The 57,671-nt window shown below is 64.5% G+C and carries 36 protein-coding genes (2 of these 36 only partly in view); 9 read left to right on the top strand and 27 right to left on the bottom strand.

Going from position 1 to position 57,671, the window contains the following annotated elements:
• The 15 genes from BMY31_RS01405 to BMY31_RS01335 form a co-directional block, all read right to left on the bottom strand.
• Nucleotides 1–3,742, bottom strand: partial view of a S8 family serine peptidase gene (locus BMY31_RS01405; RefSeq protein WP_091007570.1) — the 5' portion only. 1,637 nt of this gene lie to the left of the window's left edge; 3,742 of the gene's 5,379 nt are visible here — the first part of the coding sequence; the start codon lies at nt 3,740–3,742; the stop codon falls past the left edge of the window.
• Between the two features lie 163 nt (nt 3,743–3,905).
• A complete protein-coding gene (locus BMY31_RS01400; RefSeq protein WP_078686495.1) occupies nt 3,906–5,813 on the bottom strand; it encodes an N-acetylmuramoyl-L-alanine amidase in 1,908 nt (635 codons plus the stop codon).
• Nucleotides 5,814–5,966: 153 nt separating this feature from the next.
• The gene (locus tag BMY31_RS01395; RefSeq protein ID WP_143802908.1) at nt 5,967–8,003 is read right to left on the bottom strand and encodes a DUF2142 domain-containing protein; all 2,037 of its coding nucleotides are present in this window, start codon (nt 8,001–8,003) and stop codon (nt 5,967–5,969) included.
• Nucleotides 8,004–8,057: 54 nt separating this feature from the next.
• The gene (locus BMY31_RS01390; protein ID WP_180371321.1) at nt 8,058–9,224 is read right to left on the bottom strand and encodes an acyltransferase family protein; all 1,167 of its coding nucleotides are present in this window, start codon (nt 9,222–9,224) and stop codon (nt 8,058–8,060) included.
• A 46-nt stretch (nt 9,225–9,270) separates the two neighbouring features.
• A complete protein-coding gene (locus BMY31_RS01385) occupies nt 9,271–10,314 on the bottom strand; it encodes a J domain-containing protein (protein WP_257612322.1) in 1,044 nt (347 codons plus the stop codon).
• Between the two features lie 85 nt (nt 10,315–10,399).
• Nucleotides 10,400–11,197, bottom strand: a complete 798-nt coding sequence (locus tag BMY31_RS01380; RefSeq protein WP_078686492.1) for a YebC/PmpR family DNA-binding transcriptional regulator — start codon at nt 11,195–11,197, stop codon at nt 10,400–10,402.
• Nucleotides 11,198–11,337: 140 nt separating this feature from the next.
• On the bottom strand, nt 11,338–13,191 hold the full coding sequence (locus tag BMY31_RS01375) for a cellulase family glycosylhydrolase (RefSeq protein WP_091007561.1): 1,854 nt from the start codon (nt 13,189–13,191) through the stop codon (nt 11,338–11,340).
• A gap of 53 nt (nt 13,192–13,244) precedes the next feature.
• Complete coding sequence (locus tag BMY31_RS01370) at nt 13,245–15,134, bottom strand: NlpC/P60 family protein (RefSeq protein WP_143802907.1); 1,890 nt, start codon at nt 15,132–15,134, stop codon at nt 13,245–13,247.
• 86 nt (nt 15,135–15,220) lie between these two features.
• On the bottom strand, nt 15,221–16,126 hold the full coding sequence (locus BMY31_RS01365; RefSeq protein ID WP_257612321.1) for an SGNH/GDSL hydrolase family protein: 906 nt from the start codon (nt 16,124–16,126) through the stop codon (nt 15,221–15,223).
• 22 nt (nt 16,127–16,148) lie between these two features.
• Nucleotides 16,149–17,012, bottom strand: coding sequence for a prolipoprotein diacylglyceryl transferase (gene lgt / locus BMY31_RS01360; protein WP_091007558.1), 864 nt, complete (start codon nt 17,010–17,012; stop codon nt 16,149–16,151).
• Nucleotides 17,013–17,165: 153 nt separating this feature from the next.
• Nucleotides 17,166–17,960: a glycosyltransferase family 2 protein gene (locus tag BMY31_RS01355; protein ID WP_078686488.1), complete on the bottom strand. Its 795-nt coding sequence runs from the start codon at nt 17,958–17,960 to the stop codon at nt 17,166–17,168.
• 30 nt (nt 17,961–17,990) lie between these two features.
• Nucleotides 17,991–18,986 carry a glycosyltransferase family 8 protein gene (locus BMY31_RS01350; protein WP_159443959.1) on the bottom strand — a complete coding sequence of 332 codons (996 nt, stop codon included), beginning with the start codon at nt 18,984–18,986 and terminating at the stop codon, nt 17,991–17,993.
• 27 nt (nt 18,987–19,013) lie between these two features.
• A complete protein-coding gene (locus tag BMY31_RS01345; protein WP_091007556.1) occupies nt 19,014–20,288 on the bottom strand; it encodes a lipopolysaccharide biosynthesis protein in 1,275 nt (424 codons plus the stop codon).
• 180 nt (nt 20,289–20,468) lie between these two features.
• Complete coding sequence (locus BMY31_RS01340) at nt 20,469–20,744, bottom strand: NifU family protein (protein WP_078686485.1); 276 nt, start codon at nt 20,742–20,744, stop codon at nt 20,469–20,471.
• A gap of 146 nt (nt 20,745–20,890) precedes the next feature.
• Nucleotides 20,891–23,428, bottom strand: a complete 2,538-nt coding sequence (locus BMY31_RS01335) for a U32 family peptidase (RefSeq protein WP_091007553.1) — start codon at nt 23,426–23,428, stop codon at nt 20,891–20,893.
• Between the two features lie 118 nt (nt 23,429–23,546).
• On the opposite strand from BMY31_RS01335, the gene BMY31_RS01330 reads away from it, so the two are divergent.
• Together BMY31_RS01330 and BMY31_RS01325 are read left to right on the top strand one after the other, a co-directional pair.
• The gene (locus tag BMY31_RS01330) at nt 23,547–24,227 is read left to right on the top strand and encodes a glycosyltransferase family 2 protein (protein ID WP_078686483.1); all 681 of its coding nucleotides are present in this window, start codon (nt 23,547–23,549) and stop codon (nt 24,225–24,227) included.
• Nucleotides 24,228–24,237: 10 nt separating this feature from the next.
• Nucleotides 24,238–24,579 (top strand): DUF2304 domain-containing protein, encoded by a 342-nt coding sequence (locus tag BMY31_RS01325; protein ID WP_078686482.1) that lies wholly within the window; start codon nt 24,238–24,240, stop codon nt 24,577–24,579.
• A gap of 157 nt (nt 24,580–24,736) precedes the next feature.
• Here BMY31_RS01325 and tyrS read toward each other — a convergent pair whose 3' ends face one another.
• Nucleotides 24,737–25,954, bottom strand: a complete 1,218-nt coding sequence (tyrS, locus tag BMY31_RS01320; protein WP_091007550.1) for a tyrosine--tRNA ligase — start codon at nt 25,952–25,954, stop codon at nt 24,737–24,739.
• Nucleotides 25,955–26,167: 213 nt separating this feature from the next.
• Here tyrS and BMY31_RS01315 point away from each other — a divergent pair, with 213 nt between their 5' ends.
• Nucleotides 26,168–28,099, top strand: coding sequence for a DUF4422 domain-containing protein (locus BMY31_RS01315; protein ID WP_091007548.1), 1,932 nt, complete (start codon nt 26,168–26,170; stop codon nt 28,097–28,099).
• A 150-nt stretch (nt 28,100–28,249) separates the two neighbouring features.
• Here BMY31_RS01315 and BMY31_RS01310 read toward each other — a convergent pair whose 3' ends face one another.
• The 8 genes from BMY31_RS01310 to BMY31_RS01275 form a co-directional block, all read right to left on the bottom strand.
• The gene (locus tag BMY31_RS01310; protein WP_091007546.1) at nt 28,250–30,652 is read right to left on the bottom strand and encodes a glycosyltransferase family 2 protein; all 2,403 of its coding nucleotides are present in this window, start codon (nt 30,650–30,652) and stop codon (nt 28,250–28,252) included.
• Nucleotides 30,653–30,658: 6 nt separating this feature from the next.
• Nucleotides 30,659–31,672, bottom strand: coding sequence for a dTDP-glucose 4,6-dehydratase (gene rfbB / locus BMY31_RS01305; RefSeq protein ID WP_078686478.1), 1,014 nt, complete (start codon nt 31,670–31,672; stop codon nt 30,659–30,661).
• 9 nt (nt 31,673–31,681) lie between these two features.
• Nucleotides 31,682–33,133 carry a sugar nucleotide-binding protein gene (locus BMY31_RS01300; RefSeq protein ID WP_078686477.1) on the bottom strand — a complete coding sequence of 484 codons (1,452 nt, stop codon included), beginning with the start codon at nt 33,131–33,133 and terminating at the stop codon, nt 31,682–31,684.
• 7 nt (nt 33,134–33,140) lie between these two features.
• Nucleotides 33,141–34,043, bottom strand: coding sequence for a glucose-1-phosphate thymidylyltransferase RfbA (rfbA, locus tag BMY31_RS01295; RefSeq protein WP_078686476.1), 903 nt, complete (start codon nt 34,041–34,043; stop codon nt 33,141–33,143).
• A 140-nt stretch (nt 34,044–34,183) separates the two neighbouring features.
• A complete protein-coding gene (locus tag BMY31_RS01290; RefSeq protein WP_091007543.1) occupies nt 34,184–36,514 on the bottom strand; it encodes a glycosyltransferase in 2,331 nt (776 codons plus the stop codon).
• A 9-nt stretch (nt 36,515–36,523) separates the two neighbouring features.
• On the bottom strand, nt 36,524–38,473 hold the full coding sequence (locus BMY31_RS01285) for a glycosyltransferase (protein ID WP_143802906.1): 1,950 nt from the start codon (nt 38,471–38,473) through the stop codon (nt 36,524–36,526).
• A gap of 57 nt (nt 38,474–38,530) precedes the next feature.
• Nucleotides 38,531–40,984: a glycosyltransferase family 2 protein gene (locus BMY31_RS01280; RefSeq protein ID WP_091007537.1), complete on the bottom strand. Its 2,454-nt coding sequence runs from the start codon at nt 40,982–40,984 to the stop codon at nt 38,531–38,533.
• A gap of 136 nt (nt 40,985–41,120) precedes the next feature.
• A complete protein-coding gene (locus BMY31_RS01275) occupies nt 41,121–42,896 on the bottom strand; it encodes a DUF4012 domain-containing protein (RefSeq protein WP_143802905.1) in 1,776 nt (591 codons plus the stop codon).
• Nucleotides 42,897–43,303: 407 nt separating this feature from the next.
• Here BMY31_RS01275 and BMY31_RS01270 point away from each other — a divergent pair, with 407 nt between their 5' ends.
• Entirely contained in the window at nt 43,304–45,436 is a 2,133-nt protein-coding gene (locus BMY31_RS01270; RefSeq protein ID WP_091007533.1) for a transglycosylase domain-containing protein, read from the top strand.
• A gap of 233 nt (nt 45,437–45,669) precedes the next feature.
• On the opposite strand, the gene BMY31_RS01265 is transcribed toward BMY31_RS01270, so the two are convergent.
• Nucleotides 45,670–46,107: an arginine repressor gene (locus tag BMY31_RS01265; protein WP_078686470.1), complete on the bottom strand. Its 438-nt coding sequence runs from the start codon at nt 46,105–46,107 to the stop codon at nt 45,670–45,672.
• Between the two features lie 275 nt (nt 46,108–46,382).
• Here BMY31_RS01265 and BMY31_RS01260 point away from each other — a divergent pair, with 275 nt between their 5' ends.
• Nucleotides 46,383–47,588 (top strand): papain-like cysteine protease family protein, encoded by a 1,206-nt coding sequence (locus BMY31_RS01260; RefSeq protein ID WP_180371320.1) that lies wholly within the window; start codon nt 46,383–46,385, stop codon nt 47,586–47,588.
• A gap of 126 nt (nt 47,589–47,714) precedes the next feature.
• Here the strand turns inward: BMY31_RS01260 and BMY31_RS01255 are convergent, their stop codons facing one another.
• Nucleotides 47,715–49,439 (bottom strand): phospho-sugar mutase, encoded by a 1,725-nt coding sequence (locus BMY31_RS01255; protein ID WP_078686468.1) that lies wholly within the window; start codon nt 49,437–49,439, stop codon nt 47,715–47,717.
• 278 nt (nt 49,440–49,717) lie between these two features.
• On the opposite strand from BMY31_RS01255, the gene rlmKL reads away from it, so the two are divergent.
• The 3 genes from rlmKL (at nt 49,718) to BMY31_RS01240 (ending at nt 54,980) form a co-directional block, all read left to right on the top strand.
• Nucleotides 49,718–52,075 carry a bifunctional 23S rRNA (guanine(2069)-N(7))-methyltransferase RlmK/23S rRNA (guanine(2445)-N(2))-methyltransferase RlmL gene (gene rlmKL / locus BMY31_RS01250; RefSeq protein WP_090991411.1) on the top strand — a complete coding sequence of 786 codons (2,358 nt, stop codon included), beginning with the start codon at nt 49,718–49,720 and terminating at the stop codon, nt 52,073–52,075.
• A gap of 142 nt (nt 52,076–52,217) precedes the next feature.
• A complete protein-coding gene (locus BMY31_RS01245; protein WP_159443957.1) occupies nt 52,218–53,246 on the top strand; it encodes a polysaccharide pyruvyl transferase family protein in 1,029 nt (342 codons plus the stop codon).
• Between the two features lie 66 nt (nt 53,247–53,312).
• Entirely contained in the window at nt 53,313–54,980 is a 1,668-nt protein-coding gene (locus tag BMY31_RS01240) for a rhamnosyltransferase WsaF family glycosyltransferase (RefSeq protein WP_091007529.1), read from the top strand.
• Nucleotides 54,981–55,102: 122 nt separating this feature from the next.
• Here the strand turns inward: BMY31_RS01240 and BMY31_RS01235 are convergent, their stop codons facing one another.
• Entirely contained in the window at nt 55,103–56,623 is a 1,521-nt protein-coding gene (locus tag BMY31_RS01235; protein ID WP_091007526.1) for a S10 family peptidase, read from the bottom strand.
• Between the two features lie 193 nt (nt 56,624–56,816).
• Between BMY31_RS01235 and BMY31_RS01230 the strand changes: the two genes are divergently transcribed.
• A protein-coding gene (locus tag BMY31_RS01230) for a KUP/HAK/KT family potassium transporter (RefSeq protein WP_091007524.1) crosses the window boundary here: on the top strand, nt 56,817–57,671 show its start. The gene runs 1,539 nt beyond the window's last position; the window shows 855 of its 2,394 coding nt (coding positions 1–855); the start codon lies at nt 56,817–56,819; its stop codon lies beyond the right edge, outside the window.

Below are 57,671 nucleotides of genomic sequence, written 5' to 3'. Positions count from 1 at the left end.
CCTCCCCCAGGCTGACGGTCACCTCGGGAGGCCTCCCCTCCCTGGCGCCGTCCGTCTTCGCAAGCGAGATCGCCAGCGTCTCGTCGGCGGAGGCGTCGTAGGGCGCGATTGCAAAGGTGCCGCCTCCAGTCCCGGCGTAGTTGCCCGTGCCCTCCACCAAGATAGTGCCCGCTCCGGCGTTGACGTTCCCCGAATAGCTGGCCGTGTAGTCGACGTCGCGCACGAGCGTCTTCCCACCCAGGACCACCGTGGGCTCCGGCTCGAGCGCCTCGCCGGTGTACGTCTGCGCGGCGGCGCTCACCTGCGCCCCCGAGATGTCGGCCCCGACTATCTGGAAGGTCGTTGCCTTCGACCCCGTGCAGCTTCCCTTTCCGACGATGGTGATGCCGGCGGTCCCGACGTTCGTGTTGTTGGAGTACACCACGTCGTAGTCGCGACCCCTCGTGAGGGCCTTGCCTCCCGTCGTCACCGTCGGCTCGGGTTCCAGCGCCGATCCCGTATACGTCTGCTCCGCAACGTTCACCTGCACAGACGAAAGGTCTAGCCTCCCAACCAAGAAGGAGCCCGCCGCCTGGCCCGTAAAGTTGCCCTGTCCGTAGACGGTCACGCCCGCCGTGCCGAACGAGACGTTGTTGGTGTACGAGGCCGCGTACTCCACCCCGGGGACCAGCGTCTTTCCGTCCAGCACGACCGTCGGGGCGGGCGTCAGCGCCGAGCCCGTGTACGTCTGGTCGGCGACGCTCACCTGTGCAGCGGCAATGCTCGCCCGCGCAATCTGGAACGTGCCCTGTGCCTCGCCGGCATAGTTGCCCTTGCCCGTCACGGTGATCTTGGCTGTCCCGGCGTTGGTGTTTTCGGAGTACGAGGCCGTGTAGTCGGAGCCCCCGGCAAGCGTCTTTCCCGCCAGCGTCACCGTGGCGGGGGGAGCCAGCGCGACGCCCGAGTATGTCTGGTTGCTCGCCGCCACGCTCGCCCCCGATATGTCAGCCGGGTCGATGCCGAAGCTCCCCGTCGCCGTCCCCGTGTAGTTGCCCACGCCGGTGAGGGTGACCGTCCCCTGTCCCGCGTCCACGTTGTCGCTGTAGACCGCCGCGTAATCGGTGCCGGAGGACAGCTTCCTTCCGGCAACTTTGACCGAGAGTGCGGGCATGCAGGCGGAGCCCGTGTAGGTGGGGGTGGTCGTAGCCAGTATGCTCGCACCCGCAATGCTCCTCCTGGCGATGGCAAAGCCTACGGTCACGTGTCCCTGGTATTCTCCCTTGCCCGTCACGGTGGCGTTGCCGGTCCCGCTGTCGACGTTGTGGTCGTACGTGACCGTGTAGTCAGTCCCCTCCACGAGCGTCGCGTCCCCGCGCGTGACGGTGGCGGCCGGCTCGAGCGCCTCGCCGGTGTAGGTCTGGTCGGGCACCGTCACCTGCGCCAGCGAGATGTCCTTCTTCGTGCTGAAGTTGACCGTCGTGCTGCCCATGTAGTCACCCTTGAACGTCAGGGTCGCCACGCCGGTCTTGCCCATGCCGTAGGAGTAGCTCGCGTCAAAGTCGGTGCCCTCGGCCAGCACGACCGACCCGCCGATGCGCACGTTCGCCGTGGGGTCGCTTCCGCTCGTGGCTCCCTCGGTGTTCGAGAGCGTCACCTCAAGCGTCACGTCCGCCGGGGCGAAGTACGGCGCTATCGAGAAGGACTTGGACTTCTGGCCCGTATAGCCCCCCGCTCCGGTCACGATGACCGACGCCGTTCCCGCATGCTCGTTGTCGCTGAAGGAGAGCGTGTAGTCGACGTCTTTGGTCAGGACCTTTCCGCCGACGATCACCTTCACCTCGGGCTCGCAGGTGGGATGCGCGTAGCTGAAGGTCTGGTCGTCCACCGCGATGGTCGCCGCGTCGATGGACTTGGGCGACACCACGAGCTGGGCGGCGGCGCTGTTGGAGTAGCTGTCGCCCTCCATGTCGGTCTCGGTGAAGGTTCCCGTGATCGTGGCGCTGCCCACGCCAACGGCCGTGACCGCGCCCGTGCTTGCGTCGACCGTCGCCACAGACTCGTCCGAGGACGACCAGCTGACCGCCGCATCGGCATTGCCGCACTCGAGCGAGAGGGTCTCGGTGTCCCCGACACCCAGGGCCTTCTGTCCCTGGACTGAAGGGTGCAGATTGCGCATCGCCGCCAGGGCGTCAACCTCACCGTAGCCGGTGCCCTCATCCCAGCCGAGGCCCGTCGTGGAGTCGGACGAGAGGTTGATGTCGGCCGCAGTCGAGTACACGACGCAGCGCGCCTGCGACGCGGTGAGGGTGGGCTCGCTGGCAAAGAGGAGCGAGAACACGCCCGCGACGGCAGGCGATGCCATCGAGGTGCCCGTCTTGACGCCATAGCTCGAGCCCGTCGTGCTCCAGATGCTCGTTCCGGGAGCCGAGACGTTCTTGTTCTTCTGGCCCGGAAGGTTGTAGTTGGAGCCCGACTGCCTGAACACGTTGGTGGTTCCGACGGCTGCGTCCAGGTTGATGACGCTCACGAACGCGTCTCCGTCGCCCGGATAGTCCTCGTACGGAAGCGGGACGTTGCTGATCTTGTTGCCGGCGGCGGCGACGCTGACGATATTGTAGTCGTTGAAGGCGTCACGCGCCTTCCTGTTCAGGGCGTCGTCCGCGCTCACGGCCATGTTGCCGCCGATGCTCACGTTGATGACCCTGATGTTGTGCTGCGTCCTCTTTCCGAGCACGTAGTTGTACCCCTTGATGATGCCTTCGTCATCCGTCCCGTAGGCGCCGTTCTCGGTAAAGAACACGTTCACCAGGACGAGACCGGCGTTGTAGGACACGCCGGACACTCCCATGCCGTTGTTGGTCTCGGCCGAGACGATGCCGGCCACGTGCGTGCCATGGCCACCGGTGGCCTCGGCGACCGTCGTGGAGGCCGCCGTTATGTCATACGTGTCCTTAACGTTGGCCGCCAGGTCCGGGTTGTCGGACCGGAAGCCATCGTCCAACACGGCGACCCCTACGTCGTTGTGAACCTGTCCGTCCGCCTGGACCAGGTAGGACCAGGCGGAGAAGACGTTCATGCTTGCCAACATCCACTGGTTGAAGGTCGAGGAGGTGCGGTGGGTGACCTGGGCATACGGGTCGTCGATAGCAACGGGTGTCTCGGCCGTGGCACCCAGGAGCGCAGGCAAGCCGCCTTCCTGAAGTCCGCCGGAGCCGTCGGTCTGCTCGGCACGGGTGCCCAGGGCGTCCGCAAGTCCAAGATCCACGCCGAGCGACCCCGACCCCGCGGCCGCATGGTAGACGTAGTTCGGCTGCACGGCCTCGACGGCTCCTGAGGACGCGATTTCGACGACCGCGTCCTCGACCGTGCTCCCCTGCGCGACCGAGACAATCATCATGCTCTCGTCCAGCACTTCGACGGATGCGTCCGACCCAATCGAGGAGAGGCCCGACAGGCGCTCGCGGGCAGCCTCGGCGCTCAGGCCCTCGGGAAGCGTGACCAGGACCTCCTGGTCACGGTACTCGGCGTCGACGCTCATGAGCCTGGTGGCCGCCTCGTGCGTCGCCTCGTCCTTCGAGTAGCGAGCGTCGTCGCCATCACCGTCAGAGGGGGTCTCGCCCTCCCCGGATGCGTCTGGCTCGACCACCACGGTGGCGGTCCGATTGACGTCCTCACGAGGCGCCCGGGGCATCACGGCGGCAGCGACTACCACGACGGCCAGTGCCACCAGCACCAGTGCTATGCCAACAAGGCGCTTCCTCATTGTGGTCTCCCGCAAAAAGACACCTAACTAGCAACATTTTAGTATGAAAACAGTCAATATATGTTGCCTTTTACGTGCGCTAACGCATTTTTCCGTCAAATGGACGGAGCCCGCGCATCTCGCACGGGCCCCGTCCGATCAAGCCTTGTGTGATAGTCAATGCCTAGCTCGCCGCGTACCAGCCGACGCCCTCATCGTGCCATCCGGCCCTCACAAGGGAGTCGCGCTCGTAGGCGCTTGCCGTGTAGTTGTGGGAGCCCGTACGAGCATAGGGGTTATACTGCCGGTAGATCGGAATGGATCCGCCCGAATACCACTTGATGCCCTCGCCAGACCATCCAACCCTCTGGAGGGAGTTGTACTCGGCAAGGCTCCTGGTGTAGTGGTGGTCGGACGTGTAGGGGTTGTACAGTCGGTAGACCGGCTCTCCCGTCTTCGGGGCGGTCCAGCCCACGCCCTCGAAGTCCCAGCCGACGTCGATGAGGTTGTTTCGCTCCGCAATGCTCTGCGTGTACAGGTGCTCGCCCGTGTACATGTTATACAGACGGAACATGGTTCCCTCGGGATAGTTGGGCAGCGTCAGGCCATAGGCCTTGATGATGCCCTTCGCGTCGGCGACGCCGAGCGCCCTGAGCTTGGAGTCGCTGTTGAGGTAGTTGTTGTAGTCGGAACTGTCGATGAAGCCGTGCTCGACAATGATGCCCGGCATGTTGTACCAGCGCGCGTAGCGGCAGATGCCATAGTAGTCGCCGTGCTCGCCCGTGGGATAGTTATATCTCGCGTCATAGTCGATGTAGCGCCTGACCAGACCGCGGTTATGCATCCCCAGACGCGTGAGCTGCTCGAGGATGTCGTTGCCCAGCTCGATGCTCTTGCTTGAGACGCCACCGTTGTAGCTCTGGGTACCGGGAATGAGCACCTCGCAGCCCACGCCGCCGCCAGCGTTGATGTGGATGCTCACGAGGACGTCAGCGTTATTGTTCTTCGCGCGAATGACGCGGTCGCGAACGGACACGCTCTCATTCTGGCCGCGCGTCAGGACCACCCTGACGCGATCGTACTTCACAAGCTCCGACTTGCAGTAGTTTGCGATCTTCCACGTCATGTCCGCCTCGCGGGCGCCATTGGCGACCGCGCCGGAATCGTAGTCGTCATGACCGGGGACGCCGCCATGACCGGGGTCGATGGCGATGACGAGCATGCCGTCACTGCCCTTGCTGATCGATTGGGTCGTGAGGAGCCCCGAAGACCGCGAGGAGCTAGACTCCTCCTCGGCCTTTGCGATATCACTCACCGAGTCGAGTCCGGACTCCTGCTCGACCAGGTTGCCAGAGTCATCCATGGAGTAGACGTTAAGCTCGACCCCGTCCGCATCGCTAGACTGGGTGCCCGTGCTTGCGGCAAGCTGCGTCACGGTGAAGGTGCGGCTCGCGCTCTCGGTATCGTCAAAAGAAATGCTGCCGGAGTTCCCGTCGTCCTTCGTGAACGTCATCGAGCTGATCTCGTACTCGCCCTCCCCGTTCAGCGTAACGGAGAAGAGCAGGGAGCTTCCGGTGGTGTCCGAGGACTGGACCTCGAAGGTCGAGCCGTCCAGGTCGTTCTTGATCGTAAGCGTTCCCGAAGACGCATTGTCGACGCTCTCGAAGCCAACGACGATGCTCTGGGTATCACCGGGAGCGAGCTCGGCATAGTCGGTGTAGACGAACTTGATAAATCCTGCGGAGGGAACGGTTGCCACCGCAGCCCCCATCCCGTTCGTGCTTGAGGCATCGGGATTCGCCGCGACGGCGTCGGCACCCGTCGTGGTGGCGTTGTCGCCCTGGGTGGAGTCGTTGCCCTTCTGGGCCTCGACGGCACTCTGGTCGGCCTTCTGGTCACCCCGTCCCTCGGAGGGCGTCGCGCTCTGCTGGCCCTCGGACTGCGCTGCATCGGCACCCTGCTCGGTAACCGTGGCTACGCTTCCGTCCTCGCCGGCATAAGCAAGCTGAACGGGAACGGAAGACATGCATAGCGTTGCCGAGAGGAACAGAACGAATATCTGTCTGAGCTTATTCGCAACGACGTTTTTCATGGCAAGCTCCTAATGGCTACGTTTAGGGTCGATTGGATGGGGCGATTCTATCATCGACCTAGAAAAACGACCCTAGAGAAGCCTGTATTTCTTCCCTAAGGCCGTAATAACTACGTAAGTGTTTTCAGCAAGCTGACGAATAGATGCAGTTGTCTACGCCAAAACGTTCACTGCGATGAGGAGCCAGGAGCACAGGAACGCGAACGCCGTGCATACCGACAGGGCGAAGGCGTCCATGCCCCTCTGGGAGAAGGGAAGCCTGATCCTGGTCGAGAGAACGAGCGCGAGCAGGCACCCCATGACGGGAAGCAGGTAGCGCCTCTGAACGCCCTCGATGCGACCAGTCGCGCCAACTGGGTTGAACGAGACGTAAAGCGCGGTCACGATGAGGAACACCGTGATGACGACGCAGAAGAGCGTCCAGAGCCTCGCGCCGATCGACACGCCACGGTCCTCCTCACCCGCATAGTCGGTAAGCACGACGAAAAGCATCGAGACCAGGATCGCACAGGCGGCGAACAGGCCAATGGACAGCCTGGACATGCCCTGGTAGTAGCCGTACCAAAGCAGGCCGCTGCCGAGGCTCACCGGCTCGACGTAGTCCGTCACGACGTAGTTGCCAAAGATGCCAAGGTAGCGCGGGACGTCCTGAAGGATGAAGGCGACCTGGCCGGAGGCGTTCACGTCAGACCCGCCGCGGGTGTCCGTAACGGAGCCGCCGTTGGTGACGAGCATGGGCAGGGCGAACGACGCTGCCATGAAGGCCACGACCGCGGACGCGCAGAGGATGAAGCGAACCCTGTCCCTGGTGGACCTGAAGCACTCCCGCGGAATCAGGAACACGAGGCCCATCAGGGGGAAGTAGACCGCCTTGGGAGCAAGGCCCAGGAGGAAGACGAGCAGCAGCGCGACCTTGAACCTCGTGGAGAGGACGGCGCGCTCCGAGCGGGCACGCAGCACCATCGCCGTGGCGAGGAACATGAGCGACGTGAGCCAGGGGTCGTAGGAATAGAACGACGCCGTAAAGATGCTCAGCGGGAGCAGGGACACCAGGGCAAGGGTCCTCTTCTTGATGGGGGTCACCCAGATGGCGATGGCGCAGATGATTCCGTAGAAGAGCAGGTTGAAGAAGCGCCCAAGGACGATGACCGCCGAGAAGGGCAGGTGGAGGAGCCTTCCGAGCCACAGGCCGCATGCGGAGGGCACGTAGCCGAAGGCGTTGATCACCAGAAGCTCGGGGCCATAGCCCGGCTCGACCGTCACGGTGTCGAAGGAGTCGTTTGCGTCGAGCCCGCCGGAGTACGTGGCGATGTCGTCGGCAGACCACTGCATGCTGTCGTTGGGTGCGAGGTTGATGATGCGCCCTTCTCCCTTGGAGGACATCTCGTAGACCCGATCGGCTAGGGTGTGCTCGGAGTCGACGATGTAGGAGAGCTCGACGGAGTGACGGTAGTGGATCTGCTCGTCAAGGCCCGCGTGAAAGCCTGGGATGGCCGCAGCCATGAACAGGCCCGAGGAGAGGAGAACGGCCAGAAAAGCCGCCTCGAGGGATAGCTCGCTGCCCCGGACGTAAGCGACGATCGCCCCGACCGAGAACGCGAGCGCGAAGAAGAACAGGAACGCGACGGGAAGGGAGATTCGGGCGAACGCGGCGGCAGCAAGGCCGAAGACCACGGCGAAGGCGAGGGCGACGAGGGCGGGAAGCGCCAGCGCCCTCAGCTGCCAGACGAAGAGCGACAGTCTCCTGCCCCAGCGCTTGCGGTCGTCGCCGAAGAAGTAGGAGATGCCGCCAAAGGCGATGAAGGAGATCCCCCAGAAGATGACGACGCGCTTGAGCTTCCACGCGTGCGGGGAAAGGGCGCTCGAGGCGGGAGACCCAACGAGCGTCAGGAACTCCAGGACGAAGGCGAGTGCCAGAAGAACGGCAAGGTCCTTGCACAGGAAGCGCGCGACGAATCGGACGTCGCGTCCGGCCTTGCGAAGGACCCTGTCCCTCTCGGCGAACTCGGCGCCCACAAAGAGGGCGAGCATGGCGAGGACGAAGATCGCGGCGGCGGCACCCGTCCCTCTGAAGAAGCGATAGGCGACGAAGAGGCCCGCAAGGCAGGAGAGGACCACGATGGCGCCGAACGCGACGCACAGCGCGCGGCCCGGATCCTTCTTGTTCATGGCTAGCTTGGCTTCGCTCACGTTGTTCACATCCCCTTTATGACTGACGAAAAGACGGCACGAATCGGCTTGCGCCTACTTGGCGAGAAACGCCCACCGGGCGACGGGCTTCGCGAGGGAGAGCAGCCTCGCCGCAAGGATTGTCCCGCAATGGACGAGGGCGATCGACCCCAGGGCTGCCAGAACACCAAGAGCCCAAGACGCACCTTGGAGTGCCGAGAGGTCGAGACCAGCGAGGCGAAGCGCCGCAAGCAGCGCGGCGAGCACCCAGAAGTGGAGCATGTACGTCGCAAACGACCAGCGCGAGACGCACGAGCACAGCGACCTGAAGGCCTGGGGCGCCCGGACTAGCAGGGGCTCCGCGCGGTCGATGGCCTCGAACAGGCAGACCGAGCAGAGGGCCACGGGCGCGAACGAGTAGCTCAGGGGGCTGCCGAAGCCGGCGGTCATGCTGAGGCACTGCATGCCGGAAAAGATGCCGAACGAGGCAAGCAGGCAGGCACCGAGGGCCGCGGCCGGCACGCGCCTGAGGGCGCCGCGCCTTGCAGCGTAGCCCGCAAGCAGGTACAGGACCCAGACGCTCTCGCCCCAGACGGTCGCGCCGAACAGGTTGAGGTTCAGGACGGAGTGGAGCTCTTCTCCCACGCCGAAGAAGACGCACAGCGTCTGAGCGCTGGGCACGAGAAGGCCGAAGTAGAGTGCGGCGGCCAGAAGCAGACGGCGTAGCGCGCTTCGGCCCTCGCCCTCGCCCTCCAGCCAGGCAACCGCACGGGAGAGCAGCGGGAGTCCCAGGTAGATGCCAAGCGTCAGGACCAGGTACCACAGGGCGCTTCCGGTGTCGCCCACCAGGAGGGCTGCCTTGGCCATGCGGCCGAAGCTGATGGGAAAGCCGTTCTGGAGGTCAGGCAGGCCGGGCAGCTTGCTGAGCAGGCACCAGACGACGTTCCAGACCTCGTAGGCGACGAAGATGCCCAGCAGGTTCCTCTTGAGGTAGCGGCCCAGGTAGTCGCCGGAATAGTCGCGCCCGAGCATCAGGTAGCCCGTGAGCATCACGAACAGGGGGACACCGATGCGTCCCGCGGCGCAGAAGAGCGAGGCGGCCGCGGGATGGCTGGGACCGAGGAAGAACGGCGAGAGGTGGGTGACCAGGACCAGGAAGATCGCGACCCAGCGAATCAGGTCGAGCGACAGCCTCCTTGCGTGGGACGTCGCCTTGGCCTCGTTCGTCAAACTCTTCTGCAAGTCAGTCTGCCCTTCTCTTCCGTTTGCAAGACATCGCACGGCAGGTCTAGCGGGCATGCTTCGCGCTTGCCCACTGGCCGCAGCGCTTGAGCATGTTCATGCGCATGGTGACGTAGCGCTTCTCGACGGCGTTGCCCAGGGAGCGGGCGATGCCCGTGACGAAGCCGCTGCCAAAGCAGCCCAGGAGGCCGTCGATTCCGAAGAAGGCGCCACCAGCCATCAGCAGGACCTTCTGCCACGGCCAGCCGGCGACGAGCGCATCGCCTCCCAGCGGGTACGACAGCGCCAGCGCGACGAGGAAGCCGGCAAGGGGCAGCTCGAGCGGGCCGTACCACTGCTTCTGGATGAGACTCGTGAGCTCGGAGGTGTAGGAGCCGGAGGGGCGGATGTTCACGTGGACGCGCGTCTGCAAGCTGATGAGGCCGTTGATGGCCTCGCGCACGGAGCCGGAGATGTGGCCAGCCAGGAGCTCGTACACCAGGAAGTACGTGGGATAGAGGAACGCCGCCAGCCAGCCGACGTAGTCGAGGAGGCTCGCGTCGACGCCCACGTTGAAGCGACCCGCGTTGGCGGGAAGGACCGGAGAGACGGCCCACCACAGCAGAGCGAGCAGCGCGACGAAGGCGACGCGCAGGAAGACGGGGCCCAGCAGGAAGCGGCGGAGCCTGTGCGTCCCCGGCGCCGCGTCGACCGCGTCGTTCGCGTTCTTCTCGGCGACCGCACTGCGGGGATTGCCGTCCTTGTCCCAGAAGAGGGAGTCGTCCACCTGGGTCTTCCCGACCTTCTGCCCCGTGGGCGAGAAGTGCACGCCCACGCCGTAGCGGCCCTCTTCCCCACCCATCATGTCGCGGTGCAGCGTCGCCTCGGCATTGTCCTCGAAGTAGGTCTTGAGCAGCGCGTAGGCCTTGTTGACCTGGGTCATCTTGCGCTGCGCCTCGTCGGGCGAGATGCCGTTGGTAGCGGCGTTGTCGGGGTGGTACTTCTGCGCGAGCGCCATGAAGCTCTTGCGCAGGGCGCGCTTGTCGTAGCGCTCGGGCAGGTCGAGGATCTTCTCGGCCTCGGATTGCGTCATGTCTTGCTTGCGTGCCACGCGGACTACCCCTCATAACCAAAGGGACCGACGGAAGTACCGCCGGTCCCCACTGTTCGTTGCGAATGCGGCCGAGCCGCGAGGACTACTCCTCGTCGAGCTGGGCTGCGACCTCGTCGGAAACCTCCATGGAGGTGTAGACGTTCTGGACGTCGTCGAGCTCCTCGAGCTTGTCGATGAGGCGCTGGACCTTCTTGGCGTCAGAGAGCTCGAGGGAGTTGGGGGTGTTGGGAACCATGGTGAGCTCGGAACCCTTGACCTCGATGCCCTGCTCCTCGAGGGCCTTCTGGACTGCCTGCATCTGGTCGTAGGCGGTGTAGACGATCCACTCGTCGCCGGCATCCTCGTAGTCCTCGCCGTCAGCCTCGAGAACGGCCATCTCGAAGGCCTCCTCGTCCACGGCGTTCTCGCGATCGGCGACCTTCTTGTCGTCGGACTTGATGATCTTGTCGATTGCGATGGAGCCCTTGCGGGTGAACTGGAACGCGACGGAGCCGGTGGTGCCCAGCGAGCCGCCCGCGTGCGTGAAGGCGGAGCGGACGTCGGCGGCGGTGCGGTTGAGGTTGTCGGTCAGGCACTCGACGTAGAAGGCGACGCCTGCGGGGCCGTAGCCCTCGTAGGTGACCTCCTTGTAGACGACTGCCTCGGCGCCGGTGCCGAAGGCCTTGTCGATTGCGGCCTTGATCTTGGCGTTGGGCATGGAGACCATGCGGGCACGCGCGACAGCCGCTGCGAGGGAGGCGTTGTTGTCCGGGTTGGGGTCTCCACCGGTGCGGGCAGCAACGGTGATGTTACGGGAGTGCTTGGAGAAGAGCGCGGAACGCTTGGCGTCGATAGCGGCCTTCTTGTGCTTAGTGGTAGCCCACTTAGAGTGTCCGGACATGTATTGCTCCTTCTGATATTGACAAAAACATATCGATGATACGAAAAGCTCACGCGCGGGGCAAGGGCATGAGGTAAACGTGGCCCACGCTTTCGCGAAGGCTCCACGTTAGGCGGCGGCCCTGCGGCGGGCTGGCGGCACTATCCCAAGGAGAGGCCGGCCCCCGCGGCGACGATGACGCCAATGTCGGACTGGCTCTGCCCCGCCCCGATGCTCCCGTTGTAGGAGGCGTTGCGCAGGGTGACGGTGCCGCCCGTGGCCTCCTGCGTGCAGTTCCAGCCCTGGTTGACCTCGACGACCTGGCTGAAGGGCAGGCTCACCTGCCACTGCGAGAGCGCGGCGCCCGAGGGGTTCGACAGCGTGATGCTGTACTGGTAAAACGTCTGCGACCCGCTGGGCCAGGAGTTGACCAGCGTCGCCCGGACGCGTAGCCCGCCCGAGTGAAACGCGTAGGTGGTGCCCGTGGGGACCGACGGGGACCACCCGCCCGAGCCTCCCCCGCCCGCCGCGCTCCCCGGCTCCGAGCCGGTGGTGTCGGTGAGATTGGCGAACTTCTGGTCTCCGGTGAGGGTCCGGTAGAGCCACGAGCCAGACTGGCTGAGGTCGGAGACCGTGAAGCCTGCGGCCTTGGTGCACGAGCTCTTGATGGCAGAGGCGGACTCCGCCTTGTTCGAGAGGCTCCACATGCAGTAGCTGACGCCCAGCGAGTTCATGGTAGCCACCCACTGGTCCGCCGAAGCCTGGTCTATCGCCCCGTTGCCGCTGGCGTCGCAGATGCCGAACTCGGAGACGAAGACAGGAAGGCCACCCTGCACCACCCGCACCATGCGGTTGCGCAGGTCGTCCCTGTGGGTCGTGGCATAGAAGTGCAGGGCGTACGCCACGTTGCCGTACGGAAGCGGGTCGACCGCGGCCTTGTCGACCTCCTGGGACCACGTGGGTGTGCCCACGATCACGATGCCGTCCGGGTCCTGCTGGCGTATGACCGGTATGACCTGGCTCGCGTAGCGCTTGATGTCGGCCCAGCTGCACCCCCCGTTTGGCTCGTTGCAGATCTCGTAGATGACATTGCCCTGGCCTCCGTACTGGCGGGCGATCTCCTGGAAGAAGGCCTTTGCCTCGTCCACGTGGGTCAGCGGGTTGCCGTCGTGGAGGATGTGCCAGTCGACGATGACGTACATGTCGTTGTCGGTGGCGTACTTGATGCCGCCCTTCACGAGGTTCCTGAGGTAGGTCCTGTCCCCGCCGGAGCAGTAGCCGTTGTACTCCTCGGTGTACAGGGCGATGCGCACCACGTTCGCGTTCCACTCGCGCCTCAGCTGGCCGAAGCAGTCGGCGTTGACATACTGCGGGAACCAGCCGATGCCATGCGTGCTGATGCCGCGAAGCTGAACCGGAGTGCCGCTGCCATCGACCAGCTGAGCGCCGCTCACGCGCAGCGCCCCGTTTCTTGAGGGGCTCGCCAGCGTCGTGGAGACAGGCTTTCCCGCGCCCACGCCGTACCAGCCTATGCCCTCGCCCCTCCAGCCGACGACCAGGAGGTTGTCGTGCTCGAACTTGCTGGCCGTGTAGTTGTGCGTTCCCGTGCGCGCGTAGGGGTTGTATTCGCGGTAGAGCGGAACCGTGTGGGCATCATCCGAGTACCAGCCGATTCCCTCCGCACGCCAGCCGGCACGGCTGAGTGCGTCTCGCTCCGCGGGGCTCGTGGTGTAGTGGTGGTCGCCCCCGGGGGCATACGGGTTGTAGAGCCTATACACCGGGGTGTTGGACCTTGCGGGCGCGGTCCACCCCACGCCCTCCCAGCGCCAGCCGATCCGGGAGAGCGCGTCCTTCTCTGCAGGCGAGGCCGTGTAGAAGTGCTCGCCCGAATAGGGGTTGTAGAGGCGGTACATGTCTTGCGCCTGCTCTTCGGCAAGGGCGAAGGGTGAGCCGGCGAGAAGGGCCGCGGCAGCGACCAGGAGCGCTACCAGGACGGCGGACAGCCGACGCGGCATTGACCTGGGTTGAGCCCTCGCAACGTGTTTAGCGATGGAAGACATGGCGATACCTACTGGAAGAGCCTGATGACGCCCCGGGGCGTCCCGAGGTACCACAGGCTGTTGTAGCGGACCCTCGTGCCCGGGGCGCCCGCCTCGATGATGGTGTCGTTGCCCACGTAGACGGCAACGTGGCCGTTCCACGAGATGACGTCGCCGCGCCTGCGGTCTGAGACCGGTACGTGCATGGCGCTGCCGTAGTTCCAGAGGTTGTTGGCGTCGTGGCTGTGCCAGCCGCTGTCGCCGGTGGCCATGTGGTCATACGGGTTGAACTCGCCCAGGTCCATGCCGGTCGCGTAGGCGCACTGCATGACGAGGCCCACGCAGTCCACCCCGATGCCAGGCTGCATGGAGTAGTCCCAGCGATAGGGCGTGCCAAGGTACTCGACGGCTCGCTGCACGAAGGCCTCCGCGCACTGCTCCCTCGTGGCGTCGGGGGCGATGCGCGAGGGCGTGACGTAGGTGAAGTAGCCGTGTGCGTACGACGGGAGGAGCACGCCGTAGGCACTCACCTGATAGAAGCCGGGAGGGTTCTGGTAGCCGATCTTTCCGGTCGCCAGCCTCGTGGCCCTGCCATCAGAATCGGCGAAGTACCAGCCGTCGGAGCGTCTGAGGCAGACGTTGCAGGCAACGTAGCCGCATGACCCGTCGGCGTAGTAGGTGCTGCCGTCACGCTCGAACCAGCCCACGCGCGCCAGGCCGTAGCCTCCCTCGTCCGAAATCCAATAGCGTCGCAGATTGCCCGAGTCCCACGTCCTCGTCACGACCCAGCCGCCCGCAGGCCCCGCAAGCCTGCCGTTCTGCTCCGCGATCCAAGCCCAGCCGTTGCCGCGGTCCCGCACGCCACGAACGACCGCCCCCGAGGAGGTGGCATAGGCATAGTAGCCGGTGCCCTCGGAAGGCAGGACCAGGCGCGAGGTCGCGATCATTCCGCCGGAATCGACCCAGTAGCGCTCGAGCGACCCCCAGGCGGACGTGATGAGCCAGAAGCCGTCTATCGCGAGCCGCTCGTGCTCGGCAGCCCTCCACGCGACTCCCTCGCGCCTCCATCCGACGCGCCCGAGTTGGGTGTCCTCGAGCGCCGACGCGGTGTAGTTGTGGCTGCCCGAGCGCGCGTAGGGGTTGTACTCGCGATACACGGCGGGACCGCCAGAGCCGTCCGACTTCCAGCCAACGCCCTCGTAGCGCCATCCGAGCGAAACAAGGTGGTCCCGCTCAACGGCGGAGAGCGTGAAGTGGTGGTCTCCCGCGTAAGGGTTGTAGAGGCGAAAGACCGCGTCCCCCGACGTGGTCGGCGCGACCCAGCCGATCCCCTCCCAGCGCCAGCCCGCGATGCAGTCGGCACGGGCTTCGTAGAGCGACGCGGTGTAGAAGTGCTCCCCCGTGTACGGGTTGTAGAGGCGATACATGTTCGCGTAGCCCGACGCGTCGTCGGAGGCGGTGGCAAGCCTTGCGGCAGCGGCGGTCGTGACGGGAGTCGATTCGACGAGCCCGGCATCGTCACTCGCGGCCGAGGCCGTGGGGTCGTCGGGCGGGTCCTTCTTGACGTCCGACGCGTCCGGCGGGCTGGTCTCCAAGGTCGTCGGGTCCTCGCGAGGGGCAGGCGCGCATGCGCTTGCAGGCGAGGCGGGCGCGGCTTCGCCGGATGCCGATACAGCGACCCCGGCCTCGACGCTCAGAGGAGTCGCATCGCCTGAAGTCGGCTCCTCGTCAGAGGCATCGCACGCGGACCCGCTGTCGGTGGAAGGCACGATCCGCTGCTCATAGGCCACATCGCGGGAGACGGCGACCGGAGACCCGCCGGAAACGCCCGGGGCGGCATGCGCCGGGGACGGAAGCAGGACGAGAAGAGAGAGTCCGGCGGCAATGGCCCCCAGAGTCAGCGATCTTGACCGTCTCACGCGCATCGCCCCCAACGTCGTCGTTGCTCACCATTCTAGAGGCGGCAGGTGGGTCGGTGGCTCCCCTATGGCACGGGCGGGCCGTACTAGTCCGCGAGGCCCATCTGCTCCTTGAGCGAGAGCCAGAGCTTGTGCGATCCCGCAGAGGTGGGATGGACCTGGTCGCGGTTGAAGTCGTCGCTGTAGAGCTCGAGTGCGTCGTAGAGCGAGTAGTGCTCGTAGCCCCTCTGCTCGCAGACCTGCGTCAGCACCTCGTCGACCTGGTCAATGCTGTAGAGGACCCTGGCATCGGTTCGCCTGTTGTCGGGAGGCGTCACGACGATGAGCCTCTTGCACTTGGCAGCGGCGGCATCGAGCGCGGTCTCGGCGTAGGACCTGAAGTCGTCGATTGAGCACTTGCTCGCGTCGTTGGTACCCAGCATGACGACGATGACGTCGGCGCCGTCGCCCAGCCAGGCCTCGGGGTGCTCGGCCAGGTACTGCATGCGCCAGCCGCTGACGCCGGCGTTGACGAAGGACGTCACGCCATGGTCGGTAGCCCAGGTCCTGAAGTCGTTTGCCCAGCAGGGAATCTTATCCGAGACCTCGAACGCGGTGCCCTCAGGACCCGAATAGACCATGGTCGGCCCGGTAGGAAGCGTGTCGAAGCCGTCGCACAGGTAGCCCGCCGTGATGGAGTCGCCGATGAGCCTGACCGAGTCGACCCTTCCCAGGCCGAACAGCTCGTTGAGGCTCATGTCCGACTCGTCCTGCTCGTCGGTCACGACAAGGGCGCCTTGCGCGTCGCTCGAGGTCCGGAGCTGATGGCCCCCCGTCGGGCTAGAAGGGGGATTGGGAACTATGCCGGCAATCACAAGAAAGACTCCCGTCGCCGCAATGACCAGGATGAACAGCAGGGCAAGCGCTATGCGCAGACCAATGCCAGGGAGGTCGGGCTGTCCCGCATCGTCCTTCTTGTCCTTCTCCTGGCTATGCGATAGATGCTTGGTCAAAACCTACAACCTCGAATCAGAATTACTCGTTACGAACGAACTGCCCGTCACCCTCCGCGACGTCTAGGAAGCCCTCCTGCGGTCGATTGAGCCGATGTGCCACGACCAGCACGGCGACCCCCGCAAGGAAGACAGGCACCGAGAGGCACTGTCCCATGGTGAGCCAGTTGGTTCCCAGAAGGTAGCCGAGCTGCTCGTCGGGAAGGCGCACGAACTCGATGGCGAAGCGGAACACGCCATACAGCATGAGGAACGTCCCGATGAAGGTGCCCTGGGGGCGCGCGGGCCTCTTGCGCGAGAGGACGAAGAGCACCGCGAAGATCACCAAGCCCTCCAGAATGGCCTCGTAGAGCTGAGAGGGGTGGCGATACACGCTCCCGCCACCGGCATCCGAGAACATGACTCCCCAGGGAAGGTCCGTGGGCTTGCCCCACAGCTCGCCGTTGACGAAGTTCGCGCACCTTCCGAAGAAGAGGCCCAACGGAGCGCCGCACGCAGCCAGGTCGCACATCGTGGGAATGGAGAAGTGCAGGCGCCTGCAGGCGAGGGCGCCCCCTACGACCGCACCCACCAGGCCGCCATGGAAGCTCATGCCTCCCTCGTTGGTGGCGAGGATCTTGATGGGGTTGGCCAGGTAGTAGCCGTCTCCGTAGAAGAACACGTAGAACAGGCGGGCACCGATGATCACGCCAAATGCGATGGAGACGATGACCGTGGTCACGTCGTCGACGGAAAGGTCGGTCCCCCAGCGGCGTGCCGTACGGTAGATCACGTATGCCGCGCAGATGAAGCCGAAGAAGTACGCGAGGCCATACCAGCGTACGACGACGGGTCCCAGCTGGAACGCGATGGGATCGAGAGAGTGGTACAGAGCATCAAGCCACATGGAAAGGTCTTCTCCCCTGCCAACGATTAAGAGTACGCAAGTCTGCGCTTAAGTGACGATAGTAGCAAAAAGGGCGACGCGCCCAATTCTTAACGCACCGCCCGCTCCGCGCCTCCCGTTCGCACCTTTGTAGTAAGGAGCGTGCCAACATGCCTATACGGCGTTCGAGTTCATTCCGATCGAGTAGAAGTGATTGATAGCCCTGGCGACGGGAGTAGGCCAGAACCTCGATAGCATTTCAAGGTCTTCGGAGCCACGGACGTTGTTTTCGATGAGCTTGGTCGTGGTCGACTCCTCGTGGATTCGGTGATACATGAGAATCTTCTTCGAGTAGAGGAAGTCTCCCGGAATGCGAGAAAGGGTCTCCCAGGTATCCCAATCGAGGTCACATCGCATGCTGGTCTTGAAGGGCGGATTGGGAACGTTCTTCCTGCACAGAGTAACCGCAGGGCAGCAAATTGCGGAGCCATAGGCCATTGCACGGCGCTTCGCCCTGGCACTCGATGCGTTGCACCTGTTCTCCAGTGGCCTCAGCAAGAATCGCTTAACGGAAAGCAGCCTGTCATCGTCGACACGAATCCCATTCCTGAGCTCACCGTAATTGCTGAAGAAGATCACCGGGGCGTGCGACTCGTCTACCGCCCTTAGCGCCTCGGCGGCATAGCCTGGGCAATAGACGTCATCCTGATGAGCAATCGTGACGTAGTCGCCCGTAGCCTTGGAATAGGCGAAGTTCCAGTCCTGTCCGATCCCATGCTCCCCGTCATTTACGTAGACAGGAAGGCCATAGCGATTCGCGATGTCGCTCAACCAGTCACTCGGAGTGGACGTGGCGATGTAGACCTCGCTTCGCACCCCTTCCTGATTGAGAACGGACTCGATGCACTCGGTAAGATACTCGCTCTTGCCGTACGCGCAAATCGCAAATGTATGCCTTACGTTCGCCATTTTTAGGGTTCCCCTTTTGCCTTGCCTCAACTAGTTCTCCGCATCCTTCTTGCGAGCCCGCTTCCTCTTCTCCATCACGACAGGAATCAGCCTCGTAATGATTCGATACCTCGCCATGGGGAACGGATGCATAAGTGCGTTAAAGACGTTCCAAGCAACGAAATAGCCACGCCACCCCTGCTCCATCCCGACTCCCTTATAAGGCGTCGCGCCAAGGTAGCGCAGGTACTCATCGCGATAGCGATGCTTGTTGCCCTCGCGCCAGGGACGTTCCTCACCAAGATAGTGGATGATAGCGGGCTTGCTGGTGCCGCGCTTGTACTCATCCTTGCTGTAATAGGGAACTCCTCGCATGAGGGAATTGAGCGTCCTGTAATTGTAGAAGACGTAGGAGTTGCACCAGTTGTAAGCAGGAGAGACGGCCTTGATGCGCCCCTTGAGCACGATGTTGATGGCATCCTGGTCGTTCGCAAACAGTTTGTCCCCGTTCTCGAGACAGTAGTCCACGATCTTCCGCTCTATCCCCTCTTCCCTCCAGCGCTTGAGATCAACGAGGAGCACGCCAGCGTTGAAGTACTGCGAGCGTGCGAGCCCAAGGGCCTCGAGTCTGTCCCTGTCAACGGTTGCTTCGATGCATCCGGCAATGACCTGATCGCCCTCAAACTCAGTGTTCCAATAGTCTTTGAGGCTTGAAAGGACAATGGTGTCGCCATCCAAATGCAGCACCCTGTTGACGCCCTCGGGAAGGAATCTAGCCATTAGAAGGCGCGAGAGGACGATCTCGCTCCAGCCAAATGTATCAAAGTTACCAAACGCTTCCATGAAGCCGTCGATGGCGATGATGTCGATTGAGCGTCCGAATTCTCTTGCGACTCTGCGCAGGTTCTCGGCAGCCGTCGAGTTAAGGGCAAGACCAAAGATATAGAAATGAATGTCCTCGACGTCCCTGTTGCTATCGCACAGCGAGGCCATGCTCGCGCAGACCTGAGGGGCAAAATTGCTGTCAAGCTCATACAGAATGTTCAAGGCTAACCTCTCCCCTAGTAATTCCAACTAGCTTCGAACGGACTGCCGCTTTGCAAGCTTTGCAATCCTCGCACATGCAATGGCCAGACCGGCTGCCATCGAAATGACCACGACAAAGTTAATGCCATTCATGCCGAATAGCATCTCAAGAGGAATAACGAGCGCAAGCGAAACCGCAAACGCCGCCGCATCGGTAACCAGCAGCCCCTTCATGTCCCTACAGACAATCAGCACATCCGAAAAGAGCCAAAGGAACGCGATGAGGCCCGTACCGACCAGCACCATGGGGAACAGATACACGTAGTCCGTAATCGACTGTCCGTATACCAAAGGCAGCAAAACCGGTCCAGCAAGCGAAAGGCCAACCGCAACGAAGCCAACCACAGCCAGCATAAGGAGAGCAGCCTTCTTCAGATACGAAATGAAAGAGCCCATGTCCCCAGACGTCCATCGCTCGGCAAGCGGAACAAGAGACGGCGAGTAGAGGAAGCGAGCCATGGCCTGAACCAGCACGGCAGGAGTTGCAACCGCAGCGTACAGACCAAGCTGGTCGACACCGAAGGCATAGCTGTAATACTGCCTCGCAACAGAGACAACCATACTAATAAGTAACGTGGCAACAACCATTGGCCAGCACTCGAACAGAAGACTACGCGCATCCGCCCATGAGATCGTCGGACGAAGGGATGCGAAGCGAAGGGCATGCGGAATGTCATACATAACCGTCACCAATGCGCAGGCAACAAACATCCCGAAGACGGCAAGATCAATGCTGTGCGCAACGAAAAGCGCGCACGAGAAGGACAAGACGATCAAGACACCGCGAAGGAACTGCGACACTCCAATGTAGTCCATCCTCTCCGCACGCTGGTCAACGCCGTAAAGGACGTCAGAAAATGCCTCGTCCACCTTAAAGAGCAGATATATGAATACCGTCAGGAATATGGAAGGTTCACCCGAGACGAACAGGGCGTACGGAGAGACGAGAGCAACGCCGATGGCAATGGTGAGAATCCTAAACGCACAGTAGTTGGCATGCGTATAGCGACCCTCAACGTCGGACACCTGAAAGGTTCTCATCGAATAGGTTCCTATGGGGTTAAACATCACGCCCACAGTCATGGCCAACGCAAGAATGCCTGAATCGGTATACCCCGAAAGGATAACCACAAGGACGGTAGTGAGCCACTGGCACCCCTGGTACATAAGGCTCCCAATGGTGTTAAAGAGGATGTTCCTCCTCAGCGACACGGGGGCTGGGACGCCTTTGGTGGAAACCTTACCAGACCTATCTTCCGTCATATATATCCTCAGCGTTCAATTGCTTGCGTTGCATCGGCATACTCGCCAGCGCAAATCAGACCCATAAATGATAACCCCCTAGGCTGAGCGTCCTTACTCATTCCACAGCGGAAAGAACACGAGAAGGCGGTGCGCCAAGCCATAGCACACCGCCTCCAATATTCTTCCAGCGAGAAGGGCTTACCACTCCATGGCAGGCTGGACCTTCGTCACGCCCGGCACGTGCTCCATAAGGATGCGCTCGATGCCCTCGCTCATGTCAATGCTCGAGAGCGGGCATCCTGCGCACGCGCCCTGCATCTCAAGGGTAACGACGCCCTGGTCGTCGACGTTCACGAGCGCAACGTCGCCGCCGTCGGCCTGGAGGCTCTGGCGAATCACGTCGAGGGTAGCCTCGAGGAGCTCGACGTTGACGGGGGTCTTGGCGTTCTCTTGCTTGGTCTGGTTCTCTGCCATGTCTAAACGGTCCTTCCTTGCCCGGCGGGAGCGAGCAAGCGTGCCCGCTGCTCTCGGCGAAATCCCACCGCGTTACTTTCAATTGGTTCAAGTCTACCCATTCGCCCGCGCTGCTCAGGCGAGAAACCCAAACGACATTGGGAGATCTAGGCGATTCCCGCAAAGAGGTGGCCCGAGACCGAGCCCTGGGCGCGGGCGGCGGGACGCCTGCCCTGGCGAACGGCCTCGACCGCGCGCACGACTCGCTGGACGGCAAAGGCCGCCTCGTCGGCGTCGAGCAGGGTGCAGTCGGCCATCAGGCGGCTGACGCCGGCCGCAAGGAGCTCGGTGGCCTGCGGAGTCGCATCGAGCGGGTGCGCCGAGTAGATGCGGCTGCGCCCCTGCAGGTCGGTGCGCACGGGAAGGAGCGAGCCGTCCTGGTCACGCAGCGAGTTCTTCTGCTGGCGCAGCTTGCAGCGCGCGCATTCGTGGATGCACCTATTGGCCGCCTGCAGCACGCAGTGCTCGCTAGTCATGGCACGCGTGCGACCCGAGACCACGAGCCCGACGGGAACCGAGGAGCGAGGCGCGAGGGCGCAGATCTCCTCGAGCGTGAGTTCGGGAGACAGCCAGAATCCCTGGGCCCCGGCCCGCTCGAGCTCGACCAGGCAGCTCTCGTTGTGGACGGGAATGCAGGGGCGAACCTCAGCCGCGGCGCCACGCTCGACGGCAAGCGCGAGCTCGCTCACGTTGCCCACGCCGCAGGCCCTCCCCTCGCGAACGAAGGGGTCGAGGCGCTCGTGGTCGCACTCGCGGCAGACCTCGTCCAGCCAAGGCACGACTTGCACGCCCTCGGGCCAATCCGCGTCGCGGTCGGCCAAAAGGGTGTCCGCCGTCGCATAGATGCGCGTGGCGCCGGCCTCGGCAGCCGCACGGGCAACCGCGGCGGAGGGGACGAGTGCGCAGACCTCAGCCGAGGCGTCGCGAGAGCCAGGAGTGGCGATGCCGCACGCCCCCCTCTTCTCCGAGGACGCGGCCGCAAGCTCGTCCACGGACGGAACGGAAGCCAGGTCCCGCTCGCGCACGGAGGCGCTCGATGGCCCAAGGATCTTCTGCACGAGCAGCTCACAGGCGGCCGCGCGCACCTTGTGCACCGCCGAAAAGCCCATGCCGCAGCCCTCGTCGAGCTCGACGTCAAAGGAGACAGGGTCAAAGGGCGTCTGTCCCATCCGGCCCACGTGCTCCACAAGGTCGCCCTCGCAGACGGCCTTGGTCCTTGCAGGCTCGACGACGAAGCCCTCGGCACGAGCGATGATGCCATCAAGCGTCTCGAGCTCCACGCAGAAGGGCTCCCCCTGCCTGGCAAGAACGCGGACGGCAACCTTGCGCTTGGGGGCGTCTTCGCCCTTGGCGGCTCGCGCTCCGGCGTCCATCGCGGCCTGGGACCGGATGACGCGCACGGGTGCGCCGACCTCCATGGGTCGGGAGGCAATGCAGGTGATGGTCGCACCGGCGTCGGCGTCGTCCTGGGCGTGGACGGTGAGGAACTGGGTGGGGTCTGCGATGGGGCGAACCTCGAGCAGGTCACCCTTGCCCACGTGGCGGTCGAGCACGATGTCGACCTCGGCGCGCGTGATGGTGCGGAATCGGTCGCGGCCGCCGGCACGACCACCTCGCTTGACCTTGGAGCTTCCCAGGTCACGGGTCGCGATGACCTTGCCGACGAGCTCTCCACGGTTGTTGGAGCGCTCGTAGCTCATCATGTCGTTGTCGGAGCGGTGATCGAGGTAGCTGTTGGTAAAGTCACGATTGAAGGCTCGCTTCAGAAGCTCGCGACGGGCATCCTCGCTCCCCTTCGGAGGAATGCGGCCCGCATCAAGGTCATCAAGCTGGGCGCGGTACGCCGAGATGACGGAGTGGACGTAGTCGGGGGCCTTCATGCGGCCCTCGACCTTGAGCGAGCCCAGGCCTGCCTTGGCAAGGCGCTCGACGTCGTCGAAGGTGCAGTAGTCCCTGGGGCACAGCGGCCGGTCCCAGCCGACGGGCGCGATGCGCTTTCCATCCTGGTTGACCAGCTCGTACTTCAGGCGGCAAGGCTGTGCGCACAGGCCGCGGTTCGCCGAGCGGCTGCCGGCGAGCGAACTCATCATGCAGACGCCCGAGTAGCAGAAGCAGAGCGCCCCGTGTCCGAACCCCTCAAGCTCCACGCCCTCCCGGGCAATGCGCTCGATCTCGGCAACGGAAAGCTCGCGCGAGAGCGTGACGCGGTCGACACCCAGGTCACGGCACCAGGCGGTTCCCCTGGCATCGTGGACGTTGGCCTGGGTCGACACGTGAACCTCGATCTGCGGCCACAGGCGTTGGATCTCGGAGAGGAGCCCCCAGTCTTGGATGATGAACGCATCGGCACCGAGCAGCCACGCGCGTCTGACGAGCGCCAGCGCCGCCGGCATCTCCTCGGTCCTGATGACGACGTTCTCGGTGACGTAGACGCGTGCGCCCGCAAGGTGCGCGGCGCGGCAAGCCTCGGCGAACGTCTCGTCCGTGAAGTTGCGTGCTCCGCGGCGAGCGTTGAAATCGTTGCCCAGGCCGCAGTAGATGGCATCCGCCCCTGCCGCCAGGGCAGCGTTGAAGGGCTCGGGACCACCTGCCGGCGCCAAGAGCTCGGGTACGGAGTGGTTGTCTCTGAACTGCTTCTTTCTCATGCCTCTGCCTTCGTAGCGGGGAACACTCGTGTGGTATCCAGCTGGAAATTATGGGGTTGACTAGGCATTAGGTATAATTCATCCGAAGCGCAGACAACTTCGTTCTGGAGTTCTTACAGTGAAAATCCTTGCAATTGTTCCTGCCTACAATGAAGAAGAGTGCCTCGAGTCAACCATCGCGGAGCTTACCTCGACGTGCCCCGACGTCGACTATCTCGTAATCAACGACGGGTCAAGCGACTCGACAGGACCCATCTGCGACAGCCTCGGGCTCAACCACGTCGACCTTCCCATCAACTGCGGCCTCGCATCCGGCTTCAGAACCGGCATGAAGTACGCCCTCAGGAACGGCTACGACGCAGCCGTCCAGATCGACTCGGATGGGCAGCACATCCCATCGTACATTCCCGTGATGGCAGAGGCCCTCTCCCAGAAGAAGGCGGACGTCGTCATCGCGTCCAGGAATCTCGCAGGTGGAGGGGCCGTTGGAGCTCGAGGCATCGGCGCAAAGCTCATCACCGGACTCATCAGGTTCGCCTCCGGCCAGGTCATCTCTGACCCGACGTCTGGAATGCGCATGTACAACAGGAAGATGATCGAGAAGTTCGCAAAGAGCTTCGACCTCCAGCCCGAGCCCGATGCCATGGCATACCTCATCCGCAAGGGCGCGACGGTCGTCGAGGTCCCGGCAGAAATGCGAGACAGGCAGGGCGGAACGAGCTATCTCAACTTCTTCAAATCAATCTCCTACATGGCCAGGACCTGCCTGTCCATCATTCTCTTCATCTGGTTCAGATAGGACGGTAACCATGTCATCCCTGCTCAGAGTCATCCTTGCAATCGGGGCGTTCGTCGCCCTGGGTGTGGTAATCAACCGCGTCAAGAAGGGCAAGATCCGTGTCGCCGATTCGATCTTCTGGGTCGTGTCCGCAGCCGTCCTCGTCGTCGTCGCGATCTTCCCAGGGATAGCGTTCTTCTTCTCGGGACTTCTGGGGTTCCTCTCCCCCAGCAACTTTGTCTTCGTCGTCATCATCGCCCTCATGCTCATCAAGCTCTTCAGCCTGAGCTGCGAGCTCTCGCGCCAGACGAACCGAATCGACGAGCTTTCCCAGGAGATCGCCCTTCACAACAAGAAGACCGACGGCGATTAGTCAATAAGCGTGTTGCATCAAAGCCAAAATCAAAGCGGCTGGCATCAAAAAAGATGTCAGCCGCTATTTACATGCATTGGTCTCAAACACAATACCCCATAAGACGAGGAGGGCGCCCTTGGGGACGCCCTCCTCTACTGTTCAGTTATAGGTGACTTTACACCAGCTTCGCCCAGCGCTTCTTGCCAGACTGGACCGTGGTGCCCGCAGAGAAGAGCGCGGGATCCACGTTGTAGCTCTTCGGCGCAACGGGCTCGCCGTTGACCTTGACGCCACCGCCGTCGATCAGGCGACGGCCCTCGCCGGCGGACTTGCAGATCTCGAGGTCGGCCAGAAGCTTGGCCAGGTAGACCTTGCCCTCGTCGTTGGTGACGACCAGGCTCATCGGGAACTCCTTGACGTCGTCGGGCACCTCGTTCTTCTTGAACTGGGCGTCGAAGGCGTCCTCGGCCTTCTGGCCCTCGCCCTCGCCGTGGTACAGGTCGACGATGTTGCGGGCCAGCTGGCGCTTGAGCTTGTAGGGGTCGGCGGTGCCATCCTCGAACGCCTTGTCGATGGCGTCGACCTCGTCCACGGGCAGCGTGGAGCACAGGCGGAAGTACATCGGGACGATCTCGTCGGCGATGGACATGAGCTTGCCGTACATGTCGTTGGGGGCATCGGTGAGGCCGACGTAGTTCTTGTAGGACTTGGACATCTTCTTGTGGCCGTCCAGACCCACAAGCAGGGGCACCGTAAGGGCGACCTGCGGCTCCATGTCCATGGAGCGCATGAGGTCTCGGCCAGCAAGCAGGTTGAAGATCTGGTCGTTGCCGCCCATCTCGAGGTCGGCCTTGATCACGACGGAGTCGTAGGCCTGCAGCACGGGATAGATGAACTCGTGCAGGCTGATGGAGAGGCCATTGGTGTAGCGGTTGTGGAAGTCCTCGCGCTCGAGGATGCGCGCGACGTTGAACTGGCTCATGAGCTCGAGCATCTTGCTCAGGTCGAGGGGCTTCAGCCAGTCGCCGTTGTGGACGATGGTGGTCTTCTGGGGGTCGAGCACCTTCATGGCCTGCGCGACGTAGGTCTTGGCGTTTGCCTCAACCTGCTCCTCGGTGAGGGGCGGTCGGGTGCTGTCGCGACCGGAGGGGTCGCCGATGAGCGCCGTGCCGTTGCCGATGATGAGCGTGACATGGTGACCGAGGTCCTGGAACTGGCGCATCTTGCGCAGGGGCACCGCGTGGCCCAGGTGCAGGTCGGGACTCGTGGGATCGACGCCCAGCTTGATGTTGAGGGGCTCGCCCTTCGCGAGCTTCTTCTTGAGCTCCTCCAGAGGAACCACCTGCATGGTTCCAGACAGGATGACCTTCAGCTGCTCATCTACGGAAAGCACGTTCTTCTCCTTTGGGTAAGTCGGTAGCGCCCTCGACAATCAGGCGGCAAAAGGGACGCCCCAGAGCCGCGCGGCCGACCATCGGTGCTGTTACAGAGACACGAATATAGAGAATACCGCAGACTTCGCGGGGCGGCATTTGGGAATGCTATCCTTTTCCCAAACAACTGGTCATTCACGATATCTTCCGCAGGAAGGTCACCAGGAGGCAGCATGGCGCAGGATGCCAACACTTCCATCAAGCTATTCGTCTCGACCCACAAGGGCGGGGTCCACTTTCCCGACAACGAGCTGATCTGCCCCATAGAGGTGGGCGCCGCGCTCCATGCGCAGAAGCTCGAGGGCATGCTCCACGACGACGAGGGCGAGAACATCTCGCAGAAGAACCCGCGCTACTGCGAGCTGACGGCCCAGTACTGGGCGTGGAAGAACGCCGATGCCGACTACTACGGCTTCATGCACTATCGCCGCTACCTGAGCTTCGATCAGAGCCAGCACTACCCCACCAACCGCTTTGGCGACGTCCTGATGGACGCCAACGACGACGCCACCCTGGCCAAGCTGGGCTACGACGACCCCGAGGCCATGCGCAAGCTCATCGAGCAGTACGACCTCATCGTTCCCGAGAAGGGCGGCTTCCAGGGCAGCACCACCATCGGCTATGCCTACTACAACTCCTGGGAGCAGAAGAAGGAGGACCTCGACTGCGTGATGGACATCATCGCGGAGCGCTACCCGGAGTTCAGCGGCATCGCGAAGGACTACCTCAACCGCAGCGAGGGCTACTTCTGCAACGTCTTCATCATGAAGAGAGACCTCTTCCAGGCATACTCCACCTGGCTGTTCGACATCCTCGAGGAGCACGAGAGGCGCCGCGCCGAGGCCCTCGAGAGCTACGACGTCACCAGCAACCGCGTGAGCGGCTACCTAGCCGAACGCCTGTGCGGCATCTACCTGACCTGGCTCATAGAGCAGAAGGGCGTCAAGTACACCACGCTGCAGCGCGCGCTGTTCGCCGACGTCGACGAGGCCCAGACCCTCGAGCCCGCCTGGGATGCCTCCAAGGAGGAGTCAGAGCCGGTCGCGCTGGTCTTCTCGGCCAACGACTTCTACTCCCCCTACCTGGGAGCGCTGCTGAAGTCCGTGGCAGACAACTGCTCTGACCACAGGAAGTACGACATCATCGTCCTGCACGAGGACTTCACCCAGAAGAACATCGACCTCATGCGCCAGATGGTGGAGGCTCCCAACATCAGCCTGCGCTTCCTGAAGGTAACCGCGGCCATGCGCGCCTACCAGAGCAAGCTGTACCTGCGCGGCCACTTCAAGGTCGAGACCTACTTCCGTCTGCTGCTTCCGCAGATGCTGCCTGACTACCACAAGGTGCTCTACCTTGACGCCGACATGATCTGCCTGCACGACGTGGCCGAGCTCTTCGACACCGACGTCGAGGGCTGCCTGGTTGCGGCCGTGCGCGACCCCGACACCGCGGGCCTCTACAACGGCGCTCCCCACAGCGGCACCGACGCGGTCGCCAAGAACAAGTACATGGACGAGATCCTCAAGATCAAGCACCCCTACGACTACTTCCAGGCCGGTACCATCGTCTTCAACCTGGACGAGTGGCGCCGCGCCTACACGCCGGAGGAGATCTTCAGCTTTGCCTCGTCGTACGACTGGCAGCTGCTTGACCAGGACGTCCTGAACTACCTGTGCCAGGGTCGCGTCAAGTACGTCGACATGGCCTGGAACGTGATGATGGACTGGGTGGGCATCCGGATCAAGGACATCATCATCCGCGCGCCGCGCGACATCTACCAGGCATACATGGCATCGCGCAAGAACCCCTACGTCGTGCACTACGCGGGGCCCGAGAAGCCCTGGAACAGCCCCGCCTGCGACTACTCCGAGCACTTCTGGAGATACGCCCGCCAGACGCCGTTCTACGAGGTCGCACTGCACCGCATGTGCCAGGCGCCCGCGAACGACAAGGTTCCCGGCTCGGGCAAGCTTACCCCGAAGGAGTTCGCGTACCAGAAGGTGGCCACCCCCATCGTCAGGTTCTTCCTGCCGCTGGACAGCAAGCGCTTCAAGAAGGCGCGCAGCATCTACCGCAAGATCCACCCGCGCGGCGAGAACTACTAGGGAGGGCGCGGCGGACGAGCCGACGCCCCCTCCCCGAAACCGAACGAGCAAGGTCCCCGGCAGCCTGGCTGTCGGGGACCTTGTGGCATCAAGCACTATGGTTGCGCACTTCTCCGACGCGCGCGGCGTCGCGCGGGCAAGAATTGCCCGCTAGCGCAGGTGGAACTGCGCCTCCCACTGGTTGAAGTTCGGGTTGATGGAGGGGTCTCCCGCCACGAAGCGCTCGGCATGGCGAGCAGCAAGGATGGCGTACTCCTTGAGGAAGCGGGCCTGCTGGCGCGTGTCGGTGGACTCGCGTCCGCGCGACGAGAACTCCTTGTGGTAGAGCACGGCGTAGGGCGTGTACGTGACGGCATATCCCGCGTCGCGTGCGCGCAGGCAGAAGTCGCCGTCGTTGAAGGCGACGGCCAGAGCCTCATCGTAGCCGCCCAGCTCATCGAAGACCGAGCGTCGCACCAGCTGGCAGGCACCCGTGACCATGGTCGAGTCATGCGGCAGGCAGACGTTGCGGTCGTGGTCGACGAGGTTGGCCGGAGTGGTCTCGCCCAGGTGCATGAACATGCCGTTGGGGTTGTACGCCATGCCGGCGTGCTGGATGAGGCCGTCGGGAAAGACCAGCTTGGCACCGACGACGGCAACCTCGGGGCGCTGCGCGAGGGCCGCGACGAGCTCCTCGATCCAGTCGTCCGCAATCACCTGGGTGTCGTTGTTCAAAAACAGCAGGAGGTCGCCCGTGGCGCTGCGGGCCCCCTCGTTGACGATGGCGGAGTAGTTGAACGTGCCGGCGACCTCGGGCCTCCACGTCACCACCCGCACGCGCGAATCGGCCGCGCTGACCTCGTCGTAATAGTCGAAGGTTGCCCGCGAGGTACTGTTGTTCTCGACCACGACGACCTCGAAGTCGGGATAGCTGCTCTTCTTGAGGATGCTCTCGAGGCAGGGCCTCAGAAGGTCAACGTGATCCTTGCTGGGAATGACGACGCTCACCTTGGGAAGCGGGCTCGGCAGCTCGTAGCGTACACGCAGACTCTGGGGCACGGGGCCGTCTTGCACCGTGGCGCTCACGCCGCAGCGCCCGAGATGCCCCTCGAGCGCGACGCGGGCCGCGACCATGTCCTCCAGGGAGCGGTCCTCGCGCGCATGGTAGAGCACGCGCGGCACCTGCACGACGGCGGCCTCGAGCTCGAAGGCACGCAGGGCGCGCCAGTAGCCGCTCGCGCCCGCGCACTCGCCGGGCACGGGGCCCATGCGACGCAGGAGCTTTCCCGAGACCATCTGAAGGCTCCCGATGTAGTTGTGAGAGCGAAGCTTCTCGAGGTTGGGGCAGGTCTTGAGGCGGGGCGAGAAGAGCCTGCCCCCGGACAGGCGGTCCTCGTCGCAGTAGAGGAACTCTGCCTGACGGTGCCGGCGGATGCCCTGGTCGAAGCACTCGAGCGCATCGGCCTCAAGAAGGTCCCCGGAGCGCACGAAGCCGACGTAGTCCGCATCAACCTGCTCGAGCGCGGCGACCTCGAGCTCGCCGCGCGGCGCGTCCGCAACGACGAGCGACCTGATGCGGCCGTCCTCTTCCACGCGAGCGGCGACTTCGGGCTCGGGCGCGACGGGACCGACCAGGACGGCCTGCCAGCCCTGGTGGGTCTGCCTGAGGATGGAGTCCAAGGTCTCGTAGAGCTCATGCTCTTCTCCCCTGGCATATGACACGACGAGGGCGAAGCTCGGGTCATCCGGATGCTTCGGGCGCGGCTGGCACGAAAGGTTCGCCTTGCGCTCGCGCACGAGCCAGCGCTCCCACTCGTCGGCGTTCGCGGCGCCCACGGGCGCCTGGCCGAAGGTGCGCAGGTGCCTGCCGATGCGGGCGGGGCAGATGGACGCAAAGTCGCGGTTCTCGCCGAACTCGCCCAAAGACGTCGCCATGACGAACGTGTCGAGCCCCTTGGGCAGGACGGCCGAAAACGTCACGATGCGGCGCGATCCGTCGTCGACGCCCGAGGGGACCACCTGGTCCTCGAGCAGGCAGAGCCTGAAGTCGACGGGCCTCATGGAGGAGTCGAAGACCCTCAGCTCGGGCTGCTCGCCCTCGCAGGGGAAGGCGAAGGTCACGCTCGTGCGCCAGGCAACGCTGCCGTCCGGGAGCGGCCACGCGCCCAGGATGGTTATGGGCGAGGGCGTGCTGGAGCAGCGCTCCTCGCTCCCGCGCATCAGGCGCGTTCTCTCGGGCGTGCACGTGCTCAGGAAGCGTGACTGGAACTTGCTCGTCACGCGCGAGAACACGAAGGACGCCAGCGGAGCGCCCTCGAGCGAGCCCAGGCGCACCTCCACCCTGAGGTCGACGGCGAGCAGCGGGAACGCGAGCACCCAGGCCTTGAGGCTCCCCTGGGAAAGCGACGGCGGGCAGCTCTGGGGCATCGTCTTGACCGGAACCTCAACGCCCTCGGGCGTGCGAGCCACGCCGACGATCCTCGGAAGCGACTCGGCGGTCCTTACAAGGGCGTAGCCGTAGCCCTCGCCACGGCACACGCCCTCAAGCCTGAAGTTGTCCGTCCGCCTCGCCATGCGGCGCTACTGTCCCTGCTTGGCGTACTTGGCCTCGGTGGCCTCCTTGGCGGGACGCCACCAGTCCTCGTGCTCGCGGTACCACGCGATGGTCTGGTCCAGGCCCTCGCTGAAGTTCGTGTGCCGGGGCTTCCAACCGAGCTCCTCGACAAGCTTGGTGTTGTCGATGGCGTAGCGGCGGTCGTGGCCGGGGCGGTCGCGCACCCAGTCGAAGTCGTCGGCGTCCCTACCCATGCGCTCGAGGATGGCGCGCAGCACGTCGATGTTGCTGCGCTCGCCGTCGGCACCGATCAGGTAGGTCTCGCCCATGCGGCCCTTGGTGAGGATGTCCCACACGCCCGAGGAGTGGTCCTCGGTGTGGATCCAGTCGCGCACGTTCTTGCCGTCGCCGTAGAGCTTGGGGCGGACGCCGTCGATGATGTTGGTGATCTGTCGAGGGATGAACTTCTCGACGTGCTGGTAGGGGCCGTAGTTGTTGGAACAGTTCGAGATCGTGGTGCGCAGGCCGTAGGTGCGCGTCCACGCGCGGACCAGCAGGTCGGAGCTCGCCTTGGAGGAGCTGTAGGGGCTACTGGGCTTGTACGGGTCGTCGGGGCGGAAGCGGCGCGGCTCGTCCAGCGCGAGGTCGCCGTAGACCTCGTCGGTCGAGACGTGGTGGTAGCGCACGTCGTACTTCCTCACGGCCTCGAGCAGGCGGTAGGTGCCGACGATGTTGGTCTGCACGAACGGGTCGGGGTTCGCGATGGAGTTGTCGTTGTGGCTCTCGGCGGCGTAGTGGACGATCGCGTCGTGGCCGGGCACGATGCGATCGAGCAGCTCGGAGTCGCAGATGTCGCCCACGACCAGCTCGACGCGGTCCTTGGGAAGGCCCTCGATGTTGGCGGGGTTGCCCGCGTAGGTCAGCTTGTCGAGCACCGTGACGTGGGTCTCGGGATGGTTCTTGACGACGTAGTGCACGAAGTTGCTGCCGATGAAGCCGCAGCCACCCGTGACGATGATGTTCTTGTACTCCTCAGCCATGCCGGCCTCCTAGTCGATCTTGGTGCTCATGTACTCGGAAAGGCAGTCGCGCCAGTCGCGCGGCTCGAAGCCCGTGGTCTCGATCTTCGCGAGGTCAAGCGTCGAGAAGTGCGGCCTGGGAGCAATGGGGCCCTCTGCCGAGGCAAAGTAGTCCTCGGTGCTCACGGGCTTGACCGCGTCGCCGTTGCCGTTGCGCGCCTCGAACACCTCGCGGGCAATCTGTGCCCAGCTGACGGTCTCGCCGGAGCAGGTCATATCGTAGGTGCCGAAGGCCGCGCGGGAGTCCAGCAGGTGGAAGATGCCGCGCGCAAGCTCGGAGGTGAAGGTGAGCCTGCCCAGCTGGTCGTCGACGACCGTCACCTGCGAGAGGCCGTCGCCCTCGTCCGCAACGCGATCGGAGAGGCCGGCCATGGTGCGGGCGAAGTTGTGGCCGTCGCCCACGACCCAGCTGGTCCTGCAGATGTAGTGCGCGGGGCAGCCCGCCACGGCCACGTCACCGGCAGCCTTGGCGGCGCCGTAGACGGAGAGCGGGGCCAGGGGCTCGGACTCGTCGTGGAGCTCCCGCGTGCCGTCGAAGACGTAGTCGCTCGAGATGTGCACAAGGGTGATGCCGTGCTCGGCGCAGGTGCGGGCAAGAAGTGCGGGGCCCGTCGCGTTGGCTGCCCAGCAGATGGAGCGGCCCTCGGGGGTCTCGGCACGGTCGACCGCGGTGTAGCCGCCGCAGTTGATCACGGTACCGTAGAGATCCCAGTCATACTGGCAATACTGCTCGGAGCGGGACATGTCGAAGGTGTCGATGTCGCAGAAGTCGAAGTACGAGACAACCCCGCGCTTCTCCGCCAGCGCCCTGACGGCGCGGCCGAGCTGGCCGTTGCAACCGGTGACCAGGGTGCGCTTGGGCCTCATGGGCACGACGTCGGAGAGCATGGGATGCCCGAGGTCGGCCTCGGAGAGCGTCGCCTGGTCCAGCGGGATGGGCCACTCGATGGCGAGTTGGGGGTCGGCCAGGTTCACGAAGGTGTAGGTCTTCTTGAGCTCGGCGGACCAGTGGGCGTTCACCAGGTAGGTGTAGGCCGTGCCGTCCTCGAGCGCCTGGAAGCTGTTGCCCACGCCGCGCGGGACGAAGATCGCCTTGGAGGGGTCGAGGGTGCAGGTGAAGACCTTGCCGAAGGTCTCGCTCCCCTCCCTCAGGTCAACCCAGGCGCCGAAGACGGAGCCTGCAGCGATGGAGATGAACTTGTCCCAGGGCTCGGCGTGGATGCCGCGCGTGACGCCCTTGTTCGCGTTGAAGCTCACGTTGTTCTGCACCACGTGCAGGTCGGGAATGCCCAGCGCGACCATCTTGGCGCGCTGATAGTTCTCCTTGAACCAGCCGCGGCTGTCGCCGTGAACCGAAAGGTCGAGGACCTTGAGCCCTTCGATGCCGGTCTCTACGACGGAAAGTTCCTTCTCGAAGTCCATGTGCTCCCTAATCCTTGTTCCTGCAGCTGGGGACGATGCCGCCCTCGGCGACAACCCTCAGGTGCTTTCCGTAGTCGCTCTTGCCGTAGCGGTCCGCGCACTCGAGCAGGCGCTCGCGCGAGACCCAGCCGTTCTCGAAGGCGATCTCCTCCGGGACGGACACGGGCAGGTCCTGCGCCTTCTGGACCGTGCGCACGAACTGGGACGCCTCGAAGAGCGACTCCATGGTGCCGGTGTCCAGCCACGCGTAGCCGCGGCCCAGCGTGATGACGTCGAGCGAGCCGTCCTCCAGGTACATACGGTTGAGGTCGGTGATCTCGTACTCGCCGCGCGCCGACGGGGTGACGCGGGCGGCCATCTCGGTCACGCGGGCGTCGTAGAAGTACAGGCCCGTGACCGCGTAGTTGCTCTTGGGCTCGGCGGGCTTCTCCTCGATGGAGACGGCGTTGTAGTCGTCGTCGAACTCGACCACGCCGAAGCGCTCGGGGTCGTCCACGCGGTAGCCGAAGACCGTGGCGCGCCCGGAGGCGGCGGCCGCGGCGGCCTCCCTCAGGTGGCGCGACAGGCCGTTGCCGTAGAAGATGTTGTCGCCCAGGACGAGCGCGCAGGGCTCGCCGGCCACGAAGTCGGCGCCGATCACGAAGGCCTGCGCGAGGCCGTTGGGCTCGGGCTGCTCCGCGTAGGAGAGGCTCACGCCGAAGTCCGAGCCGTCGCCCAGCAGGCGCTGGAAGTTGGGCAGGTCCTTGGGCGTCGAGATGATGAGGATGTCGCGGATGCCCGCGAGCATGAGCGTGGAGAGCGGGTAGTAGACCATCGGCTTGTCGTACACGGGCAGGAGCTGCTTGCTCGTGACCGTGGTGAGCGGGTACAGGCGCGTGCCCGACCCGCCCGCGAGAATGATGCCTTTCAAACTGGCCTCCTTGAGAAACCTATTCTGGCAAATAGACATAGCGAATATAGTTTACCAGTCGCATCTGCGTGCACAAAAATGCCGCTTATCGCTCGAGCGGGGCATCCATACAGGTGGCGGGAACGGCAGCCGAGAAGTGCCTAGGCGCCAAAGTAGAGGTTGTCCTCCCCCACGTCAGGCGTGTAGTACGGGTCCGAGCCGACGAAGCGGAAGCCGAAGCGCCTCAGGAGCTCGCGACGGCATGCGAGCTCGCCAGATTCCTCCGCAGACGCGCCGGCCGTCCTCAGCCCAGCCGTAACCCGGACGCTCACGTAGTTCTGCTGCATGGAGAGGCGCCCCTCCTCGGCGAGCGAGAGGCAGAGCCCCACCACGGCGTAGTCGCCGAGCGTCGCGTCATAGTGGCTCGCGAGGTCGTCCGCCGCGACGGCGAAGCAGTCCGAGCCGACGGCGCTCGCCGCATGCGGAAGCCTGTTGTACTCGTAGTAGCCCATCTTCGAGGCGGGGTACTCGGGGTAGACGCGCTTGGGCCTGCGGTGCCCGTCGACGAGCACGCCAGCACACGCCAGAAGGCCGCTCTCGAAGACCGAGCGCGCGCCCACGCAGCCCGCCATGCCAGAGGCAAGGGGGCCGATCATGTCCGGAAGCCACTCGCCCTCGGGAGGCGCGGTGACGCGCGGGCCCAGCACGAGCACGTGCGAGGCCGCGGCATGGCCCCGGGCGACCTCGCGCGCAAGGTCGGCGCCGGCGTCCAGCACGACGACCTCGGCATCGACGTCCGCGGCCGCCAGCTCCAGCTGCCTCCTGAGCTGACCAACCAGCGCGTCGGCGTCGGACGACTGCTTGTCGCGCTGGACCACGACCAGCAGGGACAGGTCCACTGGCAGCTCAAAGCGCAGGTCGCAGCGACCCTCGAAGCGGCCGCCCACGTCGGCGCGCGCCTTGACGCCACAGCGGTCAAGGTGGCTCTGGACCGCGAGCCGCTCGGCCTCGAGCGCATAGGACTTCTGGCCCACGCCCTTGCCGGCGGTCGAGTTCTCGTGCATGCGCCAGTGGTAGAGCACGCGCGGGACGTGCGCGACGCGACGTGCGCGCTCGCCCACGAGGAGGGTCATGTTGTGATCCTGCGAGCCGTCGAACTCGCGGCCCGGAAGCCCTTCGAGCCCCTCCACCACGGAGCGGCGGACGCAGAGCATGTGGCAGACATAGTTCTGCGCGCACAGCAAGATGGGGTCCCAGTCGCTCTTGTGGAAGGGGCCAATCAGGCGCCCGTCCAGAAGGTGGTCCTCGTCACAGTACAGAAGGTCAGTCTCGGGGTGGAGGCTGACCTCGCGCGCGTACCACCAGAGCGCATCAGGCTCGATGGTGTCGTCGTGATCGAGGAAGCACAGGAAGTCGCCGGTGGCGGCACGGATTCCCGCGTTGGTGTTGAGCGTAATGCCCTGGTTGTCCTCGAGCTCGACGCTGCGCACGCGCTCGTCGGAGCAAACGATCTCCTCAACGCGCGCGCAAAGGCCGTCGTCTTCGGGACTCGCGTTGACCAAGAGGAGCTCAAGGTCGGGATACGTCTGGGCCAGCACCGAGTCGACCATCTGGTCAAGAAAGTCGCGCGGCGTCTTGTAGAGTGGCACGATGATCGAGAACGTGGGGCGCTGCGCAAACTCCCCGAGCGAGCGGCGCTGCGCCTCGAGCTCGGCCTCGCGCGTAAGCGCATCGGGGCCCTCCGCGGGCTCGACCTCGGCGACGGAGGACTGGGCCAGACGAGTGCGCTCCCTCAGCTGCCCAAGCTCGTACGGCTCGACGACGATGAAGTCTGACCTTCGGTCGCCCTCCTTCAAGCGCGCGAAGACGGCGACGGTCTCGACCCCTTGCGTCAGTGCCAGCGAGAAGCGCTGCCTACGCCGCATGAGGCCGCCCTCCCCCTCGACATCGCACTCGTCCGAGAGCGCGCAGGCCACACGCGTGACGTTGGCGCCCGAGAGGTCGAAGGCCTCGACGGACACGGGCGAGATCGCCGTGGCCTCGTCGAAGCAGTCATAGCCCAGCTCGCCCACCAGCACATCGTGGTCGCCGTCCTCGACGACGGCCGCAAGTTGGAGGCAGAGCGAGGCCGGCCCCAGCTTCTGGTCGACGTTCCTGATCGCCTCGGCACGCTCATCCTTGCGGAGGGTGTTGAGCGAGGAGGAGAGCCTGGCGCCCAGGGGGCTCAGTCGCTTGGAGGCCGATGCCAGAAGCTCGCCGCGCTCGTCTCGGACCTCGACCGTGAGGGTCTGGACGCACTCGAGCACCGGCAGGTAAGCCACAGCCTCGTCGGGTCCCAACGCGCGCAGGCAGCACGGCAGGGCCCTGCCCTCGCGGTCGCCGTTGCGCGCGGACGCGAGGGCGCCATCGGGCGCGGTCACGCTCACGGAAACGAAGACCTGGCCGCGGCCGCGCGTGACCCTGCCGAACGAGATGCTGGCTTCTTCTTTCACCTAAAACTCCTAACGACCCAGGCCATAGTAGCCACGGTCATCATAAACGTGCTGGTAATACGGGCTGTCACCGTCATACAGCCACGGGTGGCGCTCCATGAGCCACGCGTCCTCGGCCGCGTCGGGGCGCATGCAGAGACGCTCGCGCGCATAGCCGCGCGGCGTCACCCTCACCGCGGCCATGGGCGCCTCGACGCACGAGAGGCCTGCCTCCCTTGCGCGAGCGCACAGGTCCGCGCTCCACCAGGCGCCTGCCCGGGCGTCGATGCCACCCAGCTCTCGCAGGGTGCTGGCGGACAGCATGAGGCACTGACCCGTGAGCGCCGAGACCTCGTGCGGGAAGACCTCGTAGCCCCTGGCCTGGTGGTCGCCCTCCGGGAAGTAGCGGTCGACCAGGCGGGGTCCGGACGTCGTCGGGATGAGCGCGCCGCCCCACTTGGTGCCGTCGGCGAGGCGCGCCTTTGCGCCCGCGACGCCGACGCCCTCCCTCATCGCGAGCACGAAGAGCTTGCTCACCAGATTGGCCTCACCCGGCAGGGCGCTGCCGTCCATGAGCAGCACGTAGTCCGCGTCCGTCGCGTGGCACGCGGCGTCAGCCGCCTCCAGACGCTCGACAAGGCCGCCGAGCCTACCGGTGCAGACGACCTCGAGGCCAGGCCACGGAAGCTCTTCTCCCCGGGCAAGCTCGTCGGAATCGCCCATGAACACCAGGCTCACCTTGGGGCGCGGCGCGTCCTCGTCGAGGATCGTCACGTAGCAGTGGGCCATCGTGGGGACGTTCTCGACGTGGGCGGGCACGCCGATCGCATGCAGGTGCTCCTCGATGGCGACGCGACCGGCCTCGAGGGACTCGGGCTTGGCCTGGCTGTTTCCCGCCGTGGACGTGGCGTTGACGCGCCAGTGGTAGAGGATGCCGCGGGCGTGGTGCACGTGGCGCAGACGCTCGCTCGCCACCAGCGTCATGCGATGGTCCTGTGCGCCGTCGTACTTGCTCGAGCCCTCGGGGAGGCTCTCGAGCAGCGAGCGGCGGATGGTAAGCATGTGGCACACGTAGTTGTTGGTCTCGAGCAAAAGCTGGCTGAAGTCCGGCTTGAACGAGGGGAACACGTAGCGTCCGCCCTCGAGCTTGTCCTCGTCGCAGTACATGAGGTCGATCTGGTCGTCGTCCCGCAGGGCGCGCGCGTAGCTGAAGAGCACGTCGGGCTCGAGGATGTCGTCGTGGTCGAAGAAGCAGACGAAGTCGCCCCGGGCGACGTCGGTACCCGCGGCGGTGTTCAGCGTGATGCCCAAGTTGCGCTCGAGCTCGACCACGCGGACGCGCCCGTCGCGCTCCTGGTACTCCGCCACCTTCCGCGCGAGCTCGGCATCACCGGGCGTCGAGTTGACCAGGACGAGCTCCAGCCTGTCGTAGGTCTGCCCCAGCACGGAGTCGGCCATGTCGACGAAGAAGTCGACCGGAGTGTGGTAGAGCGGGACGATGACCGAGAAGAGCGGGCGCTCCGGCCAGCCGGCCTGCACTCGACGCTGCTCGTCCAGGGTCGCCTGGGGCGTACGGTGCGTGCGGAACCAGGCATCGTAGCCGTCGTTCGCCTCGATGGGAAGGCGCTCGCGCGCGAACTCGTCGCGCAGGGCGTCGAGCTGCCCCTGGGCCAGCCCGGCCGAGCCGCGGTGCTCGCCGAGCGCGAACGACAGCTCGAGCTCGCGGGCCTCGCGCGGAAGCTCGGCCGAGAGCCAGAGGTGGCGCATGCGCGGGAGCGTCCCCTTGGAATCGGTGCCGTCGCCGATCACGACCGAGGGCGCAGGCCCTTCTCCCCCGTTCCAGCTGACGGAGAGGGGCCCCTCGCAGGGAGTCTCCCCCTCGGTCCCGTCCGGCACGAACGAGGCGCGCAGCTGGAGGATGTCGGTGTTGAACACGGTCGCGATGACCCGGTAATCAGAAAAGCTAACGTCGGAAGGCACGGGGCCACATCCCATCTTTCGCCGTCCCCATCTGGGCAAGCGGTCGATCGTCAAAGGCTAGTCGAGGTACTTCTTGAGGGCGCGATGCTCTGACATGCGCACGAGGCCCGGGTTGAGGTACGGGTCGCCCTCGACGAAGTAGCGCGGGTACATCTGCATCATGCGGCCGTTCTCGCGGCACGAGCGCAGGGCCGCGGGACCGTGGCGGTGCTGCCCGCGCGAGATAGACTCGTAGTGGTAGATCTCGACGTCAGGGTTGTAGAGCACGCGCTTGCCAAGACCCTGGATGCGCAGACAGAGGTCAATGTCGTTGTACTCGACCGCGAAGGTCTCATCCATCCCGCCCACGGCCTCGTAGGTCTCGCGCGAGGTCATCAGGCAGGCACCCGTGACCGCGGTCAGGTCCTGCGCCAGGTTGCAGAAGTTGAAGTAGTCCTGCGTGTGGGACGGCAGCATCTTGCCAAAGTGACCGGGCGCGGCGAAGTGGAAGAACACGCCGGCGTGCTGGATGAGTCCATCGGGATAGAGGAGCTTGCAGCCGACGGCGCCGATGTCCTCGCGGCGGCAGGGGCCCACCAGCTGCTCGAGCCAGCCCGGGGTGATGACCTCGGTGTCGTTGTTGAGCATGAGGAAGTAGTCACCCTTGGCGTGCGAGAAGCCAAAGTTGACGGTCCTGGCGAAGTTGAAGCGGCCCGCCTCGGTCTTCTCGCGCACCACGCGGACCCTTTCCCAGCGGCGCTCGGCCTGCTCGTAGTACAAGAAGGTCTCGTCCTCGGTGCTGTTGTTTTCGACGACGATGACCTCGTAGTTGGGATAGGTGGTCCGCTGCGCGATGGAAGCCAGGCAGCGGTCGAGCACGTCGACCTGGTCCTTGTTGGGGATGACGATGGAGACCAGGGGGTGCTCGGCAAACTGGTAGTCGACGTGGTAGACGTTGGGCGTGCGCTCGTCCATGCGGGCGACGGCGTCGATGCCGCAGCGGTCCAGGTGCTCCTGCACCGACTTGACCCCCGCCAGCGAGGTGTAGCTCTTCGAGCCAGGGTCCGCGGCCGTAGACTGCGGGTGCACGCGCCAGTGATAGAGCACCTTGCGCGCATGGAAGACGTTGCGCGCAAGCTCGCCCACGCGCAGGGTCATGTTCTGGTCCTGCGCGCCGTCGTAGCTGCCGTCGGGAAGCTCCAGCCCGTCGACCACGGACTTGCGCACCGTCAGCAGGTGGCAGACGTAGTTGCAGGAGCACAGCAGGTCGGGAGACCAGTCGGGCTTGAGGAACGCCTGGCAGAAGTGGCCGTCGATCAGCTTGTCCTCGTCGCAGTACAGGAGGTCCGTCCGAGGGTAGCGCTCGATGCCGCGAGCGTAGTGGTACAGCAGGTCGGGCTCGATCACGTCGTCGTGGTCGAGGAAGCACAGGAAGTCACCGCTGGCGGCACGGATGCCCTCGTTGGTGTTCAGGGTGATGCCGCGGTTCTCGTCCAGGTTCAGCACGCGGACCCTCGCGTCGCGCTCGCACGCCGCGCTCACGACCTGCGCCAGGCGCTCGTCCTCGGGAGACGCGTTAACCAGGACGAGCTCGAGGCGGCCGTAGGTCTGCGCAAGCACCGACTCGAGCATCTGGTCGAAGTACTCGAGGGGCGTCTTGTAGAGGGGGACGATGAACGAGAAGAGCGGACCGCCCTCGAACGAGACGCGGCGCTGTGCCTGGAGCTCGGCCTCGCTCGCGCGCACGTTCCTCAGGAACCACCCCTCCCACTCGGGGTCGCGGTCAGCCGAGAGCGTGCGCGCGTAGAACGAGCCGCGCAGCGCCGCGAGGTCGTGCCCCAGCGCGACGCAGAACGCCTCGGTCGCTCCCCTGGCGCCGAGGGGATCGGCAGCCCCCTCCTCCGCCAAGAGGCAGAGCACCAGCTCGTCGATGTTGGAGCACACGCGCGCCGAGAACGTGACGCGGCGCTCTCTCAGGCCCGGCACCTCGTCCGAGTCGACGACCTTGTCGCCGAGGCACACGAGCGGTGCCAGGAGGGCGTCGGAGCCCGTGGAGTCCAGCAGCCTGACGTTGCCAAGCACTTCTCGCCCGAGGCCATCACCCCTCAGGCAGACCTCGCAGTGGATGACTTCGACGTCAGCGTCGAAGGGAATGAGGTCGTAGATCCTGACGTCCGCCGTCGAGGCGGCGCGGGCGTCGCTGTTTCTGATGGAGGCCGCGGCGCCGTTGCGGGTCGCGGTGTTGACCTGGGAGGCGAGGCGCGCCATGCGGGGGCGAATCGTCTTGGTGGCCGTACCCTCGACATTGCCGGCCGCATCAAGCGCGACGACGGTCAGGGTCTGGTCGACGGCGAGCACGGGGACCACCGCGACGACGTAGCCGGACTGAGGGTCCCTGTGCCAGGTGGCGGGAAGGGCGGTGCCGTCGCTCGTGGAGGACGCGACGTTCAGGCCGTCGCTTGGCCCAAGGCCCTCGACGCGAACGAAGATCTTACCCGAGCCTCGGGTCGTCTCCCTGAAGCTGACGCTCATCTATCTACCTCTTGTTCCCCCGCCCTGACGGGCTTTCGCACGATTCTTTCTTCTTCATTATGAAGCACGACGGCCCGCCACAAGGCGTGGCAGGCCGCGAGAGCTTCTCTAGTGCGCGTTGTTCAGCCTCAAGGCATTACCAACCTGCAGATTCCTGGGCCGTGGGCGTCATGTGAACGTTGAGCGTATCGCCCGCGCCGGCGGGAATCGTCACGTCGTAGGTGACCGTGAGGGTCTGCCCCATGCCGAAGGACACGAGGGCGCTGTAAGAGCTGATGCCTAGCGTCTCGTCCAGGTCGTTCACCGCACTGCCGTCGCTTATCGCGACGTTCGAGACGGTGCCTCCCGAGGGGGCCACGATGTAGAGCCACTCGGTGATGTTGGTCTTGTCGTAGCTCTGGTTGCCGCCCAAGACGTAGTCGGGAGCGCCGGCCGCCGTCGCGGAGTCGAGCATGTTGGTGAGCGACGTGGTCACCTTGAACGTCCTCGAGCCGTCGGCGTTGACCGTGGGAGCCGAGACCTCGCTCCCGGACTTGAGGTACCACTCGATCTTGGAGAACGAGACGTTGTTCATGTAGAAGCCGACCGTCGGGGTCTTGTCCTCGGTGAACTGGCCGGACGCGCCGATGGCCTTCATGGCGGCCTCCTCGTTCTCGTTGGCCATCCAGACCTGCAGCCTGCCGTCGTCCATGGACGAGTTGAGGGTCTCGTAGAGGTCCTTCACGTTCACACCACCCAGGTCGCTGGTCAGCTTGTTGAACGAGAGCGCGGCGACCTCGGCAAAGAACAGGTCGGTCTGGTCGGAGGGCATGGTCCAGTAGGAGTCGTGCATGAGGACCGCGGCGGCATTGCTGCCGTCGACGGTGACGCCGTTAGAGGTGGTCACGCCGCCCGTAAGGGCGAGGAGCCTCTGCAGGAAGACGGGGTCTACCGCAATGGTGCCGTCGATGTGCCCACCCACGAGGGCCTGCCAGAACTGGGCGGCCACGTTGCCGGCGCGGCTGAAGTCGTACATGAAGCCGGTGGACCCGGGATTGGTCGCGATGCTGGGGCCGAATGCCGCAAGCTCGCCTCCGGAGACAGAGGGGTTGGCGCCGGCGGGAGGTTCGATGTTCTGGAGGGTCTTGGAGTCGGTCAGGGAGATGTGGCCATCGGTCACGGTGACCAGGCACCAGGAGCCATAGAAGCCACCCGTCGAGCGGATCTCGACGTTGTTCTGGGCGATCAGCAGGTAGTTGCGGGTCTGCCCGTCCTTGCCGAGCATGTCGGGAAGAATCGGGAGCAGGCTGTTGGCCTTGTCGATCGCGGAGGCAGCCTTGCCCATCTTCTCCTTCGCCTTGTCGAGCACGCCGGCGACCTGCGGCAGATGGGCGTCGGGGAGCGACTGGACGGCTTCGGCGTCGCGTGTGACGACCGGGGCCGCGGTCGCGAACACGTCCGAGAGCGACTCGAGCGCCTCGACGTTGATGGAGCCGTTCTTCACGAGGTTCTTCAGGTTGACCTCGTCGGCGTTGATGGCCAGTGGCGCGATGGCGTTGTCGGACAGGTCGACGAGCACGTCGCCGAGCTTGCGGACGCTCCTCACGTCGTCGCCCAGCACGGGGACGAAGGAGGCAATGGTCCAGGCGGGGTCGTCGAGCTCGTTCTGGATGTTGTGGACCGAGATGTTCATGTTGGAGGCGACGGAACGGGTGGTCTCCGCGTCACCGCTCTTGACGGACTCCTTGAGCTGGTCGACCGAGTCCATGACCACCTGCGCGTCAGCCTTGACGCTCTTGACGGAGCGATACAGGCGGAAGCCCGTGACGCCACCAATGGCCACCAGAAGCAGCAGGATCACGGCGATCACCTTAGCGACCACGTGGCGGTTCTCGCGCTCCGGCTCGATGGGCTGCCATCCGTTCGAACTCATGCTGCCTCCGTCCGCGTAGGAGTTGAAACCGACCGGCCTGGCCTTGCCCGAAGACTTCCTGACATAGGTCCCCCGGCCACGAACGTTCTTGTTGCCATCGCTCTGAGAGAAGTGCTTACCCATATCAAAACCAATCTTCCGGCCCAACGTGCGTGATTCCCCCAAGGAATCGGCGAAGCGCACCCCATCCGAAGCGGCGCGCATCCTTTTAAGTCTCGCACAGCCCCACCTCACCTCGACGCCACTCGTCTGTTCGACTGATAACTTTCACTAGCCGACCGATAACTTTCACTAGCTTCAGGTACGCGCAAGCTAAGAAGACGCGATGGTGAGTGCTCGCCATAGGGTTGCGTCGCGCGCACTTCTCTATAATTGGGAACGTATGTGGCTATTCGAGGAGGATTTATATGAGCATCCGCAAGCGCAGGGCGCACCTGCATTCCCGCACCCACGCCTTTGGGTTCGGCGTTGCTGGGGCCTTCGGCTTCATCGCCCTGCTTGTAGCGGCACTTTGCGCGTCTCTGGGAGTCATGATCAACGGGTGGCTGCAGGACCTGCCCGACTACACCTCGGCAGATGCGTACCTCGTGGCTGAGCCGACGACGGTATACGCATCGGACGGGTCGGTTATTGCCGAGTACTACCTGCAGAACCGCAGGTCGGTCGACATGGACCAAATCTCCGACTACGTGAAGGTCGCCATCGTCGACACCGAGGACGTCCGCTTCTACCAGCACAACGGCGTCGACCCGCAGGGCATCCTGCGTGCGGCCTTCGTCTCGCTGGGCGGCGGCTCGGAGGGCGCCTCTACCATCACACAGCAGCTGGTGAGAAACACCGTCCTTTCGGACGAGCAGTATGACCGCACCCTCAAGCGCAAGGTGCGCGAGGCCTACATCGCCATCCAGATGGAGAAGATGTACACCAAGGACCAGATTCTGAACATGTACCTCAACACCATCTACTTCGGCCACAGCGCCTACGGCATCCAGGCGGCCTCCGTCACCTACTTCAACAAGAACGCATCGGACCTCACTCTGGCCGAAGCCGCCACCCTTGCGGGCCTGCCCCAGTCCCCCTCCGTCTACGACCCCCTCAAGAACCCCGAGGCCGCGACGAAGCGCAGGAACACCGTTCTAGACCGCATGCTCTCCGCGGGCGACATCACGCAGGAGGAGCACGACGCCGCCGTCGCCGAGCCGCTCGTGACCAACCCGGGCAGCTTCTCCGACCCGGTCGGCTCCTATCCATACTTCTCGGACTACGTCAAGCAGCTCCTCCTGGAGGACTTCGACTCCGACACAGTCATGCAGGGCGGCCTCAAGGTCTACACGACCCTCGACCCCAACATGCAGAACGCGGCGCAGGACTCCGTCAGCTCGAACCTCGACAGGATCGGCAACGACCGACTCGAGGCCGCGCTCGTCGCAGTCGATCCCAGCACCGGCTACATCAAGGCCATGGTCGGCGGCCGCGACTACAACCAGAACCAGTACAACCTGGCAACGCAGGCCGAGAGGCAGCCTGGATCGAGCTTCAAGACCTTCACGTTGGTGACCGCCCTCAGCGAGGGCATGAACCCCAACATCACCATCAACTGCAACTCGCCCATGCGAATATCGCCCACGTGGAAGGTGCAGAACTTCGCTAACGCGAGCTATGGCTACATCTCGCTCTCCCAGGCGTTCGCGTACTCCTCGAACACCGGATTCGCCCAGGTCATTGGTGCCCTTGGTGCCGACAAGGTCGTCAGCATGACCAAGGCAATGGGCGTAGACGTCGACCTGCCGGCCTACGACTCCATCACGCTGGGCACCGTTGGCATCCCGGTCGTCCAGATGGCGGAGGCCTATGCGACGGTGGCCTCGGGAGGCACGCACCGTGACGCCATCGCGATTACCAAGATCGAGGACCGCAACGGAAACGTCGTGTACGAGCACCAGGACAACCCGACGACGGTATTCTCGACAGAGGTGGCCGCAGCCGCCATCAACGTGATGGAGGGCGTCTGCCGCGGCAACGGCACCGCAAGCGTCATTGCGTCGACGCTCAAGGTGAAGCAGCCCGTTGCCGGCAAGACGGGTACGTCCGAGAACTACCGAGACCTCTGGTTCTGCGGCATCACGCCTCAGCTGTCCGTCGCCGTCTGGTGCGGCTACCGCGAGGAGGGCACCGTCAAGGCCTACGGAAGCTACGCCCACCCGTACAACACGACCGTCCCCATATTCGTGAGCTTCGTAAACAGCGCGCTGGCCGGCGTCGATACCGGGTCCTGGCCAAAGGCGACGGGCAAGATCAGCTACAAGCCCAACAGCTCATGGACCTTCTCGAACACCAACTCGTCTGCCACAGACTCGTCCTCGACCAAGACGGAGACCAAGACCGAGGAGACGGCAGAGACGCAGACTGCGCCGACCGAAACCAACACGAACACAGCTAACACGAACACGGCTCCGACAACGAACGACGGAGACGAGGTTGCCACGGGTGGCGGTGAGACCGGCGGAGGCGGCGGAGAGGCTCCTGCCGCAGGCGAGTAGACGCACACCTTGCATAGCAAGACCAACGCTCCTCTGTCCCTTCGGACGGGGGAGCGTTTTCATGCCCGCCATACAGGGCGAGGGGGAATGTGCCGACTGATGGGCGAAGAGACGCACCGCGGCAAGAAGGACTGAAGGGCTTCTTCCCTGCGTGGCAAAGGCAACGAAAAAAGGCGCCCGCGAGGGGCGCCCACACAATCGATGATGCCTGCCGAGGCTCGGCGAGAATCTGGCTACTTGCGCGTGTCGCGAAGCTTGCTGACGAGGTTGACCAGATCCTGAGCGGCATCGTTGCTGCCAGATACTACCAAGACGGTGTCGTTACCCGCGACGGAACCCTTAACCTCGGGGAGTGCCGCGGCGTCGACGGCTGCGGCGACGCCGGGAGCGGTGCCCGGCTGGCTCTTGATGACAACGAGATTGTCGGCACGCTCGACGCTGCTGACGAACTCGGATACCATACGCTGAAGGTGGAGGTCCTCCGCCAGAACGTAGATGCCCTCAGACAGCTTGCGCAACCCCATGTCCGCGATGTCTCGCGAGACGGTTGCCTGCGTGCAGTTGAAACCAATAGACTGGAGCTCGTCAACAAGGGCACGCTGCGTGCGAATGGACTTGCCGCGGACGATGTCCCTGATGGCATCCTGCCTATTGTTGCGCCTCTTGACCATATACAGCCTCCAGAGCTTGCAAATTAGAAAAACTGAAAGAGCACTCTTCAAAATCCCGTGGGTCTGTATAAAAGTACGTTAGTTATTGATATATGTCAACAAGTATTGGTTAAAGGTACATTAACTGTTTTCCAGAAGGCGAAATCGCGCCCGGACGGCCGAGGGGCCGCTCCCCTACTTCACCAGCTAGCGAGGGCAGAAGTGGCTTACTATGGGCAGCAGTGGACGATCGTTCAGCACACAAAGCATATATGCACCAGACTGAGGAGCATCACATGCCCTACCCCACAGACGACAGACGTCGAGACCCCAGGCAGCACAGAGGTGCGCGACCCGATGGTCGGGGTCGAAGAGGCCCGGGGGGCGGCAAGATCCATTCGGGGGGAGTCCATCACGGCCAGCGACCGGGACATCCTCAGGGGGCGGACCCCCTTCGCGCCAGCCGCTACAAGAGCAACCACAACTACCGAAGCCTGAGCGGGCATGACACCGGCTACAACCTCAGGCGCGGCGCCAGGAGGCATGGCGGCATCCTGGGCCAGTATGGGATAGACCAGAGACGCGCGATCTTCCTCATAGGGGCCATCGCCCTTCTCGTCCTCCTGATCGTGATCGTCTCCAACTGTGCCCGCGGCTGCGCGCGCAAGGACGACAACCAGGGGCAAAGCCAGGAGGAGGTGAACTCCTACGACTCTCGCGTGAGCGCCGGCGTCTCGGAGAGCCTGACAAACGAGTTCACGCCCAAGCTCGACCAGGGAGACAAGTACCAGAAGCTCGCCAAGCAGGCCGGCGAGTACAAGGACGAGCGCCTTCCCGAGCTCGCCCTCCGCGAGCCTGACGCCCTCGACTTCGTCCTGAGCGTCCCCGACCACGAGAAGAAGGAAGAGGAGCTCGGAGAGAGCGTCGAGAAGGGCGCCTACCCGCAGTTCTACGACTGGGACGCGCGCTGGGGCCACCTCGATTACGGCAACAGCAACGTGGGCGTGAACGGATCAGGCCTCACCTCGATGCTGATGGCCTACATGGGCCTCACCGGAAAGAGCGACCTCACGGTAACCAAGCTGATCGAGATCTCCAACGACGGCAACTACGCCTCGGACGACTCTGGCAGCGCAAACGAGTTCTTCGCGGCGGCGGCCGGCAAGCTGGGCCTCACCTGCCGTGAGTACAAGTCCTCGGGAGAGAACATCACGACCGTCCTCGCGGACGGCACGCCGATCATCATCAAGCTCAATGCGGGCTTCACCACGCCCTACGCCCACTGGGCGGTCATCGTGGGCGTCAATGGCGACGGCTCGATAACGCTCTATGATCCGGACAGCAGCTCCGCCTCGACCCACACCTGGGCTGCGGGGACCGTGGGCGGAAACTCCTCGATCATGTATGCCATCGGACAGGCGCAGAGCGAAACCCAGGACTCTGCAGACGACTCTCAGGGCGCGAGCACTTCGGGAGACGCGTCCGAGAGCACCTCGGACTAGCGGCAGGGAGAGCACTTCTCCTCCTCTCCCTACCCAACGCGGCCAGACCGGCAAAAATGAACCGCCGGTGCGACTCTCTCGCACCGGCGGTTCTTCTTGCCTGAACGGCCATATGCCTGCGTTGCCTTACTTGAGGAGCGCCTCGGAGGCAGAGCGAAGCTTGTCGCAGACGGCCTCTGACTCGGCGCGCGTGGCACCCTTGGAGAAGAGATAGGCCTTTACCTTGGGCTCGGTTCCGGAGGGGCGGAAGATGACCTTGTTGTCGCCCTCGAGGCGGAACTCGATGACGTTCGCGGGAGGAAGCGCCTGAGCGGGCTCCTTCTGCAGGCCGGAGAGGCGCGGCATCTCGGGGGCGGTTGCGTAGTCGGTCATGCCGACGACCTTGTAGCCCGCGATCTCCTGGGGCGGGTTGCTGCGGAGGCCGTCCATGATCTCGGCCATGTGGGCGGCGCCGGCGGCACCCGGGAACTGGGCGTTGACCGTGCCGTTGAGGTAATAGCCGTACTTCTGGTACAGGTCCTCCATGGCCTCGTAGAGGTCCTTGCCCTGGGCGGCGTAGTGCGCTGCCATCTCGACGCACATCTCGACCGCGACGATGGCGTCCTTGTCGCGCGCGTGGGTACCGATGAGGTAGCCGTAGGACTCCTCGAAGCCCATCAGGTAGCGGTCCTCCTCGCCCTCGGCCTTGAGCTGGTCAATCTGGTCGCCGATGTACTTGAAGCCCGTCAGGACGCGACGGAGCTCGAAGCCCTTGTCGCTCGCAAGCGCGTCGGGCATGGCAGACGAGACGATGGTGGTGACGGCGACCTTGCGGGCGACGTCCTCGCCGTTGGCCGCGGCCATCTCGGCGAGCCAGTTCATCAGGAGCACGCCCATCTCGTTGCCGGAGAGCAGCTTGTACTCGCCGTCGTGGGGAATCGCCGTGCCCATGCGGTCCGCGTCGGGGTCAGTGGCCACGACCAGGCTGGGCTTGACCTTCTCCGCAAGGTCAAGCGCAAGCTGGAGCGCCTCGCGGAACTCGGGGTTGGGGTACTTGCACGTGGGGAAGTTGCCGTCCGGGTCCCTCTGCTCCTCGACGACCGAGACGTTCTCGACGCCGACCTCCTTCAGGATGCGCGTGACGCACTCCATGCCCGTGCCGTTGAGCGGGGTGTACACGACGGAGTAGGACGGGTCGGCCTTGAAGCCGGGGACGGAGACCTTCTTGACGTTCTCGATGAACGAGTCCAGGACCTCCTCGGGCGTCCACTCGATCAGGCCCTTCTGCAGGCCCTCGTCGAAGTCCATCATCTTCACGCCGCCGAAGGTGGCGACGCCGGCGATGTTCTTCGAAATCTCGGCAGCGGCCTCGTCGGTGATCTGGCCGCCGTTGTCGTTGTAGACCTTGTAGCCGTTGTACTGGGCGGGGTTGTGGGAGGCCGTCAGGACGATGCCGGCGGAGGTGCCCAGGTGACGGACGGCGAACGAGAGCGTGGGGACCGGCTCGATGCGCGGGTACACGTAGACGTGGATGCCGTTGGCGGCGAGCACGCCGGCGGCGACCTTCTGGAAGTCCTCGCCCTTCAGGCGCGAGTCGCGTGCGAGTGCAAGCGAGGGGTTCTCGTAGTGGGCGTTCAGGTAGTCGGCCACGCCCTGGGTGGCCTGGGCCACGACGTAGACGTTCATGCGGTTGGTGCCGACGCCCAGGACGCCGCGAAGGCCGGCGGTGCCGAAGGCGAGGTCGCGATAGAAGGCGTCGTTGAGCTTCTCCTCGTCGCCAGATTCAATAAGAGCGTCGAGCTCTGCCTTGAGGTCCGTCTCGCTTACGTTTTCCTTCCACAGCTGGACTCTGGCCTCAGTTTCCTCGTTCATGAATCTACTCCCTACATTGACTAAGGCGGCCGGACCGCCCGTTCGCGTGTTTATAGATAATACCCCCGCGCCCAGGCGACAGGCGACCTCGCTCGCCCAATTGCTTGACACAATTGAACATGTGACATCTCGCGGAAAAACGCTTGCAATTTCGCACCAGAGAGTTATGGGAAGAAACGGCAGCCTGGGCACGCATGACGGTACGAGCCATGCCGGGCGATATGATGGTTAAACATTGGATTGCCGCGCTGCGGCCTCGACGGGCGAAAGGTGTCCCGATGACTGACAAGATGGAATTCTTTGCAACCTGCCCCAAGGGCTTCGAGCAGATCCTTTCCGACGAGCTCTCCGCCCTGGGCATCCCGCACGTCCGCCCCCTGCGCGGACAGGTGAGCTTCGGAGAAGAGCTTGCCGACGCATACCGCGCCTGTCTCTGGTCCCGCATGGCGTCTCGCGTCATCCTCGTTATAGGCCGTATCGACGCGTCGGACGCCGACGCGCTCTACGAGGGCCTCTCCCAGATGGCGTGGGAGGACCACGTCTCTCTTGGCGCGACCATCGCGATCGACGCCCACGGCACCAACGACCAGCTGCGCAACACACAGTTCGTCGCCCTCAAGTCGAAGGACGCGATCGTAGACCGCCTCATGTCCAGACGCGGCTCGCGCCCCATGGTCAACACCGAGCGCCCAGACGTCTCCGTCGTCGTACGCCTCTCGCGCGACCGCGCGACCGTGGGCATCGACCTTTCCGGCGCGCCTCTCTTCCGCCGCGGATACGAGTCCGCGCGCTCGGGCAGGGCGCCCATCGCCCCGCTGCGCCCCGACTACGCGGCCGCCCTCCTGGCATCGGGTGGCTGGTTCCGCAGCGTCCGCCACGACAGCCCGACCATCGCCGCCGCCTACTCCGGTGCGGGAACCGTCCTCGTGGAGGCGGCTGCCCAAGCGCTCGACCGCGCACCCGGACTGCTGCGCGCCCGCTGGGGATTCGACGGCTGGGCCGGCCACGACCAGAAGGCGTGGGAGTCGCTTCTTGACGAGGCGCGCGAGCGCGCGGAGAGGTCGAAGGACCGCAAGCTGACAATCCTGGCCTGCGAGACGAGGCCCGGAGCCGAGGCGTCGCTCAGGCAGGAGCTTCGCGCCGCAGGCATGCGGCTGGATGTGAGCCTCGTCGCGCCCTCCGACGTCGCGCGCGGCCTCGAGCACCGCAAGGGCACCCTCGCGGTCTGCGACCTCTCGTGGGTGGCACAGGACGAGGTCGCCCAGCAGGCCTCGGCCCTCGCCGTCGCTTCGACGGCCGTTCGCGGCGCGGACACAATCGTGGCCATCACGCGAGACCAGACCATCGACGCGGCGCTGGGCGGCGTGCCCGAGGCCACCGAGGCAGTCTTCGTCGGCCAGGACCCCGCGACCATCCGCACCTACGACGGCAGGGGCCTCTCTCCCGCGCGCGAACAGGTCAACGTCGCCGACAGGGACGGTCGCCAGCGGCACATCCCCGTCTTCGTGGGCGCGAGCGAGCAGTTCGCACGCCGCCTCGCCAAGGTCTGGCGCCAGCGTCGCAAGTGGGCGCAGCGCGAGGACGTCAGCTGCTATCGAATCTACGACACCGACCTGCCCGACTACGCCGTGACGATCGACCTCTTCGAGGAATCCGAGCTCATCCCGGCGCGCAACGGGCGCGGCCGCTGGCTGCTCGTCTCGGAGTACGCCGCCCCCAAGGACGTCGACCCCAACCTCGCCCGCGAGCGCCTGCTCGACGTCCTGGCAATCGCCCCCGTCGTCATCGGCGTCGAGCCCCAGAACGTGTTCGTCCGCGTCAGGACGCACGGCAAGGGCGGCTCCCAGTACGCCAGCGAGGCCAAGGCGAACACGGGAGAGAAGTGCCCCCGCGACGCGCGCCCGGGACGTGCCAGGCGTGCAAGCAAGCCCGGCTTCGTTCCGCTCGCGCCGGGCGCGCACCTCGTGGACGAGGGCGGCCTCACCTTCGAGGTGAACTTCTCGCTTCGCCACGACTGCGGCATATTCCTGGACCATCGCGAGGCTCGCAGCCTCGTGCGCGAGATGATGAAGCAGACGCAGGGCTCGAAGCGCTTCCTCAACCTGTTCTCCTACACGGGCACGGCCACCTGCTACGCGGCCGACGGCGGCGCCAAGCACACCACCACCGTCGACATGAGCCGTCCCTCCCTCGAGTGGGCCAAGCGCAACATGGAGCGCAACGGCTTCGTCAACGAGGGCCGCGACGTCGCGCACGAGTACGTCCAGGCCGACGTCATCCGCTGGGTGAGCGAGCAGCGCCGCACCAAGAACCGCTGGGACCTCATCTTCTGCGACGTCCCGACCTTCTCGAACTCGAGCCGCATGCGCAAGGGCTCCTGGGACGTCCAGAGGGACCACGCCGAGCTCATCATCGGCATCTCGCGACTGCTCACCAGGAACGGCTGCGCTATCTTCTCGTGCAACCTGAGGAGATTCAGGCCCGACGTGCAGAAGCTCCAGAAGGTTGGCGTCAGCCTGGAGGACATCACGCAGCAGACCATTCCCGAGGACTTCTCGCGCAATACGAAGGTGCACCACGCCTACATCGTCCGTCGCACTCTCCTGCCAGGCCGCGATGCCCAGGCCACGGCATAGTGACTCTGTCACAGTTGTGTAATGGCGTCAAAGCCATGCCGCATCTAACTTCAAACTAGTATCGTATTTGCCTGCTAAAACAAACTGAAAGCCGCGTCGGGAGCTCGAAAAGCGACGCGGCTGGCCTTTTGATTGGATGAACATGCCAAGCAGGCGCGACTGGCTCAAGACCGCGGCCGCAACCGTCAAGACGGCGGCCAAGCCTCCCTACATCCCCAAGGTGGCCCTTCTCGACACGCAGATGGGAAGCGAGAACTCCGGCGACCAGATTATCATGGAGGCGTGTGGCCAGGTCATGGCCGAGGTACTGAGCCCCGACGCCACGCCGGCACACGTCGCCACACACTACTACTCTCCCGAACTCGAGTCGCTGGGCGGCAGCATCCCCATCCTGTGCGGCACCAACATCCTCTACACCCACATGGGAGACCAACGCCAGTGGGCGCTGCCCCACAGGCTCAGGAGCCTCCGCAACGTGTGCCTGCTGGGCGTCGGCATGAACAACCAGGACCTGGACGACCCAGTCGACGCGTACAGCAGGCTCTTCTACAAGGCGGTCCTCCACCCGAGCCTCTACCACTCGGTGCGCAATTCCACCACCAAGCAGAAGCTGGAGGAGGCCGGCGTCCGCAACGTCCTCAACACGGCCTGTCCCACGATGTGGACGCTCACGCCCGAGCACCTCGCGACCATTCCTCGCAAGAAGGCCTCGACGGTGCTGACCTCCGTCACGGACTACTGTGCCGACGCGACGAGCGACCTCCTCATGATCGAGACGCTCAAGCAGGAGTACGAGCACGTCGTCATCTGGGTCCAGGGCAGCCATGACATCGACTTCTGCCTTGATCCCATCATCAACAAGGGCGACTACCAGCTCATCGGGCCCAGCATCGACGAGCTCAACGCCTTCTTGGCAGATCCCGACGTCGACTACGTGGGCACGCGCCTCCACGCTGGCATCCGCAGCCTCAACCTTGGCCACCGCTCGCTCATCGTGAACGTGGACAACCGCGCACGCTCGATTGCCCGGGACACCGGTTTGCCCGTCATCGAGCGAAGCGAGCTCGCAGGCGATAAACTGGTACGCTGGATCAACGGTAGCGATGCCACGGAGCTCTCCCTGCCCTGGGAGGAGATTAACCTGTGGAAGTCGCAATGGAGTCGAAGGTAAGGCACTTCTCGCCCACCCAGCCAGAGGCACGACGGGCGCGACGGCCGACCTGACGGGAGACGCGCTATGAAGACCTCACTTGCCAACAGCTCGATCGCATGGGTGTTGCCGGCCATCGTGCCCGGTTCCGGGGGACTCCAGACGATCTTCCGCCACATCATGCACTTGCAGGAGCTCGGCGCCCGAAGCGAGGTGTTCGTGATGCAGCCTCCCTACGAGAAGACGGCAGGCGAGCTCGCCACCATCGCGGAGGGCTACGGCTGCGAGAACGTTACCTTTCACCCCTTCCCCCAAATCGAGGGAGGCTTCGACGTCGCCATCGCCACCATGAGCCCCACGGCTCGATACGTCGAGCAGTCCGACTGCGCCCACAAGTGCTACTTCGTGCAGGACTTCGAGCCCTGGTTCTACCCCGCGGGAGAAGAGCGGATCAACGCGATTGCCAGCTACAAGCTGGGACTCGAGCCCATCACCATTGGCAACTGGCTGGCAAGCAGGCTCCACGAAGAGTTCTCCTCCGATGCCCGCGTGACCCCCTTCTGCGCGGACGCGTCCATCTACCACCGGCTTGGCACGGACGCTGCCAGGGGCGCGGCGAGGCGCGAGAGGGCCGTCTGCATGATCTACCAGCCGGGAAAGCCGCGCCGCTGCGCGGGCATCATCCTGGACACCGTGCGCATCATCAACCGCATGGACCCAAGCGTCCGCGTCTACCTGTACGGCTCGCAGTCGCTGGCGCCCCAGGACGTCACGGCGACCAACCTGGGCCTGCTCACGAAGGAGCAGTGCAACGAGCTCTACAACAGGTGCTCCGTCGGAATCAGCATCAGCGGTTCGAACCCCTCGCGCGTGCCCTTCGAGATGATGGCGGCAGGCCTGCCCGTGATCGACGTCTACGAGCAGAACAACCTCTACGACTATCCCGACTCGTGCATGCTGCTCGCCGAGCCCACGCCGGAGGCCCTCGCCACCGCCGCCCTGAGCCTGCTCGACGACGCGAAGGCCGCGAGCTCCATGTCGGCGCGCGCGAGCGAGGCCATGGCAAAGCTTCCCATCGAGCTCGAGACCGCGGCCTTCGCAGAGGCGCTCGAGGACATCGTCTTGGGAGGCGATGCGCACAAGGCGACGCCCGCCCGCCTCTACAACAGAGCCGCCGTCACCGCATCCGACGAGGCCCGGGCCGTCTTCCACGACCTGTGTGCCGCATCCATCGAGGCGCAGTACAAGGCGCCCGTCGTCGAGGGTCCCCTGGTCAGGCTCTCGATCGAGCTCCCCGACGACCTGTCGGGCGTCGAGAGCCCGCACGCGCTGGTGTGGCACGCCGCCGACCAGTCGGACATGCGTGACTTCCCGCTGCACCACACGGGAGAGAGGCTCATCCAGGGCGTGCTCGACCTCGAGGGCTACTACGGCGCCCAGCTGGGCAGGTACCAGATCCACGCCTACGGCGTCGTGAACGGGCGCGAGCAGCTCTTCGCGCACTGCGAGCGAGGAATGGGCTCGAGGCGGCCCGAGCCGGGGCCGACCGGCGACGCCGTACACGAGGCGCCCGAGGCCAGACCCATCGCGGTCGACCTCCCCATCCGGGTCGAGGACGCGCTCGACGTCCGACCCGACGAGCTGATGGTGCCTCGCAAGAGCGAGATAGAGATGATCCGCGAGTCGTCGTCCTTCCGGATCGGCCGCGCCATCACGTCGCTTCCCCGCAAGGCGCGCGACCTCTTCAGGCGCTAGGCACTTCTCGCGAGCGCGACCCACGCAGGGCCCAAAGGCCCATGCCCCATAGACGCAAATCGGCCGACGTGCAAAGGGCACGCCGGCCGGCTCCTACTGCCGTCCTTGCAAGAGGGAGACCCCTACTTGTAGAACTCCTCCATGTCCCTGCCCATGCGCTCGAGCGTAGGGACGTCGACGTAGGCCATGTGGCCGCAGCCGTAGCGGTGCCACTCGACCTGGCCCTTCAGCTCGGCCGAGAGGAACTGGCAGCTCATGTCGTGGGCCACGTTCCAGAAGGTGGTGGCCGCGTCGTAGCGACCGCCCATGATGCACAGCTTCATCGTGGGGTTGCGGCGCATCGCGACGGCGATGTCGTAGGCCACGTTGGGAGCGGACGAGGGCCAGTCCTTGCCCGGCTCCTGGTGCTCCCACTTCCACTTGGTGCCCACCTGCTCGTAGTTGCTGGTGAGATAGCGCGCCGGGCCGCGATAGCCCAGCTCGTCGTGGACGAAGGCCCTGAAGGCGCTGGTCCAGCTGGACTCGACGGCGTCGTCGGCGGCATCCTCGGCAGCGAACCAGGCCGAGGAGCCTTGCACGGCCACGGGCGCGTCGGACGAGAAGCGCATGTCGAGCCTGCCGCAGACCTTGCCCTCGTCCGCAAGGATGCTCTGGCGGAAGTCGTCGAGGGTGATGCGCAGGTGGCACCTCTGGATGTGTTCGGCCGAAAGGCCCAGGAACTCGCTCATCTGAGCGGCGACCTCTGCCTCGCGCTCGGGGTCAAGACGGTCTCCGCGCAGCAGGGCCGGAGCCATCACGTCCTCGCACCAGTCCATGGCGCGGTCGAACCACTCGTCCTCGTCGACGCCCTGGCCGGCCTTGCCGAAGAACTGCGCAGCCGCGGCCATGGTCGGCATCATGCCCAGGTGGTAGAGGTCCTCTCCCTCGAGGGTCTGGACCCAGTCGAAGATCGCCGAGAGCATGGTGACGCCCGCGACCTTGACGCCGCGCTCGCCCAGGAAGCGCATCAGAACAGAGTTGCGCACCGTGCCGTACGACTCGCCGAAGAGGTAGACCGGGCTCGTCCAGCGGCCGTTCTCCTCGAGCCAGGTCGTGATTGCGCGGCAGAACGCATCGGCGTCGCCGTCGACGCCGAAGATCTTGGAGGTGTCGGCGTCCTCGGCGACGCTGGACCAGCCGGTTCCCAGCGCATCGAGGAAGACGAGGTCGGACTGGCGCAGGAGCGTATAGGGGTTGTCCTCGACCTCGATGGGGAACGCAAGGTGGCTCACGCCGTCGGTCTTGACACGACGGGGTCCGATGCCACCGAAGTTGATGGGCACGCTCGCACAGCCGGGGCCGCCGTTGTAGCAGAACGTGACGGGGCGAGAAGGGCCCGCGTCCGGGGTGTCCGCCGCCACGTAGGTCAGGCTGAACATCTTGCCCAGGAGCTTGCCGGTGTCGGCGCGGACGTCCAGGTGGCCGGCGGTGCAGTCATAGGCGATGCTCTGCCCCTCGCTTGCGCCCGAGCCCTTCCAGCTGAGTCGTGCGGTCTTGGGCTCGGGAGTGTCGATGCCCTTCTCGGCGGGAACCGCCATGAAGAACTCGGACATGCCCGTGCCTTTGGCGGAGGAGGCCGTAGCCTCGCTCATCTCTTCAGACATCACAAACCGTCCTTTCCACCTTGTGAAATGGGGATAATGATAAATAAATCCCTCATTCACACCAGTACCATATATATGACCTATTTTCGGGGTCGATTCTGGCATTTTGCGCATCAAGTGTTAGAGTAACGCAGTTTGATTTCTTGGCTTGTTTACAGAAACGCCGTTAGGTCTTCAGACCAGGAGGTTCGAAATGAGTTCGACTAAGGTTGCCGGACGCGCGAGAAAGGGCGCCATCCCGTTCTCGATGGGAATGGTCCTCGTCACGCTTGGCGTCGTCTACGGCGACATCGGCACCAGCCCCATGTACACGTTGCGTGCCATCATGACGGGCAACGGTGGCCTTCAGACCATGAGCGAGGACGTCGTTCTTGGCGCACTCTCCCTCATCATCTGGACCATCACCCTCATCACCACCGTCAAGTACGTACTCGTGGCCATGCAGGCGGACAACCACAACGAGGGCGGCATCTTCGCGCTCTACTCGCTGGTCAAGCGCTGCGGAGCCTGGCTGCTGTTCCCCGCGATGATCGGCGGAGCCGCGCTGCTGGCAGACGGCATCCTGACGCCGGCCGTCACCGTCACGACGGCCATCGAGGGACTTCGCACCATCGAGCCCATCTACGCGCTCATGGGCGACAACCAGGCCATCGTCATCGTCATCACGGTCATGATTATCAGCATCCTGTTCCTGGTGCAGAGGGCCGGCACCTCCACCATCGGCAAGGCCTTCGGCCCCGTCATGACCACCTGGTTCCTCTTCCTGGGAATCGCGGGCGCCGTCAACATCGCCGACGGAGTGGGCCTCGAGGTCTTCCGCGCGTTCAACCCCGTGCGCGGCATCACCTTCCTCTTCAGCGACATCAACGTCGCGGGACTCATGGTCCTGGGCAACGTCTTCCTGTGCACCACCGGCGCCGAGGCCCTGTACTCCGACATGGGCCACGTCGGCAAGGCGAACATCTACGCGTCCTGGCCGTTCGTGAAGACCATGCTGATCCTGAACTACCTGGGCCAGGGCTCCTGGATCCTTGCGAACGCCCATAAC

Origin of the sequence: Parafannyhessea umbonata, from assembly GCF_900111255.1 — a bacterium.
In the GTDB taxonomy this organism is placed as follows: Bacteria; Actinomycetota; Coriobacteriia; order Coriobacteriales; family Atopobiaceae; genus Olsenella_J; species Olsenella_J umbonata_A.
The sequence above is the reverse complement of the archived record's forward strand: the minus strand, read 5'-3'. Positions and strand labels throughout refer to the sequence as shown.

Bases quoted from the DNA above. Each gene is read 5' to 3' on its own strand.
- BMY31_RS01300 (WP_078686477.1), bottom strand. From the start codon at position 33,133: ATGGACTTCGAGAAGGAACTTTCCGTCGTAGAGACCGGCATCGAAGGG.
- BMY31_RS01265 (WP_078686470.1), bottom strand. From the start codon at position 46,107: ATGGTCAAGAGGCGCAACAATAGGCAGGATGCCATCAGGGACATCGTC.
- rfbB (WP_078686478.1), bottom strand. From the start codon at position 31,672: ATGGCTGAGGAGTACAAGAACATCATCGTCACGGGTGGCTGCGGCTTC.
- BMY31_RS01335 (WP_091007553.1), bottom strand. From the start codon at position 23,428: ATGAGAAAGAAGCAGTTCAGAGACAACCACTCCGTACCCGAGCTCTTG.
- lgt (WP_091007558.1), bottom strand. From the start codon at position 17,012: ATGTGGCTTGATGCTCTGTACCACTCTCTCGATCCCATCGCGTTCCAG.
- BMY31_RS01280 (WP_091007537.1), bottom strand. From the start codon at position 40,984: ATGAGCGTCAGCTTCAGGGAGACGACCCGAGGCTCGGGTAAGATCTTC.
- rlmKL (WP_090991411.1), top strand. From the start codon at position 49,718: ATGACTGACAAGATGGAATTCTTTGCAACCTGCCCCAAGGGCTTCGAG.
- BMY31_RS01400 (WP_078686495.1), bottom strand. From the start codon at position 5,813: ATGAAAAACGTCGTTGCGAATAAGCTCAGACAGATATTCGTTCTGTTC.
- BMY31_RS01380 (WP_078686492.1), bottom strand. From the start codon at position 11,197: ATGTCCGGACACTCTAAGTGGGCTACCACTAAGCACAAGAAGGCCGCT.
- BMY31_RS01270 (WP_091007533.1), top strand. From the start codon at position 43,304: ATGAGCATCCGCAAGCGCAGGGCGCACCTGCATTCCCGCACCCACGCC.
- BMY31_RS01275 (WP_143802905.1), bottom strand. From the start codon at position 42,896: ATGAGTTCGAACGGATGGCAGCCCATCGAGCCGGAGCGCGAGAACCGC.
- BMY31_RS01240 (WP_091007529.1), top strand. From the start codon at position 53,313: ATGAAGACCTCACTTGCCAACAGCTCGATCGCATGGGTGTTGCCGGCC.
- BMY31_RS01345 (WP_091007556.1), bottom strand. From the start codon at position 20,288: ATGACGGAAGATAGGTCTGGTAAGGTTTCCACCAAAGGCGTCCCAGCC.
- BMY31_RS01315 (WP_091007548.1), top strand. From the start codon at position 26,168: ATGGCGCAGGATGCCAACACTTCCATCAAGCTATTCGTCTCGACCCAC.
- BMY31_RS01355 (WP_078686488.1), bottom strand. From the start codon at position 17,960: ATGGCGAACGTAAGGCATACATTTGCGATTTGCGCGTACGGCAAGAGC.
- BMY31_RS01255 (WP_078686468.1), bottom strand. From the start codon at position 49,439: ATGAACGAGGAAACTGAGGCCAGAGTCCAGCTGTGGAAGGAAAACGTA.
- BMY31_RS01235 (WP_091007526.1), bottom strand. From the start codon at position 56,623: ATGTCTGAAGAGATGAGCGAGGCTACGGCCTCCTCCGCCAAAGGCACG.
- BMY31_RS01260 (WP_180371320.1), top strand. From the start codon at position 46,383: ATGCCCTACCCCACAGACGACAGACGTCGAGACCCCAGGCAGCACAGA.
- BMY31_RS01245 (WP_159443957.1), top strand. From the start codon at position 52,218: ATGCCAAGCAGGCGCGACTGGCTCAAGACCGCGGCCGCAACCGTCAAG.
- BMY31_RS01325 (WP_078686482.1), top strand. From the start codon at position 24,238: ATGTCATCCCTGCTCAGAGTCATCCTTGCAATCGGGGCGTTCGTCGCC.
- BMY31_RS01375 (WP_091007561.1), bottom strand. From the start codon at position 13,191: ATGCCGCGTCGGCTGTCCGCCGTCCTGGTAGCGCTCCTGGTCGCTGCC.
- BMY31_RS01340 (WP_078686485.1), bottom strand. From the start codon at position 20,744: ATGGCAGAGAACCAGACCAAGCAAGAGAACGCCAAGACCCCCGTCAAC.
- BMY31_RS01310 (WP_091007546.1), bottom strand. From the start codon at position 30,652: ATGGCGAGGCGGACGGACAACTTCAGGCTTGAGGGCGTGTGCCGTGGC.